Raw genomic sequence first — 45,428 nt, forward strand, 5'->3', positions numbered from 1 at the left:
GGCGTCATCGACCCCGCCAAGGTCGTGCGCACCGCTCTGCAGGACGCGGCCTCGGTGGCCGGGATCCTGATCACGACGGAAGCGGCTGTGGCTGATGCGCCGAAGAAGGCGAGCGCCGGCGGCGGCGGCGGCATGGGTGGCGGCGGCATGGGCGGCATGGGCGATATGGACTTCTGATCCACGCCCGGCTCACGCTGAACAGGAAGGGCGGGTCCGGAGACGGGCCCGCCCTTTTTTGGGTAAATCAGGGCACCGGCTCCGTCCCGTTGGGCTCGCACTGACGCCGCCGAGGTGGTCGTAGGTCAACCTTTGAGGTCGAAGCCCCAGCGGGTGGCTAGGTGATCCGCCGTGTAGCGTCGCTCTTCGAGCTTAGACGTATGTAATGCCTTGAGTGACGCCTCGATCTCACCCCGGACCTTGTGGCCTGCGCGAGCCGTCCAGTTCGCAAGTTCATCCCGGTTTTCCCGCTGAGGGGTGACCCTCTGCTGCTCCAGGCCCGGTCGGGTTCAGTCGTCCTCGAGCGGGGGCAGGCCGGCTTCCTTGCGGGCGGCGGCGGCGGCTTTCTTCTCGGCCTTGGCGGCAGCTTTTTCAGCGGCCTTCTTGGCGTCGGCGCGGTCGCGTTCCTGACGCTCGAAACTGTAGTTGGGCTTACGGGCCATGGGCGGCTCTTTCTCTTTTTTTGGCGCTGACGCGCTTCGCGCTGCTTGAGCGCAGGGTTTTGGCGCTACCGCGCTTCGCGCTGCTTGAGCGCAAAGCGGGCGGTGGTCCCGACACAAGGTGGGCCAAGCGGGGCGGCGGGGCAACCGTCAGCGTTCAATCGACAGCGATGATCTCGACGGTCTGGCCGGCGACGACGGCTTCGTCCCCGACCGTCTTGCCCATGAGGGCGACGGCCAGGGGCGAGACGTGGCTGACCGAGCCGGCGGCGGGGTCGGCCTGGTCCTCGCCGGTGATGCGCCAGGTCTGGGCCCGGCCGTCCTCGCGCTCGATCGTAACCGAGCCGCCGAAGCGGACGCGGCCGTCGGGCCCGGTCTCGACCAGCTGGGCGGTGGCCCTCCGGGCGGACCAGTAGCGCAGGTCGCGAGTGGCGCGGGCCATGGCGGTGCGGTCGGCCTCGATGGAGCCGTGGGCCTGGGCGGCGGACCAGGCGGCGCGGGCCGAGGCCAGGGCGGCCTCGATCGCGGCCAGGCCCGAGGGCGTGACCAGATTGGGGTGCGGGGATATCGGACGGTCGGGAAGATCGGCGGCCGTGGCCTCCAGATCTTCCTCGCGGGTGAAGGCGACGCTCATGGGGGATGAGCGTATGGCGACTTGCGGCGTTCCGGTCCATCAGGAGCCATGGATATGCGCAAGACCGTACATGTGATCGGGGCCGGGCCCGCCGGGCTGATGGCCGCCGAGCGGCTGGCGCGGGCGGGCGTGACTGTGGTGGTGCATGAGGCCATGCCATCGGTGGCGCGCAAGCTCCTGATGGCCGGGCGGGGCGGGCTGAACCTGACCCATTCCGAGCCGATGGAGGGGTTCGTCGGGCGGTATGGCGCGGCGGGCGAGGCGGTGGGGGCGTGGCTGGAGCGGTTCTCGCCGACGCATCTGATCGGCTGGGCCGAGGGGCTGGGGCAGGCGACGTTCACGGGCTCGTCCGGGCGGGTGTTTCCGCGGGCGATGAAGGCCTCGCCCCTGCTGCGGGCCTGGCTGGGGCGGTTGAATGAATTGGGGGTCGCGGTTAGGACGCGGTCGCGTGTGGTAGGTCCCGGCCTTCGCCGGGATGACGAAAGGCTGGAATGGAGGTTCGCGACGCCGGAGGGCGAGCGGGTCGAGACGCCGGACGCGGTGGTTCTGGCGCTGGGCGGGGCCAGCTGGCCGCGGCTGGGGTCGGACGGGGCGTGGCGGGCATGGCTGGAGGCCGGAGGGGTGGCGGTCGAGCCGTTCCGGCCGTCGAACGTCGGGTTCGACGTGCCATGGAGTGCGGTGTTTGCGGACCGGTTCGCGGGGGAGCCGCTGAAGCCGATCGCCCTGACGCATGGAGACCGGACGGTACGCGGCGAAGCGATGGTGACGCGGTACGGCCTCGAGGGCGGGGCGGTCTATGCGCTGTCAGCCGGTCTGCGCGAGGCCGTGGAGCAGGGCGGGTCGGCGGTGCTGACCGTCGATCTGCGGCCCGATCTGTCGGTCGAGGCGCTCGCGGGACGATTGGCCAGGCCGCGCGGCAAGGACAGCGCGACCAACTGGCTGCGCAAGGTCGGCGGCCTGTCGCCTGTCGCAGTCGGACTGTTGCGCGAGATTCCCGGCGAGCTGCCGGTCGGCGCCGACAAGCTGGCCAGACGGATCAAGGCGGTGCGGCTGACCCTGACCGGGATGCAGGGGCTGGAGCGGGCGATCTCGTCTGCGGGCGGGGTGCGGCTGGATCAGGTCGACGACGGCCTGATGCTGACCGCGATGCCGGGCGTATTCGTGGCGGGCGAGATGCTGGACTGGGAGGCGCCGACAGGCGGCTATCTGCTGCAGGCCTCCATGGCCTCGGGGGTGGTGGCGGCGGACGGCGTCTTGCGCTGGCTGGAGACCCGGTGACAGTGGAGCCCCCTGGGCCGGCGACGATCAGGGTCACCGCGGGCGAGGCGACCCGGGCGCTGGCGCGGGGCCGAGTTTGAGGCGGCGCGTCAGGCGTCAGCCCGGGCCGGCCGGCTCCTCGCCGGGGCGCCCGGGCGAAGAACGCTCTCCCAGACGGAAGGTGATCACGGCCTCAAGCCCCATTTCCCCAAATCCCATTGCCGCGGTCCCACCGAGATCGCGTGCAAGGCCTTGAACGAGACGGGTTCCGAAACCCGGGGGCTGCGACTGGGGCAGTTTCGACGGGCAGGTTTCCCGCCAGATCAGCCGGGCCCCGGCCGGGTCGACCTCGCATCTGACCGCCAATGTCCCTTTCGGCCCGGACAGGGCGCCGTATTTGGCGGCGTTCGTCGTCAGTTCGTGGACCAGCAAACCGAGGCTGACGGCGCCCTGGGGGGCGATGGTGAGCTCCGGGCAGGTGATCACGACCTGTTCGCCCGCCCCCATGTAGGGCTCCAGTTCCGCCCGGATCACGTCATGCACCGGAACGGGCCGGGAATGGCCGCGGGTCAGCAGATCCTGTGTCTTGGCCATCGACGAGATGCGATGGCCGAGGGTCGTCTTGAACTCCTGCACCGTGGTGGCGGATTTTCCCGACATCATCGCCAGGGCCTGGACTGTGGCGAGGGTGTTTTTCACCCGGTGGTTCATCTCCTCGACGATGAGGTTGCGACGAAGCTCACCCTCCATCCGGTCCGTCACGTCATAGCCTTCGACGAAAATGCCGGTGACCGTTCCGGCCGCGTCCCGGACCGGCTGATAAACGAAATCCAGATAGTGCTGGCCGGTCGGTCCGTCGGGGTCCGGCTGGAACTGGATCACGACGCCCGACCCGACGTGGGCCTTGCCGCTGCGATAGACGCCGTCGAGGAGCTCGAAGAAGCCCTGCCCGGCGATGTCGGGCATGACTTCGCGCACGGAGTTGCCGACGATGTCGGTTCGACCGATGAGCTTCAGATAGGCGCTGTTGGCGAACTGGAAGACGTGGTCCGGCCCGGCGACGACCGCCATGAAGCCGGGGGCCTGCGAGAACATTTCGCGCAGGCGGTCCATCTCATCGGCCAACCGGCGGTTCGCCGCGGCGAAGGCCTCCCTCGCCAGATGCTCATCCGTCACGTCCTTGCAGACCACAAGCACGCCGCCCACGCCGTCGTCGGCGTCGATGGGGCTGTAACTGTAGGTCCACCAGACGTCCTGCCGCGATCCGAACCGCGTGACCGGCACCAGCTGGTCCTCGTGCCAGGTCGCGCCCTCGCCCCGCATCACCATATCGATCTGGGGGCCGATGATCGGCCATATCTCGGCCCAGCAGTCCCGACCCTTGTCGCCCAGGGCCGAAGGGTGGCGCTCCGGCCCCATGGTCTGGCGATAGGCGTCGTTATAAAACTGGATGAGGTCAGGCCCCCAGAAGATGAACATGGGGTGGTGCGACGTCAGCATGAGCCGGACTGCGGTCCTGAGGCTCTGGGGCCACTGGCCGGGAGGGCCCAGGGGGGACGCAGCCCAGTCGTAGGCGCGGGTCAGCGCGCCCAGCTCTCCGCCCCCGCTCAGGAACCGGGTTTGGTCCAACTTATGATCCGCGCTCGGCGGCATGATGCCCCCAAAGCATCCCTGCCCTGGTGGGCAGGACCGGACCATGCGCGAAACACGCTTGAATAGAAAGCGTTTTAGCCAAGGCGCTGGCCCGGGGACGGGCTGTGCAGTGGGTGACGGACCCCCCGGGACCGAGGACCACCCCATGACCGACCGCCCCGACATCCCCGCTCTTGCCCGCCGCGCTTCGCCGCCGTGAAGGACGCCTTCGCCGCCAATTTCGCCGATGCTCCTGAAGGTCTGGACGAACTGGCGCACCCGCCGGACCCGCGCCGTCCATTCAGCATACCTTTGTACTTCGTCGTCTAAACTCCGGAGACAACGGAGCGTTGATGTGAGTTTTTCCGGATCGGGTGAAGGCTATTTCGCGGCGTTGGCCAAGGCCAGCCAGGACGTGTTGCGCATCCTCAACCTCGACGGCACGGTCGACTATATGAATGACCGGGGCCTCGAGCTCCTCGAGATCGAGTCATTTGAAGTCAATCGGGGAAGAATTTGGGCGGAGCTCTGGCCTGAGGAGACGCGGGGGGCCCTGCTGGCGGCCTTGCAGATCGCGCGCGACGGACAGCCGTCCGAATTCGCCGGGTTCTGCCCCACGGCCACCGGCAAGCCGCGCTGGTGGCTGACCACCATCTCTCCGGTTCGCGATGAGGCCGGCGCGGTCATCCGAATTCTGGCCCAGTCCCGAGACATCACCGCTGAGCGCGGGCGGGACGAAAGGCGTCTGACTACGGTCCGGCGTGCGCGGCGCACCGCGGCCTCCAAGGCCTCCTCCCTTTCCTATCTGCGGCAGGCCTTGGAGGTCTTGCCGGCCGGCCTGGCCTTCTATGACGCCGAGGACCGGCTGGTGATCTGGAACCAGCAGTATGCCCTGGCCGGCGCCGAAGACGTGGAAGCGGTCCACCTCCGGGAGGGCATGAGCTTCCGCGAATTGCTGGAGTCGGATCTCGCCAAGGGGCGCCATCCCGAGGCGATCGGACGGGAGGCGGAATGGCTCGCGGAGCGGCTGGCCGTACGGGCGCGCGGGCGCGATCCGGGGGAGCAGCAGCTTCCGAACGGCCGCTGGTACCGGTTCGAGGACCGCCGGCTCCCGGACGGCGGAATCGTATCAGTGGCGGTCGACATCACGGAGCTGAAGGCCCGCGAGGCGGACCTGACCGAGACCGGCCTCAGCCTCGAGAAGGCCAAGGAGGCCGCGGAAGCCGCCAGCCGATCCAAGAGCGCCTTCCTCGCCAATATGAGCCACGAAATCCGAACGCCCCTGAACGGCGTTGTCGGTATGGCCGACCTGCTGTGCCGCGCCCACCTGCCGTCCGCGCAGCAGGAGATGGCCGAGATTATTCGCAGCTCAGGCGAGACTCTTGAGCGCCTGCTCTCGGATATCCTTGATCTGTCGCGCATTGAGTCAGGGGCTGTCACGGTGGAGCGGGCAGGCTTCGATCTCGGCGAGGCGGCCCGCAGCGTGGTCGCCCTCTCGCGCCTGAGGGCCGAGGAAAAGGGGCTGAACCTCGAATTTTCCATCGATCCGGCGCTCGACCGGCGGGTCGATGGCGACGCCACGCGGGTTCGTCAGATCCTGACCAACCTGGTCTCGAACGCGATCAAATTCACCGAGGCCGGAAAGATTGTCCTCCGCGTCCTGCCCGCCGAGGACGGACGGACCCGGTTCAGCGTCGAAGACACGGGGGTGGGCTTCGACATCGCCGAAAAACACCGGTTGTTCCGCCGGTTCGAACAGGCCGACGCCTCCATCACCCGTCAGTACGGCGGAAGCGGGCTGGGCCTGGCCATCTGCCGGGAACTGGCAGGCTTGATGGACGGGACGCTGGATTGCACCAGCACGCCCGGCAAGGGCTCCATCTTCTGGGCCGACCTGCGGCTCGACGCCTCCGAGGCGGTCGCGGCCCCGGCCCCCGTCGCACCTTTGGCCGCCGGCTTCGAGGGCGGCCTGCGGGTGTTGGCGGCCGACGACCATGCGACCAACCGCAAGGTGATCGAACTGATCCTGACCGGGGCCGGCGTACAAATCACCTGCGTGGAGAACGGGGTCGAGGCCGTCGACGCCTTCCGGGTCGGGACCTTCGACCTGGTCCTGATGGATATGCAGATGCCGGTTCTGGACGGCCTGTCGGCCATCCAGCAAATCCGGAAGATGGAGCAGGACGAGCAGCGGCCGCCGACGCTGGTGATGGTGTTGTCCGCCAACACCCTGCCCGACCACGTCCAGGCCTCGGTCGCCGCAGGGGCGGACGGCCACATGGCCAAGCCGATCACGGCGGCGAGGCTGCTGACCGCCGTCGACGAGGCCCTGACCACCCTGTCCGCCGAACCGCGCGCCCAATCCGCCTGAGACATGCAGGTGACGGGGGAATCGCGGGCGGCTAGGACATCTCCATGACCTTCCTACCCGACATTCACGGCCTCTGCCCGCCGCGCTTCGCCGCTGTGAAAGACGCCTTCGCCGCCAATTTCACCGATGCGCCCGAGGGACTGAACGAACAGGCGGCGCGGTTCAGCGTGTGCGTCGGCGGCGAGACGGTGGTCGACCTGTGGGCGGGCTGGGCCGATGCCGCGAAAACACTCCCCTATGACGAGACGACGCTGACGCCGGTGTTCTCGACCGGCAAGGCGGTGATGGCCCTGCTGGTCGCCACGGCGGTGGAGCGGGGGAAACTGGCCTATGACGAGACGGTCGCCACCCTCTGGCCCGCCTTCGGCGAGGCCGGCAAGGACCGGGTCACCGTGGCCCAGCTGATGAGCCATCAGGCCGGGCTGCCGGGCTTCTCCGGGACGGTCGATCCAACGATCTGGTTCGACCGTCCGGCGGTGCTGGAGCGACTGGCGGCCCAGGCGCCGATGTGGCCGCCCGGGACGGCGTCGGGCTATCACCCCATCACCATCGGCTTTCTGGCGGGCGAGCTGTTCCGGCTGGGGGACGGGCGCAGCATGGGGACCGCCCTGCGCGAGGATTTCGCCGCGCCGTTCGGTCTGGACCTGTGGATCGGCCTGCCCGAGGCCGAGCACGGTCGGGTGGCGGCGCTGCGCAAACCCGCCTCGGCGCCCCATCTGGGGACGATCGACGCGATCAAGACCTCGGCTTTCCTCGATCGGGGGTCGGCGCCGGGCGGACGCGGCTCGACCGAGTGGCGGATGATCGAAATGCCCGCGGCCAATCTGCACGGGACCGCCCTGGATCTGGCCCGGATCATGGGGGTGCTGGCCAACGGCGGGACGCTGGACGGCCGGACCGTGCTGTCGCCCGGCGTGCTGGCCGAGATGCTGCGCGAGCGGATCCACGGTCCCGACAAGGTCGTGCCCTTCGACATCAGCTGGGCGGCGGGGCTGATGCGCAACGAGGGCCTGCACATCTTCGGGCCTAATCCGACGGCGGTGGGCCACTGCGGCTGGGGCGGAAGCTGCGCCTTCGCCGATCCGGACGCCGGATTGTCAGCCGCCTATGTGATGACCCGCCAGTCGCCGCACCTGATCGGCGACCCAAGGGCGCAACGGTTGATCGGGGCGTTGTACGCGGGGCTTTAGACCGGCTCCGCGCACCGCTTCAGCGCCTCGCGCGCGGCGCGGTGGCGGAAGAAGGCCGCGGCGGCGAAGACGGCCGCGCCGCCCCAGATGAAGGCGAAGCTGAGGATGCGCAGGGGCGTCAGGGCCTCGCCGGCCCAGACGCCGACGGCGAACTGCAGCGTCGGGGCCAGAAACTGGATGAAGCCGAGGGTCGATAGCGGCAGGCGCCGGGCCGACCAGGCGAACAGGGCCAGCGGCAGGACGGTGGCTGGGCCGTTGGCGAGAGCCCACAAGGTGTTGACCGGGCTGTCGAAGGCGACGCTCGCGCCGGTGTGCTGCAGCCACAACACCCAGGCCAGGCCGAACGGGACCAGCAGCAGACATTCGACCAGAAGGCCCGCCTGGGCGTCGATCGGCACGCGTTTGCGGATGACGGCGTAGCTGGCGAAGCTGATGGCGATGATGATGGAGATCCACGGCGGACGGCCGAGGGCGGCGGTTTGGAAGGCCACGCCGACGGCGGCAAGGCCGATGGCGGCCCAGCCCCATTTGTCGATCTTCTCGCGGAACAACCACAGGCCCACGACCATGTTGAGCAGCGGGTTGATATAGTAGCCGAGGCTGGCCTCGAGCGTGGCCTCATGCGTCGTGGCCCAGACATAGAGGCCCCAGTTGACCCCGATCAGCAGGGTTGAGAGCGTCAGCCAGCCGAGGGTCTTCGGAGAGGCGAAGGCGGCGCGGACCTGACCGCCCTGACGCGCCAGCAGGACCAGCAGGCCGGCGACGGCCACCGACCAGAGGGCGCGGTGGGCGAGGATTTCAAGCGAGTCGAAGCCGAGCGCGCCCTGGCCTATGAACAGCAGGGGCATGAAACCCCACATGACATAGCAGCCGAAGGCCGACAGCAGCGCGGCGCGGGGGGTGGCGGACGGGGCGGGCGGCATGGCCGTCAGACCGTGATGCTTCGATACCCCGAGGCCGGCTTGAGGATCCCCGTCTCGTCCAGGAGCTGGGCGATCTGGACGGCGTTGAGAGCGGCGCCCTTGCGCAGGTTGTCGGAGACGATCCACAGCGACAGGCCGTTCTCGACAGTGGGGTCCTTGCGGATGCGGCTGACATAGACGGCGTGTTCGCCGGCGGCGTCGACAGGGGTGATGTAGCCGTCGTGCTCCTGCTTATCGATGACCATGACGCCGGGGGCGTCGCGCAGGATGGCGCGGGCCTCGTCGGGCGAGATGGGACGGTCGAACTCGAGGTTCACGGATTCCGAATGGCCGACGAAGACGGGTACGCGGACGCAGGTGACGGTCAGCTTGATGTCGGGATCGAGGATCTTGTGCGTCTCCTTCCACATCTTGGCTTCCTCGTCGGTGGAGCCGTCATCGAGGAAGGCGCCGATGTAGGGGATGACGTTGAAGGCGATCTGTTTGGGGAACAGTTTGGGCCGGGCGTCGCCGAGGCCATAGATGGCCTTGGTCTGGTTCCACAGTTCGTCCATGCCCGCCTTGCCGGCGCCCGAGACCGATTGATAGGTCGAGACCACCGCGCGCCTGACCGTCGCGGCGTCGTGCAGGGGCTTGAGCGCCACCATCAGCTGGATGGTCGAGCAATTGGGGTTGGCGATGATGTTCTTCCGCGTCGCCAGCTTGATCGCGTCCGGGTTCACCTCGGGCACGATCAGCGGCACGTCCGGGTCCATGCGGAAGGCCGAGGAATTGTCGATGACGATGGGGCCGGCCTTGCCGATCTTCTCGGACCACAGGCGCGAGGCGTCGCTGCCGGCGCTCATCAGCACCAGATCGACAGTCGAGAAATCGAACAGCTCGATGTCCTCGCATTTGATCGTCCTGTCGCCCCAGGACACCTCGACGCCCTTGGACTTGCGCGAGGCGACGGCGTGCATCTTGTCGACGGGGAAATCGAGTTCCTCGAGGATGTTCAGCATCTCCCGGCCGACATTGCCGGTGGCGCCCACGACGGCGACTTTGTAACCCATATTGGTGTCCTTCGGACGCCCTGGGCTCGCGACGCGGTCGCTCGCTACTTGAGGGCGGGTTGAGTTGGGTGTCCGGCAGACCGGACGTTGGCGTGTATGTGGGCCTTCGCAGGCGCGAAGCAATCGCTTTTCAGGCGGAGCGGACGCGGCTAAGCCCGAGAACGATGCCGTCACGCATACGCACCGCTTATGACCGTCGTTTGGCCGACGGCCGGCTGACGCCCGATCCATCGCAGATTTCGGTGGTCGAGGCCTTGGCCCGGCTGGAGAAGGCGCTCGACAAGAGGGCCCCGCTGGGCGGGCTGTTCGGTCCAGCCGAGGTGCGGGGCGTCTATCTGTGGGGTCCGCCCGGACGGGGCAAATCCATTCTTATGGATCTTTTTTACGCCTGCACCCCCGAGCCGCGGAAGAAGCGGGCCCATTTCCACGCCTTCCTCGCCCGGGTGCACGATCTGATGCGGCAGTGGCGCGAGGGGGATGCGAAGGCGCGCAAACGGGTGTTCGGCCAGTCGAAAGGCGACGATCCGATCCGGCCGGTGGCCGAGCTGATCGCGTCGGAGGCGCGGCTGCTGTGTTTCGACGAGCTGCAGGTCACCGACATCGCCGACGCCCTGATCCTGGGCCGGCTGTTCGAGGCCCTGTTCGAACAGGATGTGGTGCTGGCGGTGACCTCGAACCGGGCCCCGGACCAGCTGTATCTGAACGGGATCAACCGCGAACTTTTCGTCCCCTTCATCGCGCTGATCGAGGAGAAATGCGTGGTCGTCAGCGTCGCGGGCGCGAGGGACTGGCGGCTGGATCGGTTGATGGGCGACAAGGTCTGGTTCGCGCCGGCCGATGCGGCCTGCCGCGCCGCGTTCGAGGCGCTGTGGTCCGATCTCAAGGGCGAGCAGGAAGAGTGTCCGGCGCATCTGAAGGTGCTGGGCCGCGACGTGGTCATCGAGCGAACCGACGGCGGACTGGCGCGCGCGACCTTCGACCAGCTGTGCGGGACGGCCCTCGGGCCGCAGGACTATCTGGCCGTCGCCGAACGTTTCCACACCCTGTTCATTGAGGATGTCCCGGTGCTGGGACCGGCCAGTCAGCAGGAGGCGCGGCGGTTCGTGACCCTGATCGACGCCCTCTATGAGGCCGGGACGCGGCTGGTGGCGCTGGCCGAGGCGGCGCCGGAGTCCCTGTACCGCAAGGGGGTCGGGGCGTTCGAATTCGAGCGGACGGCGTCGCGGCTCAATGAAATGGCCGGAGCGGACTGGCTGGCGCGGGAGCGAACGGCGTAGGATCGGCGCCACAATTCCGCTTTTGCCGGTCGCTCTAACTTCCGGGACCCCGGAGATCCTTCATGCGCCTGCCCGTCCTGCTCGCCGTCCTGACCCTCGCCGCCGGCCCGGCCCGGGCCCAGACCCCGCCCCCGGCCGCGGTCTCGACCAACGGCGTGTCGGTCGCCGAGGCCCGGACCTGGCTGACCGACCTGGGCGGCTCGGTGGGCGAGCCGACGGCCCGTGCGGAGGGACTGACCACCCTGCACGTGGCGGACCAGCCCCTGCCCTGGAACCTGACCTTCTACGCCTGCGGCCCGAGCCTGTGCGACGACGTGCAATACAGCGCCGTCTTCTCGGGTCCGGTCACCCCCGACCAGATCAACGCCTGGAACCGCGAGCATCGCTTCCTCAAGGCCTTCTTCGTCCCTGCGACCGGCGGCGAGCAGGCGGGGGCCGTGGTCCAGTATGACGTCGTCCTGACCAGCGTCGGAACCGGCCAGCTGCAGGAGCCGACGGTGGTCTGGCTGCAGCTGCTGCGGGAATTTGCGCAGGGTCTGGCGGCGACGGCTCCGGCGGATTCCTCCGCACAATAGCGGGTCCCGTCTCCTCCCTGTTCGCGTAGCGAATGGGGAGGGGGACCACGCGAAGCGTGGTGGAGGGGCTCGATCCGCGTGCGTGGCCGGCAGCCCCTCCGTCACGGCGCGAAGGCGCGCCGCGCCACCTCCCCATCGCTGCGCGACAGGGAGGAGACGGGGCCGTTACGCCAGACTTCCGTCGATGTCCTTGCAGGCCTGGATCAGGCCCTGGACGGACTCGACCGACTTGGCGAACATGGCCTTCTCTTCGTCATTGGTGGTGAACTCGACCACCTTCTCGACGCCGCCGGCGCCGATCATGGCGGGGACGCCGACGTAGAGGTCCTTGAGGCCGTATTCGCCCGACAGCCAGACGGCGCAGGGCAGGACGCGCTTCTGGTCCAGCAGGTAGGAGCGGGCCATGGCGATGGCGCTCTCGGCCGGGGCGTAGAAGGCCGAGCCGGTCTTGAGCAGGGCGACGATCTCGCCGCCGCCCTTCCGCGTGCGGTCGACGATGGCGTCGAGGTCCGCCTGCGAGAGCAGGCCGGCGGCGACGGCGTCGGGCAGGGGCAGGCCGCCGACGGTCGAGTGGCGCACCATCGGCACCATGTCGTCGCCGTGACCGCCGAGGGTCCAGGCGTGGATGTCCTGGATCGACACCCCGGTCTTCTCGGCGAGGAAATAGGCGAAACGGGCCGAGTCGAGCACGCCGGCCATGCCGACGACCTTCTCTTTCGGCAGACCCGAGAACTGCTGCAGGGCCCAGACCATGGCGTCGAGCGGGTTGGTGATGCAGATGACGAAGGCGTTGGGGGCGTGGGCCTTGATGCCCTCGCCGACGGCCTTCATGACCTTCAGATTGATGCCGATCAGGTCGTCGCGGCTCATGCCCGGCTTCCGGGGAACACCCGCCGTGACGATGCAGACGTCGGCGCCCGCGATGTCGGCATAGTCATTGGCGCCCTTGAGCGAGACGTCCGAACCCATGACGGCGGTGGCCTCGGCGATGTCCAGCGCCTTGCCCTGGGGGGTGCCCTCAGCGATGTCGAACAGGACGATGTCGCCCAGCGCCTCGCGCGCGGCCACATGGGCCAGGGTGCCGCCGATCATGCCGGCGCCGATAAGGGCGATCTTCGCGCGAGCCATATTTTTCTCCGGTGGCCTGCCGCGCTTCGCGCTAGTTGAGGCCGTGTTGAGCTTGGTTGGGAAACGTGGCGGCGGTCTAGACCCGCGAGCGCGGGCCTGCAACCGTGACGCCGCGTAACGGAGCGGCCCGAGAACCGATCATGTCCCGCCTGCCCGAAACCCGTCCCGAGTTCGTCGCCGCCGGGGCTGTGCCCGCCGGCCTGATCACGGTCGTCGACGAGACCACGGTGCGGGCCGAGGTCGCGGCCTGGCGGGCGAAGGTGCTGAAGCGGCCGGGCCTGTGGGACAAGGCCACGCGCGGAACCCAGGACCGGATCAACAAAATCATCCCCGAGCGGGTTCACGCTATCATCACCGCCGGCGTCGAGGCGATGACGAAGGGGATATTGTTCGGCTCGGACCTGATCCAGACGCGGCCCACCGCCGACGGCTCGCTGGCGGCGCGCGAGCTGCGGGCGCGGGCGAAAATCAAGGCGTACCGCACCACGGCCAGCGTCGAGGGCGGGGTCGCGGGGGCCGGCGGCGTCGTGCTGGCGGCGGCGGACTTTCCGGCCCTGATGGCCATCAAGGTGCGGATGCTGGGCGATGTGGTCGGCGCCTATGGCTGGGGCGGGGATGCGGTTCGCGAGCGTCTGTTCCTGCTGCACATCTTCCACCTCGCCTTCGCCAGCGCCAGGCGGCGGCCCGAGGCGCTGGCGGAGCTGGAGCGCTGGATCGCGGGCGTGGACCAGCCCGAGGCGATCACGGAATACGACTGGCGCCGGTTCCAGATCGAGTACCGCGACTATATCGACCTGGCCAAACTGGCCCAGCTGATCCCCGTCATCGGAGCCCCGATCGGGGCCGTGGTCAACTGGCGGCTGGTCGACCGTCTGGGCGAGACGGCGATGATGACGTGCCGGATGCGGTGGTTGGGGGAGGCGGGCTGAGCCGGGCTGAGGCCGGGTCAAGGGTAATCGGACCGGCTCGGGCTCTGCGAGGGGACTTCTTTGCAAAAAATGCAATTTGCTCCGCTCGGCGATCAGCAGCCACCAATCAAGCCAAGGTGGACCGGGGCGAAGCTAGTCCCAAGCTTGCAGAATGGCGCACCGCTCGAGAAAACGCGCTTGTCATCCCGGACGCCGCGATAGCGGCGATCCGGGACGGCGTGCGCCCACAGGCTTTGGCCTCCCGGAAATCGCCCTCGCGATTGTCCGGGAGACGGGTGGGAGTCGCGCCCGTCCTGACCCGTCTCCCGGATAGCTGCTGACGCAGCTTCCGGGAGGGGGAGGTTGGTGGGCTCTAGCGTCCCGGATCGCCGCTATCGCGGCGTCCGGGATGACAAGGCGGCCAGCAGACGGTCGAAGCGTTGCCTATCGTCGGTTTCTGGCATCTAGATCGCCTACATGGGGCGGATGATACTCTCGATATGTGCGGTTGTCGTGGCGCTGGGGCTAGCGGGCCTACAGAGCGCCCCCAACGACGCCCAGGCTGATCAGCGCAATCATCAGGCCGCACAAGAAGCACGCCAATCCCAAGAGGCGCCGACCTCTCAAAGCGAAGAGGAGTCCGCCGCCCGCGAGAAAGCCGCCCAAAGCGAGCGGGATGCTCGCGATCTTGCGGCGCAAGAGAGCATGGCCGTGTCTGCGGACGGACAGTTGACCGAGGTCGCTATCCAAACGTGGCTCGTAGGATGGAGTGTGTTTCTCGGCGGCTTCGCCTTGATCATATCGGGCGTCACACTTTGGATCACTGTTACGACAACGCGCACCCAGTTGAGGGCTTACTTGGATATTTCCGAGGTGGATTTCACGCGGTTGAACGACACGCTGGCGTGTGAGGACTTTTGCGCCTCCTTTAAACTGAAGAACTTCGGAGAGACGCCCGCCTTCCATGTCGTAATCGACGGACGCACACAGCGACCTTGGCGCGATGACGTGGATGTCATTGATGATCGGAAGGCCGATCTCCCGATCGGCGGCATCACCCGTGGTGACAGCTTCACTTATCAGGTCAACGTCAAGATGACCCGGCAAGACCACCAGCGCATCGCCGGTGGCGAGAAGGTCATCTGGCTTGACGTTGATGTCCGCTACCGGGACGCCTTCGGCAAGGAGAGAGCGACGAAGGGGATACTGGACCTGTCGAGCGACCTCGAACTCCACATTCGCGAAGGCTCCCACGTCCTGACCTAGCAGCGACAGCGCCGCGATTGGTCTATCACTTGCCAATCCTCTCTTGCTCAAGAGGGGCGTACCAGCTCAGGACGACATGTCCTGTGGGGATACATCCCCCCGCCTCTTGAGTTCGCGTTTTGTTCGTGCATAGATCGGGGCTCAAAAGGGAGAGCTTCCACATGATCGGCTATGTGACGCTGGGGACGAACGACCTGGAGCGGGCGGCAAAATTCTATGACGCCATCGCCGCGGAGATGGGGACGTCGCGGATGATGGAGTGGCCGGGGGCGATCGCCTGGGGCACGCCGGGCGGCGGGGCCGGCATCGGGCTGACCAAGGCGTTCGACGGGCAGCCGGCGACGGTGGGCAATGGGGTGATGGTGGCGCTGGAGGCGGCGTCGCGCGAACAGATCCACCGGCTGCACGAAGTCGCCCTGGCCCACGGCGGGACCTGCGAGGGACCGCCGGGACCGCGCGGCGATGCGTTCTACGCCGCCTATTTCCGCGATCCCGACGGCAACAAGCTGAACGCCTTCATGATGGAGCAGGGGGCGGTGGCCTGACCGTCCGACCATAGATTCTCCTGTTCCTGACGACAGAGTTTATCGATTATCCCTTGGTCGAGGACAGGTCTAGGCTCGCGCCGATCGCGCCCAGACCCAGGAGGACATCATGGACGGACACGCCGGCGGCCCCACGCCCCTCAACGATCCGAAGAAGGAGCCCGCGGCGCTGCGGTCATTGCTGGGCCGGACCAACCGCGACTGGTGGCCGAACCAGATGGCCGTGGACATCCTGCACCAGCAGGGCCGGACCGGCGACCCGATGGGCGACGGCTTCAACTATGCCAGGGCCTTCAAATCCCTCGACTATGCGGCGGTCAAACGCGACCTGACCGCCCTGATGACCGACAGCCAGCCGTGGTGGCCGGCGGACTATGGCCACTACGGCCCCTTCTTCATCCGCATGGCCTGGCACTCGGCCGGCACCTATCGCACCGGCGACGGTCGCGGCGGCGCGGGCGCGGGGCAGCAGCGGTTCGCCCCGCTGAACAGCTGGCCGGACAACGGCAACCTCGACAAGGCGCGGCGCCTGCTGTGGCCGATCAAGCAGAAATACGGGGCGAGCCTGTCGTGGGCCGACCTGATGATCCTGGCCGGCAATGTCGCCATCGAGAGCATGGGCGGGCCGGTGTTCGGCTTCGGCGGCGGCCGGGCCGACGTCTGGGAGCCGGAGAAGGACGTCTATTGGGGCACCGAAGAGAAATGGGTCGGCGAGGAGGGCAATGAGACCCGCATCCAGCCCGACCGGGAGATGGCGCTGGAAAGCCCGCTGGCCGCGATCCAGATGGGGCTGATCTATGTGAACCCCGAGGGCCCCGGCGGCGTGCCGGACGCCCTGCAGTCGGCGCGCGATATCCGCGAGACCTTCGCCCGCATGGGGATGAATGACGAGGAGACCGTGGCCCTGACCGTGGGCGGCCACACCTTCGGCAAGGCGCACGGCGCCGGCGATGCGTCCAAGGTCGGGGTCTCGCCCGAGGGCGGGGACATCGCCCAGCAGGGGATGGGCTGGATCTCCGGCCACGAGAGCGGCATGGGCGACGACACCATCACCTCCGGCATCGAGGGGGCCTGGACGCCGACGCCGATCCAGTGGGACATGACCTATTTCGACATGCTGCTGGACCACGACTACGAGCTGGTCCGCAGTCCGGCCGGCGCCAAACAGTGGCAGCCGGTTGGCAATCCGGCGGAGACGCTGGCCCCCGCCGCCCACACGCCGGGCAAGCGGGTGCCGACGATGATGACCACCGCCGACATGGCGATGAAATTCGACCCGGAATACCGCAAGGTGATGGAGCGGTTCCGGGGTGATCCGGCCCGTTTCGGCGACGCCTTCGCCCGCGCCTGGTTCAAGCTGTGCCACCGCGACATGGGGCCGAAGGTCCGCTACCTCGGGCCGGAAGTGCCGCGGGAAGACCTGATCTGGCAGGACCCGATCCCGGCGCATGAGGGGCCGATGATCGGCGCGGCCGACATCCGGGCGCTGAAGGACCGGATCGTGGCCTCGGGCCTGTCCGTGGCCGAGCTGGTGACGACGGCCTGGGCTTCGGCGGTGACCTATCGCGGCTCGGACCACCGCGGCGGGGCCAATGGCGGTCGCCTGCGGCTGGAGCCGCAGCGCAGCTGGGACGTCAATGAGCCGGGCAAGCTTTCGAAGGTTCTGCAGGCCTATGAGCGGATCAAGGCTGAGGCGGGCCTCAACGTCTCGATCGCCGACCTCATCGTGTTGGGCGGGTCGGTCGGGATCGAACAGGCGGCGAAGGCCGGGGGTCAGGCGGTCGAGGTGGAGTTCACCCCGGGCCGGACGGACGCCAGTCAGGAGCAGACCGACGTCGAGGGCTTCGCGGTGCTGGAGCCCAAGGCGGACGGTTTCCGCAACTATCTGGGCGTTCGGTACAATGTTCCGACCGAGGAGCTGTTGGTCGATCGGGCGCAGCTGCTGGGGCTGACGGCGCCGGAGATGACAGTGCTGGTCGGCGGCCTGCGGGTGCTGGGCGCCAACCACGGCGGGTCGAAGCATGGGGTGTTCACCGACCGTCCGGGGCAGCTGACCAACGACTTCTTCGTCAATCTGCTGGACATGCGGACGGGCTGGAAACAGGTCGATGACAGCGGTGACGAGACCTTCGTCGGTTCGGACCGCCTCACGGGCGAGCAGCGCTGGACGGCGACGCGCACCGATCTGGTGTTCGGCTCCAACTCGCAGCTGCGGGCGCTGTCCGAGGTCTATGCCTCGGCCGATGCGGGCGGAAAATTCGTCCGCGATTTCGTGGCCGCCTGGACCAAGGTCATGAACGCCGACCGGTTCGACGTGACCTTGAAGGAGGAGTTCGGAACGGCGGCGGCCTGACCGGACTCGCCGGCTGAAAGGTTCATCACGACGGGCACAACGGAAGTCACAAAGGACACGGCGGGACCGGTGAAGAGGTCTCATGAGCGGATTCTTGCGGGGTCATGGGATCGCGGCTTCGCCGCATTGATTGATCGAAGTCTGAGAATCCGACTCCGTCACAGCCTCGGAACCCGTTGTGTCCGTCGTGCCCTCGTTGTGCCCGTTGTGATGAGCCCGCCTCCTTCAGCGGCATAGGGTCGGCTGATTGCCTTGGATAACGCCATAGCAGCCGCCTATATGTCGGCCATGCTCCCGACCCTGCGCCAGCTCCAGTATCTCAAGCTGTTGGCCGAACACGCCTCGTTCAGCCGCGCCGCCGAGGCGGCCCATGTCAGCCAGCCGGCGCTGTCGGCGGGGGTGCAGGAACTGGAGAAGATCCTCGGCGCGCCGGTGGTCGAGCGGACGCGCGGCAATATCCAGCTGACCGCCGTCGGGGCCGAGGCGGTCAGGCGCGGCGAGGACGTGCTGGCCCGAACCGAGGATCTGGTCGAGGCGGCGCGCAATGCGGGCAAGCCGCTGTCGGGGCGGTTCCGGCTGGGCGTCATCCCGACGGTCGCCCCCTTTCTGCTGCCCGCCAAACTGCCGGGGGTAAAGGCGGCCTGGCCGGCGCTGCGGCTGTTCATCCGCGAGGATTTGACGCCCCGATTGATCGCCGGGCTGAAGGCCGGCCAGCTGGACGCTGCGGTGATCGCCCTGCCCTATTCCGCGCCCGGCATCGACCACGCCCGCATCGGCGATGATGAAATCCTCGCCGCCGCGCCGGTCGGCCATCCGCTGGCGGGGACGGGCCCGATCCCCGCGGGCTCGCTGAAGGCGGAGGACCTGATCCTGCTGGAGGACGGCCACTGTCTGCGCGACCATGCCCTGGCCGCCTTCGGCATCGAGCCGCCGCGCGGCGAGGACGTCTTCGCGGCGACCAGCCTGCATACGCTGGTGCAGATGGTCTCGGCCGGCCTGGGCGTCAGTTTCCTGCCCGAGATGGCGGTGCGCGCCGGGTTGGCGGACCTGCCCGGGGTCGTGGTCCGGCCGATCACGGCCAGGGCGCCGCGCCGCGAGATCGTGGTGGCCTGGCGCGCGGGCTCCAGCCGGGCGGCCGAGGCGAGACTGCTGGCGGACGCGCTCAGACTGGATTGAGCGATGGTTTCATTACGACTCCGTAAGGTGCGCCGCCTTTCGGCCCTGATAGGGTTCGCACGCCCGCATGCGCCGGGCGTCCGGAGCCCTGCCCCATGAAGTCCCGCCTGTTCACCGCCGCCTCGATCGCCGCCCTGATGCTGGGCGTTTCCGCCTGCGCCTCCACCGACATGACCGCCGATATGGCGGCGCCGGGCATGGATGCCGTCGCGGCTCCCGCCGCCAGCCGCGAGATCGTGGTGCCGCCGCTGGGCTTCGCCGAGCGGACGCTGCCGAACGGTCTGAGGGTGTTCACCGCGCGTGACACCGCCACGTCGAACGTCACGGTCCAGGTCTGGTACAAGGTCGGCGCCAAGGACGATCCGGAAGGCCGCTCCGGCTTCGCCCACATGTTCGAACACCTGATGTTCAAGGCGACGCGGAACCTGCCGCAGGAGACCTTCGACCGTTTGACCGAGGATGTCGGCGGCTCGAACAACGCCTCCACCGGTCTGGACGTCACCAACTATTATGAGACCGTGCCGGCCCAGCATCTGGAGCGGATGCTGTTCGCCGAATCCGAGCGGATGGGGGCGCTGGTCGTCGACGAGGCCTCGTTCGAGAGCGAGCGCGACGTGGTCAAGGAGGAGTTCCGCCAGCGCGTCCTGTCGACCCCCTATGGCCGGTTCCAGCGCCTGCACTCCCAGGCCTTCATCTTTCAGAACAGCCCCTATCGCCGCCCGGGCATCGGCTCGATCGCCGACCTGGACGCCGCCACCATCGACGACGTGCTGCGCTTCCATGAGACCTTCTACCGGCCCGACAACGCCTATCTGATCGTGGCGGGAAACTTTGATCAGGCCCAGCTGGACGCCTGGATCGACGGCTATTTCGGCGGCATCGAAAATCCCGACCGCGCCCTGCCCGTCAACAACGTGCCCGAGAGCTTCGGCACAGCGCGCGAGGCGACCTTCTATGGTCCGAACGTGCCCCTGCCGATGGTGCAGATCACCTGGCCCACCGTGCCCTATGCCCATCCCGACCGGGCGGCGCTGGACGTGCTGGACGGCATCCTGTCGACCGGGGAGTCGAGCCGTCTGTACCAGGCGCTGGTCTATCGTCAGCAGATCGCGACCTCGGCCACCTCGTCCAACAGCCAGCAGCAGCAGGTCGGGGTGCTGAACACCTCGGCCATCATGAGCGCCGGCCATACGCCGGACGAAGGAATGAGCGCCCTGCGCGCCGAGGTCGCCCGCATTCGCGACGAACCGGTCACCGAGGCCGAACTGGCCGAGGCCAAGACCGAACTGGTGGCCAGCGCGCTGCGGGGGCTGGAGACCATCGACGGCCGGGCCTTCGCGCTGGGCTACACACTGATCATGACCGGCGATCCGACCAGCGCGGATCGCGACGTCGCCAACATCCAGGCCGTGACCGTCGCCGACGTGCAGCGTGTGGCGCGCCAGTACCTGCGCGACGATCGCGCCATCGCCATGCGCTATCTGCAGGCTGACGCCGAAAATCCGGCTTCGGCGGTGCAGGAAGTGTTTACCGCGCCGATCACCCTGGCGACCCTGGCGGCCGCGGGCGAGCGGGTGACCCTGCTGCCCGAAGGCCAGCGTACGCCCCTGCCGCAGCCGGGCCCCGCCGTTGACGCCGCCACGCCACAGGTGGCCGAGCGCCGGCTCGCCAACGGCATGCGGGTGCTGGTGGCCCGCAAGCCGGGTCTACCGCTTATCTCGGCCCGGCTGAGCTTCAACGCCGGCACCGCTGACGACCCGGCGGGCAAGGCGGGCGTCGCCAACTTCACCGCCTCGCTGCTGACCCAGGGGACACAAACCCGCTCCGCTCCCGAGATCGCCACCGAGATCGAGCGTCTGGGCGCGGATATCGGCGCGGGCGCCGGCGTGGACTTCACCAATGTCTTCGCCTCCTCGCCGTCCAATGTCTTCCCGCAGACCATGGCCCTGATGGCCGACGTGGTGCGCAACCCGGCCTATGCCGCCGAGGAGCTGGACCGCGAAAAGACCCAGACGCTGAACGGTCTGCGGGTCGCCCTGTCGCAGCCGGGGCCGGTGTCCAACCTGGCCGCCGCCCGCGCGGTGTTCGGCGAGGCGCCCTACGCCCTGCCCGGCTCAGGCACCCCCGGCACCATTCCGGGCCTGACCCGCGACGATCTGGTCGCCTTCCATGAGGGCCGTTACCGGCCCAGCCACGCGACGCTGGTGTTCTCGGGCGATATCACGCCCGAAGCGGCCTATGCGCTGGCGGAACAGGCCTTCGGCGACTGGCGCGATCCGGCCGGAACCGTGGCGACGATCGACGACCCGGCCGGGGCGCTGGTGGCGCCGCGCATCATCGTCATCGACCAGCCCGGCGCCGGTCAGGCGGCGGTGGTCGCGGCCCTGCGCGGCATCGCCCGCACCGACGAGGATTATTTCCCGCTTCTGGTGGGCAACAGTCTGATGGGCGGCGGCTTCTCGGCGCGCCTCAATCAGGAGATCCGGATCAAGCGCGGCCTGTCCTACGGGGCCAACTCCGGCCTCGGGGTGCGCGAGGACGAGGGCATACTGACCGCCTCGGCCCAGACCCGTAACGACGCTGTGCCGGAAGTGGCCGAACTGATTCTGGCGGAAATCGCCCGTCTGTCGGCGACCACCGCGACGGAGGCCGAACTGGCCCCGCGCCGGGCGACCCTGATCGGCTCGTTCGGTCGTCAGCTCGAGACCGTGGATGGTCTGGGCGGTCTGGTCGCCAATCTGGCCTTGTACGGCCTGCCGCTGACCAGCCTCGCCAGCTACGACGACGACGTGAATGGCGTGACTCCGGAGGCCATCCGGGCCGCTGCCGCCGAACACCTGCCCGCCTCCAGCGCCAGCCTGGTCATCGTTGGTGACGCGGCAGTCTTCCTGACCGCGCTGCGGGCGAAATACCCCAACATCGAGGTGGTGCCGCTGTCGAGCCTGAACATCGACTCGGTGACGCTGAGGTAGGCCTCAGGCCGACAGACAGACGACCTGCGCCACCCGCAGTTCGCGGCGCAGGTCGTCGGCGACCAGGCCGTAGTTGTCGACGGTGACGATGCGGCCGGTCAGGGGCTCGTCGGCCTTCTGGACCCCGCGGATGGCGGGGCCGAAGGTGTCCGGCGAGGTGGTGTAGATCCGGCCCCGGCGCGGACTTTCGGCGATGGTGACGCCGATCGCGCGGCCCTGACGATCCAGCACGGGCGCACCCGACAGGCCCGCCAGGGTGCCGCCCAGACCGTCGGTACGGCCGACCTCGGCCCAGGCCAGAACCGGTTCGTCGCGCTGTCCCCGGCCCCGCACCCTGAGCGTCTCGCGGCCGAGCAGGCGCGAAGCGACCTCGCCCGCCCGCGCCTGGGGGTAGCCGGGATGGAAGCCGCGCTGTCCGGCGCGCAGGGCATACGGGGCCATGACCGGAACAGCGTCGGACCCGCCCCGGGTCAGGAGGACGGCGATATCGGCGCGGGGCGCCAGCCGCACGTCCGCCGCCACGGCCCGGCCGCCCCCGACCATGATGGCCGGGCGTCGGCAACCCTCGACCACATGACGGGCTGTGACCCAGAGGCCGTCGCGAGAGATCGAAAAGGCGGTGCCGGAGGCCGGCTGGAAGGGAATGTCCGGGGCGTTGACGGTGACGGCCGGATCGAACGGCGTGATGGGTCCCAGCAGGGCGCCCTCGACCTCATCGGGCGCAGGCGGCGCAGGCGGGGCGTCAGCGTTTTCGCGCAACCGAAGCGACCAGATGACCAGGGCGCTGACGACCAGCGAATAGACGAGCCAGTCCGGCGTTTTGGGGAAGGCCACGGCCTCAGCCTGTCAGGGCGGCGGCGAGGATCAGGGCGGTCGACAGCTTGGCGCCGACCAGCAGGACGGCGGCGGCGATCTCTCCGTCGCGGATGCGTTGGGGCAGGCCGGTGAGGACCATGTCGACCAGACGGAACGCCAGAAGCTGCAGCACCACAGTGGCGACGCCCCACAGAGCGATGTCCTTGATCGAGGTCGAGACGCTGAGACTGACCGCGAGCGGGATGGCGAGGCCGACCAGAACGCCGGAGAAGGCGACGGCGGCGGCCGCGTTGCCCTCACGGATCAGGGCGATCTCCTTCCACGGCGTGAACAGGGCATAGAGGATCGCCCCCACCGCCAGAAGAGCCAGTGTCACGCCAAGGTGCGCCAGCGTCGTCGGGAAGCCTGACGCGAAGGCCTGGACCTCGGCGCTTTCGAGCAGGGTTGTGAGGGACGAGGAGTCCATGGCTGTCCGGTTGCAAGAGCCCGGCGACGATTGCCCGGTTTTTGCCTCAATCCGCAAGGGGGATGGGGACACAGTTGGTCAAGAACTGTGACGCGGTGTGTCGGGGATGGGTTTGGAGATGGGACTCTCGATCCCAAGACCCCATACCGCAAACCCCAAACCCTAGGCGGCTTCAGCTTCCGACTTCCTGCGCACGGAGGCCCGCACCTTCTCGCTCTCGGACTTCAGCTGACCGCAGGCGGCAAGGATGTCGCGGCCGCGGGGGGTGCGAATCGGACTGGCGTAACCGGCCTTGTTGAGGATGGCGGCGAACCGTTCGATCGTCTTCCAGTCCGAGCATTCATAGTCCGTGCCCGGCCACGGATTGAACGGGATCAGGTTGACCTTGGCGGGGATGCCCTCGATCAGTTTGAGCAGGGCGCGGGCCTCGTCCGGCGAGTCGTTGACGCCTTTCAGCATCACATATTCGAACGTCACCCGGCGGGCGTTGGACAGTCCCGGATAGGCGCGGATGCCGGCCATCAGCTGGGCGAGGTCGTATTTCTTGTTCAGGGGCACCAGCACGTCGCGCAGGGCGTCGTTGGTCGCGTGCAGGCTGATCGCCAGCATGGCCTGGGTGCGGGTTCCCAATGCCTCCAGCTGGGGCGTGACGCCCGAGGTCGAGACGGTGATCCGGCGGCGCGACAGGGCGATGCCCTCATTGTCGGAGATGATGTCGATCGCGTCGGCGACGTGGTCGAGATTATACAGCGGCTCGCCCATGCCCATGAAGACGATGTTGGACAGACGGCGGTCTTCCCTGGGCGACGGCCATTCCTCGAGGTCGTCGCGGGCGACCTGGACCTGGGCCACGATCTCGGCGGCGGTCAGGTTACGGACCAGCTTCTGGGTGCCTGTGTGGCAGAAGGTGCAGTTCAGCGTACAGCCGACCTGCGAGGACACGCACAGGGCGCCCGCGCGCCCGACGTCGGGGATGTAGACGGTCTCGATCTCGATGCCCGGCGCGGTGCGGATCAGCCATTTGCGGGTGCCGTCCTTCGACACCTGGCGCTCGACGATCTCGGGCCGGGAGAGGGTGAAGGCGGCGGCGAGCTTCGCCTGCGTATCCTTCGCCACATTGCTCATGGCGGCGAAGTCGGTGACGCCGAAATGGTGGATCCAGCCCCAGACCTGCGAGGCGCGCATCTTCGCCTTCTCGGGCGGACAGATGTCGGCGTCGATCAATGCCTGACGCAGGCCCGCGCGCGTCAGCCCCGAGAGGTTGACGGGCGCCGCCGCGGCGGCGGCGGCTCGCTGTGCGGGCGTGCGGGAAAGGTCGAGCGTCAGGCTCAAGGCGGCATCCTGAAAGCGTGGGAGGCGCGGCTTATACCACAGATCGGGAAGGATTTAAGGCGCGAGACAGCCGCTTCAGTCCGCCTCATCCTCGATCACATCGATCCGGTCGTCATCCAGCCCGAAATGGTGGCCGATTTCGTGGATCAGGACGTGGGCGATGATCTCGGACAGGCCGACGTCGCCGCGCTCGCACCATTCGTCGAGGATCGGGCGGCGGTAGAGGAAGATGCGCGAGGGTTCGGCCGCGGGGCCGAGGGAGTCGCGCAGGCCGATGTCGATGCCGTGGTAGAGGCCGGTCAGTTCGAACGGGTCCTCCATCTCCATCATCGCCAATGTCTCTTCGTCGGCGAAGTCGTCGACGCGGATCACCACCTCGCCCGCCAGCGACCGGAACGGCTCGGGCAGGACGTCGAACGCCTCGCGCGCCAGCCGGGCGAAGTCGTCGAGGGAGGGGGCGGTCTGGGTGGTCCAGGTCATATGAGGCAGTAGGCAGCAGGCAACAGGAATTAGGAAGGGCAGGCGGAACGAACCCTACCGCCTACTGCCTGATCCCTCGACCCCCGCCCCTCATGCGTTATGGTTACCGAATCAGGGCGCGGGAGCGGACACGACACCATGGCCGAGGCCGACATCGCCTATGTCGCGACCGCGGGCGCAGCGGGGCTGGCCCTGGCCCTCAGCGCCTGGGCGGCGCGGCTGCGCGGGCGACTGGCGGTGCGCAACCGGGTGGCCGAGTCCGACCTGGCGGCAGCCTTGGTCGACCTGGCCGATCGCGACGGCGCGCTGGCGGCGTTCGAGGATGTGCGGCTGGCCCTGACGCCGGACGGTCGGACCAAGCGGCTGGGCGCGCCCCAGGCCTGGAAGGCCCTGACGCTTGATCTGGCCCGCGTCGATGAGCATGAGCACGATCCGGGGCTGGTCGTGCTGGACGCCGTGCGGCTGGCGGCTGGACCGCGGCTGGACGCCCTGATCGATCAGGGCGAGGCGTTCGACGCCGTGCTGGAAGGCTCGGGCGGAGCCTGGTCGGTCGAGGGCCGGTCATCGGCAGGCGCGGCCTGGTTGAGGCTGTCGCGGCTGGGGCTGGTCGGTACGGCCGCCGAAAGCGGCCTGGGCCTGCTGGCCGATTCCTATCCGGCGCCGACCTGGATCACTGATGCGGCCGGGCGGCTGGCCTGGGCCAACAAGGCCTGGCTGACCGAGATGAAGGCCGACAGCGTCGATCAGGCGCGCGAAAAGGGGCTGAGCTTCGACCGCGGCGCCGACGCCATCGTGGCCGAGGCGGGCCGGACGAACCAGCATCAGGACGGCTTCCGCTGGACCACCGGCGGCGGACGGCGGCGGGCGTGGCGGATCGTGGCCGAGCCGGTCCAGGGGGGGGCGGGCGCGGTGCTGGCCTTTGCACTGGACATGACCGAGGCGGAGGAGACCCGCGACACCCTGCGCCGCCACGTCGAAGCCCATGACGAGACGCTGAATCATCTGGCCGACGCGGTCGCCATCTTCGGTCCATCCAAGCGGCTGGCTTTCCACAACACCGCCTTCCAGACGCTGTTCAACATCGATCCGGCCTGGCTGGACGAGCGACCGACCCATGCCGAGCTGCTGGACCGACTGCGCCAGCGCCGCCTGCTGCCCGAGGTCATCGACTACGCCGGCTGGAAGGCCAATGAGCTGGATTTCTACGGCGCCTCGGCGGCCGCGCCGGACGACAGCTGGTCCCTGCCCGACGGCCGGACACTGAGGGTCGTCCGCCAGCCGCACCCGCTGGGCGGTGTGCTGCTGTTGTTCTCGGACATCACCGACGAGTTGAAGCTGCGCAGCCGGTTCAACGCCCAGATCCAGGTTCAGACCGCGACGCTGGACAAGCTCAATGACGCCGTGGCTGTGTTCGGCTCCGACGGGCGTCTGCGGCTGCACAACGAGGCCTTCGACGCCTTCTGGGGCGTGACGGGCGAGGCGCTGGACGCGGCGGGGGATTTCGACGCCGTGGCGGCCCTGTGCCAGTCGACCATGCCCGATCCCGCCCTGTGGCTGGGGTTGAAGGCGCGGGTCGCTGACCCCGATCCGGAAAGCCGGGTGCCGATCGCCGGCGAGGGCAAGACCACCGACGGGCGCATCGCTTCATGGCAGACCCGGCCCCTGCCGGACGGCGCCACCCTGGTGGCCTTTGCCGACGTCACGGCGCGGCGCGGGCTGGAACAGGCGCTGGCGGCCAAGGCCCAGGCGCTGGAGGAATCAACGGCGCTGAAACGCGAGTTCGTGGGCAGCGTCTCGTACGAGCTGCGCACGCCCCTGACCACCATCGTCGGCTATTCCGAACTGCTCGAGATGCAGGCCGATCTGCCCGAGCGCAGCCGACAGCATGCCGGCGCCATCCGCATCGCCGCCAGCCAGCTGGCCAGTTCAATCGATGATGTGCTGGACATGGCCCAGATCGACGCGGGCGAGATGGAGCTTCAACTCGGCGACGTCCGGGTGTGCGACCTGCTGGACGCGGCCGGCGAACGGGTCCAGGCCCGGATCGAGGCGCGGGGCGCCAGTCTGAAGATCCATTGCCCCGACGGCCTGCGCCCCATCCGCGCCGACGCCCAGCGGGTCGGTCAGGCGCTCGACCATCTGCTGGATCACGCCGCCCGGGCCGTGTCGGAAGGCGGGGCCGTGACCCTGACCGCCGAAGTCACCTCATCGGAGGTCCGCATCCGCGTCGAGGACACCGGACGCGGCATTCCCTATCACTTGCAGGCCCATGTCTTTGATCGCTTCGTGCGACGCGAGCGCGGCGGGCCGGGCGTCGGTCTGGCGCTGGTCAAGGCGCTGGTCGAGCTGCACGGCGGTTGGGCCGAGGTGGAGAGCGAACCCGGCAAGGGCGCGACCTTCATCCTGCACCTGCCGCTGGAGGCGGCGGTCGTCGCGGCCGCGCCGGAGTTGCGGCTCGGAGTGGCGAGTGGCGAGTGACGAGTGGCGAGAAAGGCCCGCTCGCTTTGACTCGCCCCTGCGCACTCACTACCCACTCGCCACTCGCCCCTCGCCACTGGACCTGTCATGGCCAAGCCCCTCAAGACCGCGCTGATCTACGATTTCGACGGCACCCTCGCGCGCGGCAATATGCAGGAGGTCAGCTTCATTCCGTCGATCGGCATGAAGCCCCAGCAGTTCTGGGACAGCGTCTATCCCGAGACCCGGAAGGCCGATGGCGACGGCATACTGATGTACATGCAGATGATGCTGGCCGCCGCCAAACAGGTGAACCAGCCGGTGACCAGACAGGCCCTGCGCGACCACGGCTGCGACGTCGCCCTGTTCGAGGGACTGCGGGATTTGTCGTGGTTCGACCGGATGAACGCCTATGGGGCCGAGGTCGGACTGGAGATGGAGCACTATATCATCTCGGCCGGACTGACGGAGATGATCGAAGGCTGTCCGATCGCCAGGGCGTTCCGCCACGTCTATGCGTCGAAATACGTCTATGACGCCGACGATGTAGCGATCTGGCCGGCCGTGGGCGTCAACTACACGACCAAGACCCAGTATCTGTTCCGCATCAACAAGGGCGTGTTCAACCACTGGGACGACGAGCGGATCAACCGCTTCATCCCCGATGACGAACGTCCGATTCCGTTCGAGCGGATGATCTTCCTCGGCGACGGCGACACCGATGTGCCAACCATGAAGATGATGCACACTAAGGGCGGCTATTCGATCGCCGTCTATGACCCCGACAACACCCCGCGGGACACGCGCAAGATCCACCGGCTGATCTCGGAGGACCGGGTCAATTTCGTCGCCGCCGCCGACTATCGCGAGGGCACGGCGGTGGACCTGATCGTCAAGGGCCTGATCGGCCGGATCGCTGTCAATTGCGGTACGATGCCGGCCGATCTCTGAGCCTAGATCGCGTTCAGCGGCGTCTTGAGGAACCGCTGGCCCGAGGCTTCGGCCGGCGGCAGGGCGCCGGCGCGAATGTTGATCTGCAACGACGGCAGGATCAGCGCAGGGACCTTGAGGGTCGCGTCGCGGGCCTCGCGCAGGGCGACGAAATCGTCTTCAGAACGGCCGCCGCCGATGTGGATGTTGCCCGCCGCCTCGGCCGCCACTGTCGTCTCCCAGCGATGGTCGGTGCGGCCCTCGGGCAGATAGTCGTGGCCGACGAAGAGCCGCGTTTGCGACGGCAGGGCGAGGATGCGCTGGATCGAGCGATACAGGGTCCGGGCGTCACCACCGGGAAAGTCGCACCGCGCCGTGCCGTAATCGGGCATGAACAGGGTGTCGCCGACGAAGACGGCGTCGCCGATCACATAGCTGACGCAGGCCGGGGTGTGGCCGGGCGTGTGCAGCACCTCGACGGGCAGCGATCCCAGGGTGAACCGCTCTCCGTCCGCATAGAGGCTGTCGAACACCACGCCGTCAGCGCTGACGTCATGGGCCTCGAACAGGACGCCAAAAACCTTCTGCACCTCAGTGATGCGGCTGCCGATGCCGATCGGGGCTCCGGTGCGGCGGCGGATCTCGTCCGCGCCGGTCAGGTGGTCGGCGTGTGCGTGGGTTTCCAGAATCCGTTCGAGCTTGAGGCCACGCTCGGCGATCCGGGCCAGGACCTGCTCGAGCGAAGCGGCCGAGGTGCGGCCGCTGGCGGCGTCGTAATCGAGAACCGGATCGATGACGGCCGCTGCGCCGGTGGCCGGGTCGGCGACCAGATAGGTGATGGTGTGGGTCGCGGGGTCGAAGAATCCCTCAACAGTCGGCATGGGCGCGGGGGCGATGGTCATGCGGAGCTCCTCTGTTCATTCCAATATATTAGCACTTGCTAAATTAGCAATGGGCCATATACTGCGCGTCATGAACACCCTTTCCACCCTGTTCCTCGACCAGTTCAAAGACAACGCTGGCGATGCGGCACGGCTCCTGAAGGCGCTCTCGAATGAGAAGCGGCTGATGATCCTGTGCCAGCTCGGCGACGGCGAACGCCCCGTCGGCGAACTGCTGCCGCTTGTAGGCCTGTCCCAGTCCGCCCTGTCGCAACACCTCGCGGTGCTGCGCGAGAAAGGATTGGTCGCCGGCCGGCGCGAGGGCGTTTCGATTCTCTACCACGTCGCCGACCCGGCGGCCCTGAAGGTCATCGCCGTCTTGGCCGACATCTATTGCCCCCCTGCTCAAGGAAACTGATCCATGGCCGTACTCACCCCCCTGTCTTCCGCCGAGGTCTCGGCCCGGATCAAGACTGGCAAGGCGCGGCTTCTGGCCGTGATGCCCTGGAACCGGGCGATGCGGGCCGCGTGATCGCATGGACGCGACCGTCGCCCAACTGATGCTGGCCGTCCTCAGCGGCGGCATCGTCGCCCTGCTGCTGACCGTGTTCGGCGGCGGCGGCTCGGTGCTGGCCGTACCGCTGCTGTTGTATGTGGTCGGGGTGCGGGATCCCCACGTCGCCATCGGCGCCTCGGCCGCCGGCGTGGCGTTGAACGCCCTGACGGCCCTGACCGGTCAGGCCCGGGCGGGACGGGTGCGCTGGCCCTGCGCCCTGCTGTTCGCCGCGACCGGCTCGGTCGGCGCCTTCGCCGGATCGTCCGTGGCCAAGGCGATCGACGGCCACGCCCTGCTGATCTTCTTCGCCCTCGCCATGGGGCTGGTCGCGCTCGCCATGCTGAGGCCGAACGCGCCGGTCGGGGCCGAGAACGTGCGCCTGACCCGCGCCATGGCTCCGCGCGTCGCCGCCTCGGGCGCAGGTGTCGGCGTAGCGGCCGGCTTCTTCGGCATCGGCGGCGGTTTCCTCATTGTTCCCGGCCTGATGGGCGCGACGGGCATGACGCTGGCTCTGGCCCAGGCCTCGTCCCTGGTCAGCGTCGCGGCGTTCGGGGCGACGACGGCGGCCAACTACGCCCTGTCGGGCCTGGTCGACTGGCCGGTCGTAGGGGCCATGGCGGCAGGCGGGGCGGTGGGAACCCTCGCGGGCCTGCCCATCGCCCGACGGCTGGGCGCCAACGCGGTTTTGGGGCGACGCCTGTTCGCAGGCCTGATCCTGATCGTCGCCGTCTATGTGGCGATCAAGGCGATTTCAGCCGTTTAGCGCCCACCCGCCCTGAGGAAGGCATCGCGGGCGGCGGTGAGGCGCGACGGGACGAGACCGCGCAGGGACGCCTCGCCGCGCTGCTTCAGCCCGGCTTCCTGACCCTTGCGCCAGACCACCTCGGCCTCCAGCGCCAAGGCGCGGGCGATGTCGATGAGCTGAACCCGTGTGGGAAGGGCAAGGTTGCGGTCGAGCCGCAGGCGCAGGCCGGTCGGGGAATGGTCGACGATCAGGCAGGACAGCTCCAGCCCCGGCGCCACCACCACAGCGCGGGTGCTGGCGGCCGATCGCGGCTCGAAACGGCGATCCAGCGCGGCGTTCATTCGCCCATAGAACCCGGCAGACGGTTTCGATCCAGTTGCACCACGACATCAGCCGTCACGCCGCCGTCCAGCATGTGCCGGGTGAGGCGCTCGAAATACTGGATGAAGCCGGCCAGCCGCGCGCGCTCGGCAGCGGGCAGCCTCGCCGGGGCGACGCCCAGAAGATCGGCCTCCTGCTGGCAACGCCAGTCCGGCACGACATCGAAGCCGGGCGCTTTCAGGAACAGGACGGCGTCGAACCCGGCGACGAAATCGGCATAGGGACCTGCGACATGTTCGTTGACGGCGCGGCGCCATGCTCCGTCGGGGTCTCGCTCCCGCTCCAGTGCATTGATCGGCTCGGCGAGGGCGGCCTCATCCTGGGGCAGGGCGCCCAGGCACCAGGCGTCGATCAGGATCGCTCGGGGGCGCCCGAAGAAGATTCTCCAGTCCCGGATGGGCCGGCGGTCGTCCTCGCGCTTGTCGAAGTCGGGGATCAGAACCTTGTCGTCAGCCCGGGCGGCGCCCAGCGCCTTGATCAACCGGCTGAGCATTCGAAGATCATGCGTTCCGGGCGGCCCGCGCGTCAGGAACAGAGGATGAATTTCCTCCGCCATCGCCTCGCGCCGGGCTCGGGTCAGATAGACGTCATCAATTGAAATCTGCACCCCGCCGAATTCCTCGGCGGCGGCGCGGGCGAGAGTGGTCTTGCCCGACCCCTGCGCTCCGACCACGGCGATCAGTGGAGGGCGGGCGACGATTTCGTTTCTCTGGCTGTCAACGATCAGCCGGCCGATCAGATCGACGAGCTCAGGGTTCGCGCGGCCCACCGCCGCGGCTCAGTGCTGGTTTTCGGGCAGGCGGACGATCAGGCCGTCGAGATCGTCCGAGACCCGGATCTGGCACGACAGGCGCGAGTTCGGCTGGACGTTCTCGGCGAAGTCCAGCATCGACTCCTCCATCGCCGAGGCCCGGCCAGTCTCGGCGGCGAAGGCCTCGTCGACATAGACGTGGCAGGTGGCGCAGGCGCAGGCCCCGCCGCAGTCGGCGTCGATGCCCGGCACATTGTTGCGGATCGCCCCCTCCATGACGGAGAGGCCGGTCTTGACCTCGACGACATGCTCGCGGCCGTCGTGTTCGATGTATCTAATCTTTGCCAAGTCAGGCCGCCGCTTCCGTCTTCTTCCGCGACGGCGCCACCATCAGCTTCTTGGTTTTGGCGATCGCCTCGGCCGGGTTCAGGCCCTTGGGGCAGACCTGGGCGCAGTTCATGATGGTGTGGCAGCGGTAGAGTTTGAACGGGTCCTCGAGGTCGTCGAGCCTTTTGTCCGTGGCGTCGTCGCGGCTGTCGGCGATCCAGCGGTAGGACTGCAGCAGCGCCGCCGGGCCGAGGTATTCCGTCTGGTTCCACCAGTAGCTCGGGCACGACGTCGAGCAGCAGGCGCACAGGATGCATTCGTACAGACCGTCCAGTTTCGCCCGGTCCTCAGGCAGCTGGATACGCTCCTTCTCGGGGTCCGGCTCGTCCGACTGGAGCCAAGGCTGGATCGAGTCGTACTGGGCGTAGAACAGGGTCAGGTCCGTCACCAGATCCTTGACCACCGACTGGTGCGGCAGGGGGGCGATGGAAATGGTCGAGGAGGAGCACTCCTCCCAGCCCTTGGTGCAGGCCAGGGTGTTGCGGCCGTCGATATTCATCGAGCAGGAGCCGCAGATGCCCTCGCGGCACGAGCGCCGGAAGGTCAGGGTCGGGTCGATCTCGTTCTTGATGTGGATCAGGGCGTCCAGCAGCATCGGACCGTGGTCGTCAGCCGAGATCTCGAACGTGTCCCAGCGCGGGTCGGCGTCGACCTCGGGGTCGTAGCGGTAGACCTTGTAGGTCTTGACGTTCTTCGCGCCGGACGGGGCCTTGTGGACCTTGCCGCGCGTGGGCTTCGAGCCCTTGGGGAGGGTGAGTTGAACCATCTCTAGTAAACCCGCGCCTTCGGCTCGATGTAGGCGATGTCGTCAGACATCGTGTAATTATGCACCGGGCGGTAGTCGATCTTCACCGCGTCGCCGGGGACTTTCCAGGTCAGGGTGTGCTTCATCCACTCGACGTCGTTGCGGTCCGGATAATCCTCGCGAGCGTGGGCGCCGCGCGACTCGGTGCGGTTCAGGGCGCCCTCGATGGTGACCAAAGCCTGATCGATCAGGTTGTCGTATTCCAGGGTCTCGACCAGGTCGGTGTTCCAGATCAGGCCGCGGTCGGTGGTCTTGATGTCGGCGCCGGCGGCGTGGATGGCGCGCAGCTTGGCGACCCCCTCCTCCAGCGTCTTGCCGGTGCGGAAGACGGCGGCGTCTGACTGCATGGCGCGCTGCATGTCGATGCGCAGCTTGGCAGTGGGGGTCGAGCCGTTGGCGTGGCGGAAGCGGTCCATGCGGGCGACGTGGCCGTCGGTGGTCGCGGCCGGCGCGTCAGGAACCCGCGATGCCTTGTCCACCACCTCGCCGCAGCGCAGGCCGGCGGCGCGGCCGAACACCACCAGATCAGTCAGGCTGTTGGAGCCCAGGCGGTTAGCGCCGTGCACCGAGACGCAGGCCGCCTCGCCCACGGCCATCAGACCGGGGACGACGGTGTCCGCATTGTCGCCGACCTTGGTCAGGACCTCGCCGTGATAGTTGGTGGGGATGCCGCCCATATTGTAGTGCACGGTCGGCAGGACCGGGATTGGCTGTTTGGTCACGTCGACGCCGGCGAAGATCCTGGCGCTCTCGGAAATGCCCGGCAGACGCTCATGCAGGATCTTCGGGTCGAGGTGATCCAGATGCAGATTGATATGGTCCTTCTTCGGGCCCACGCCGCGGCCTTCACGAATCTCGATGGTCATGGAGCGGCTGACCATGTCGCGCGGGGCCAGATCCTTCACGGTCGGCGCATAGCGCTCCATGAAGCGTTCGCCCTCGGAATTGGTCAGATAGCCGCCCTCGCCGCGCGCGCCCTCGGTGATCAGGCAGCCGGCGCCGTAGATGCCGGTCGGGTGGAACTGGACGAACTCCATGTCCTGCAGCGGCAGGCCGGCGCGCAAGACCATGGCGTTGCCGTCGCCGGTGCAGGTGTGGGCGCTGGTAGCCGAGAAATAGGCGCGGCCGTAGCCGCCGGTGGCCAGGATGACCGTCTTGGCGCGGAAGCGGTGCATCGTGCCGTCATCCAGCTTCAGCGCCGTCACGCCGGTGCAGGCGCCGCCCTGCATGATCAGGTCCAGCGCGAAATATTCGACGAAGAACTCGACCTCGCGGCGCACGGACTGGCCGTACAGGGTGTGCAGGATGGCGTGACCGGTGCGGTCGGCGGCGGCGCAGGTGCGCTGCACCGGGCCCTCGCCGAAGTTCCGGGTCATGCCGCCGAAGGCGCGCTGGTAGATCTTGCCTTCGTCGGTGCGGCTGAAGGGCACGCCCCAGTGTTCCAGCTCGTAGACGGCCTTGGGCGCGTTGCGGACCAGGTATTCGATGGCGTCCTGATCGCCCAGCCAGTCCGACCCCTTGACGGTGTCGTACATGTGCCACTGCCAGCTGTCCTCGCCCATATTGCCGAGGCTGGCGGAGATGCCGCCCTGGGCCGCGACCGTGTGCGAGCGGGTCGGGAAGACCTTGGTGACGCAGGCGACCTTCAGCCCTTGCTGGGCCGCGCCGAGGGCCGCGCGAAGGCCGGAGCCGCCCGCGCCGACGACGACGACGTCATAGGCGTGATCGACGAATTCATAAGCAGCCATCAGCCGTCAGATCCCGAAACCGGCGGGCAGGGGCGCGGAACCCAGCGCCAGCCGCACGATGAAGAAGACGCCCGCCGCCGCGACAATGAGGCACAGCAGGCCGATCAGGCCCAGCAGCGCGGTGCGCGACACGGGCTTGTGGATATAGTCGTCGACGATGACCTTCAGCCCCATGTTCATGTGCCAGAGGCTTACCGCCAACGTCACGGCCAGAAGCACCGCATTGACCGGCGAGGCGAACCAGTCGCGCGCGCCGTCATAGCCGCCGCCCGACAGGGTGAAGCCGCTCCACAGGCCCCACAGGGTCAGGGGCGCCAGGATCAGGGACGACAGCCGTTCGGCGGTCCATTCGCCCGCGCCGTGGCGGTCCGAGACCTTGACGCCCTTCACAAAGACCTTGGAGTCGCGGCTCACAGTACGACCCTCCCCGAGCTGAACAAAAGGGCCCAGAAGGCGACCGCGATGACGACGCCGCCGATCATGGAGGCCCAGGACAGAGTGTCGGCGGCCTTGGGAGACAGGCCACGTCCGGCGTCCCAGATCAGGTGGCGGATACCGCCGGTCAGGTGCAGGCACAGAGCGAGGGTCAGGCCGAACCAGACGAACAGCCCAAGCGGCGACCCCATCCAGCCGATGAAGGTCGCATAGGCCTCGGGTCCGAAGGCCAGGGCCATCAGCCAGACGAAGACCAGCACCGCCCCGACCGACAGGGCCCCGCCCGTCATGCGGTTCAAGATCGAGGCGAACATGGTGACGTGCCAGCGCCAGATCTGGAGATGGGGCGACAGGGGACGGATGCGGCCGTTGGGCTGGACCACGAACCGGCCGGTCTGGTCGTCAGAGGACGCAAGGTGGGGCGGGTCGTTGGAGGCGTCGCCCGGCAGGGGGGAGATCGACATATTGCGAATGGTTCTCAGAAACCTGAGCGAATTCAGCCGCTCGAAACCGGTGATCCGGGTTTAGTCAGCGTAGCGGCAAGGGTCAACGAAACGTGAGCAGGTGCGGCATCCGGGATCACGAATTCGCGGGCCGGGTGCACGGCCTTTGTCATTCGTGCAGGTTCGCGGCAGTCTGGCCCCCATGTCGGGTTTGATCGTCTTCGCCTTCGCGGGTCTGCTGATACAGGAGACCGCGCCGCATCCGTCCACACAGGCCGCCTATCAGGCGCCCGTGATCCGTCCGTTCGAGCCGGGCCGGAACTTCGGCCGCGAACCGGCCCAGGGCGACGCCGAGGGGGAGCTGTACCGCCGTCCGCTGGATACGCCGGTCGTGGTCGAGGCCTATGTCCGGTCCTATGAATATGCGCCCGACGATGCCGAGACGGCCTATGAACAGGGCGTGGCGTCGGCCGAGATCCGGGCCGACCAGGCCGCCGGTCCGCTGGAGGGGGCCTGGCGGGTCGTCGATGCGGCGGGACGGACGCTTTACGATCTGGTCCTCAACGACACCGGCGTTGGTCCGGTCGAAGGAGGATGGCGCGCTGAGGCGGGTTGGGGCGCGGCGACCTCGGACGGGACGACGCTGACGCTGGACGGCCCGGGCGCGATGACGCTGGAGCGGACAGGGAACGGCTGGCGCGGCGTGCTGACGATCGACGGCCAGACGCGCCCGGCGAGCCTTATCCGCCCGAACTGAGCCGGATGCGCGACACCGCCGCCTGTAGCCCGTTGGCTCCGTAAGGCACAGCCGCACCCCGCCCCCAGACCGGATCGGGCCACTGACCGTCGTCGTGGCGGCGCCCGATGACATGGACATGCAACTGGGCGGTGACATTGCCGAGGGCGGCGACGTTCAGCTTCTGCACCGGCCGTCCCGCCGCCCGACCGAGAGACCGCACCATGTCGCCGGCGCGAACGACCTCGTCCATCAGGGCGGCGCGTTCGGCGGGGGTCAGGTCCTCGATCTCATGCAGGCCGGCACGGCGCGGGATCAGGATCAGCCACGGGTAGCGGGCGTCGTCCTGCAGCCGCAGCTGACACAGGGGCCATTCGCAGGCGATGACGGAGCCCGACTCGAAGGCCGGATCGGCTTTGAACGCAGCGGTCATGCCCCTTCGGTCGCGCGACGGCGGCTACGGGTCAAGCGGGACCGTTCAGTTCAGCGCATGGACCAAGTCAGGCGGGCGTCAGGTCAGGCCGGCGCGAAGGTCAGGGGCGCGCCCCAGAACTGGCTGACCAGATCGGACTGCGGGCCGGCCTTGCCGCTGGTCAGGAAGTCGCGACGGCCCTGACCGCCGAGGTCGTACTCGGGATGACGCTGGAAATACCGGTCCAGGGCGTCGGCGACGGCCGTGGGCTGGTGGATCACCGGCGTGCCCGGCGGCAGGGCGGCGGCGAAAAGGTCGGCCACGATCTCATAGTGGGTGCAGCCGAGGATGGCCTGGTCCGGATGGCGGCCGATGCGGCGGCGCAGGGCGTCGACGTGGTCGTCGACCACCACCTTGAGCTCCTCGGCGGGAGCGCCGAGCTCGATCAGGCCGGCGAGGCCCGGACAGGGTTCGGAAAAGACGGCCAGATCCTCGCGCCGCTTGTCGATCTCGATCTCATAGACCCGGCTATGGGCCGTCGCGGCGGTGCTGAAGACGCCGGTGATGTCGATGGCCTCGATCTTGTCGCCCAGAGGCGTGCGTTCGGCCTCATAGGTCCACGGCAGGCCGGTCGCCGCCTCGATGGTCGGGACGATGATGCCCAGCACATTGATCGGGCGACCGTGGCGGGCGCGAGCTTCGGGCACCCAGCTCTGCTGCAGGCGGCGGAGCGCGATGGCCGAAGCGGTGTTGCAGGCCAGCACGATGACATTGGCTCCGGCCTCGAACAGCCGCTCGCAGCCGGCCCGGGTCAGGTCAACGATCTCCTCGCCGCCGCGTCCGCCGTAGGGGGCGTTGGCCTGGTCAGCCAGATAGACGAAATCCCGGTCGGGGAACCGCCGTGTTAGTTCGCGGTGAACCGTGAGGCCGCCCACGCCGGAGTCAAATACGCCAATCGCCATGGCGCGCGCTTTAGACGCCGCGCCGGTTCCCGTCTATCCATCCGGCCCCACAGACGGAGATTACCGCCCGTTCATGTGACAGTCAGGCCGGGAAGAGCCTAGGGTTGGCAGGAACGCATTCACGGACGGAGTTTACCCATGCACAGACGCCAGCTTCTCGTCGCCGGAGGCAGTTTGTTCGCCCTGTCGGCCTGCGCCTCCAACGGGATGTCGATGGGCGGGGGAACCCCGGCCGCGACGCTCGCCTCGGACGCCGCCGCCGCCCGCGCCGTCCTGCCGGTGCAGACGCCCCGGGCCGAGCTGCTGCAGGTCTGGACCGGTCCCTACGAGGGCGTGCCGCCCTGGGACCGGGTGACCGCGCCGAAGCTTCGTGCGGCCCTTCTGGAGGGCATCGAGCTTCAGCGCGCGGAAATCGAGGCGATCGCAAACAATCCCGAACCGGCGACCTTCGCCAACACCATGGTCGCCTTGCAGATGGCGGGGGACCCGCTGGACCGCGCCGGGTCCATCTATGGCGTGATGACCTCCAACATCGGGTCGGACGACTACAATGCCGTCGATACCGAGGTGTCGCCCCTGCTGTCCGCCGCCGGCGACGAGATCACCTTCAACGCGAAGCTGTTCGCCCGCATCAAGGCGGTAGCCGACAGCGCCGCCGCCGCGGGCCTGACCGCTGAACAGACGCGCATCGCCGAACGCAGCCGCGACGCCTTCGTGCGCAACGGCGCCGCACTGGACTCCGAAGGCAAGGCCGAGCTGGGCCGGATCAACACCGCCCTGGCCAACGCCTTCACCGCCTTCAGCCAGAAGGTCGTGGCCGACGAGAACACCTGGACCGTCATCCCCACCGAGGCCGGCGTGGCCGGCCTGCCCGCGTCGAACAAGGCCGCTGCGGCCGCCGCGGCCCGTTCGCGCAACGTCCAGGGCTGGGCCATCGTCAACACCCGCTCCAGCGTCGACCCCTTCCTGAGTTTCGCTGACGACCGCGCTCTGCGCGAACAGGTCTGGCGCAAATTCGTCAACCGGGGCGACAACGGCGACGCCAACGACACCAATGCGACCATCGCCGAGATCGTTCGCCTCAGGGCCGAACGGGCCCGGCTGCTGGGCTTCGGCAACCATGCCGAATGGCGCATGCAGGACACGATGGCGAAGACCCCTGCCGCCGCCAATGCGCTGATGATGCGGGTCTGGCCGGCCGCCGTCGCCCGCGTCGCCGAGGAAGTCGCGGACATGCGCGCCATCGCGGGTCACGATATCGAACCGTGGGACTACCTCTATTATGCGGAGAAGGTCCGGAAGCAGAAGTACGACCTCGACCAGAACGAGCTGAAACCCTATTTCGAACTCAACAACGTCCGCGCCGGCTCGTTCGAGATGGCGCGCCGCCTGTACGGCTTCACCTTCGACAAACTGCCCGCGGGCGCCGTGCCGGTCTTCCATCCGGACGTGACCGTCTATGAGGTCAAGGACGCGGGCCGACCGATCGGCCTGTACTACGCCGACGACTATGCGCGGGCCGGCAAGCGGTCGGGCGCCTGGATGACGACCTACCGGTCGCATTCGACCTATGACGGCGACAAGAACACCCTCGGCTCGAACAACAACAATTTCGTCAAGGCCGAAGGATCGGAACCGATCCTGATCTCGCTGGACGACGCCGAGACCCTGTTCCACGAGTTCGGCCACACCCTGCACGCCTATTCGTCGAAGGTGACCTACCCGGCCCTTGGCGGCACGCCGCGCGACTACGTCGAATATCCGTCGCAGGTGCACGAGCACTGGGTGCTGAGCCGGCCGATCCTGGACGGCTTTATGAAGCACTACCAGACCGGCGAACCGATGCCGCAGGCCCTGGTGGACAAGGTCCAGGCGGCCCAGACCTTCAACCAGGGCTATGCCACAGTCAGCTATCTGTCCTCGGCCCTGGTCGACATGGACCTGCACACCCGGGCTACGCCGCCGACCGACATCGACGCCTTCGAGCGCGAGAGCCTGGCCCGCTACGGCATGCCGAAGGAGATCGTGATGCGGCACCGCCTGCCGCAGTTCAATCACCTGTTCACCTCGGACGCCTATTCGGCGGGGTACTACTCCTACCTCTGGTCAGAGGTCATGGACGCCGACACCTGGGCCTATTTCGAGGAGTCGGGCGACGTCTTCAATCCTGACATCGCGGCCCGCTACAAGGCCATCATCCTGGCCGAGGGCAACACCACCGACCGCGCCGAGGCCTACCGCCGCTTCCGCGGCCGCGATCCGGACGTGACGGCCCTGCTCAGGGTGCGGGGTTTCCCGGTCAGCTGAGGTTTCCGGGCCGCAACGCATGGGGTCGGCGGATCGCTTCGTCAGCCTCATTCATTCGCGGGATCCGGCCGCTCAAGCACAGGGCGCGGGTCTCGCGTGCGGGTCAGTCTGGACGGCGTCGATGCCGTCTTTCACCGTCCGCATCCGCAGAAGGAAACGGACAAGGGCGCACTGAAATCCGTGCGCCGCTTTCTGACAGAGGCGGGCCACGTACCCGATCCCAAGCCATGACCACCATGACCCCCGAGGGCTATCTCGCTACCGTCGAACTGGACGAGGAGGCGGGACTGTTCCACGGCGAAGTCGTCAACACCCGCGATGTCCTGACCTTTCAGGGCCGGACGCTGGACGAGTTGAAGGCGGCCTTCACTGACACTGTCGCCGACTATCTCGACTGGTGCCGCCAACGCGGCAAGACGCCGGACAAGCCGTTTTCCGGGACGTTCTCGGTGCGGGTCGCGCCCGAGGTGCACCGCCGGGCCGCGGCTGCGGCGGCGCGGGAAGGCAAGAGCCTGAACGGTTTCGTGGCCGAGGTGCTGGACCGAGCGGCGGCGAACCAGCCGTGACGACCCATTGCTGCCAGATGATGAGGAACAACGTTGAGGCGGAGTGCGGTCAGCATCCGAACCGACACGATTGCCCCGACGCTTTGATCGACTTCTGGCCCGCAAGCCGAACCTACGGCCTGATGATCCACGACGGTGGAGCGTCGGTGATTGTGATTTCCTACTGCCCATGGTGCGGGACCAAGCTGCCGGACCGGCAGCACTGAGGGCCGCGCCTTGTCTTCGCCTCGCTTTTCCCCCATAAGCCGCCGCTTCCGACGCAAGTGAACCTCGCGTCTCCACCATCACGACCCCGGTTTCGACCGGACGAGGATGGCGAGAACCCTCCGCCGACGTGATCGTCGCCGGAGGCCATTTCGCTATGGAGACCGTCTCACCCGTCGGTGCTGAGTGGCCCATTTTCTGGATCCAGGTCGTCGTGACCTGAAACGAAAATGGGCATGAGGTTGTGAATGTTCGAGGCTCTGAACGAGCGGCTGACAGGCGTCTTCGACCGGATCACCGGGCGCGGCGCCCTGTCCGAAAAGGACGTGGCCGAGGCGATGCGCGAAGTCCGCGTGGCGCTGCTCGAGGCCGACGTCGCCCTGCCCGTCGTCAAGGATTTCATCGCCTTCGCCACCGAGCGCGCCACGGGCGAGGACGTCATCCGCTCGGTCAAACCGGCCGATCAGGTGGTCAAGATCGTCTATGACGGCCTGGTCGAGATGCTGGGCGGGGACGAGCCGACCCCGATCAACCTGAACGCCACCCCGCCCGCCGTCATCCTGATGGCCGGCCTGCAGGGTTCGGGCAAGACGACGACCTCGGCCAAGCTGGCGCTGCGGCTGACCAAGTTCGACCGCAAGAAGGTCATGATGGCCTCGCTGGACACGCGTCGTCCGGCGGCTATGGAGCAGCTGCAGACCCTCGGCAAACAGATCGAGGTCGCGACCCTGCCGATCGTGGCGGGCGAGTCGCCGATCCAGATCACCCGGCGCGCGCTGCAATCCGCCAAGCTTCAGGGCTTCGATGTCCTGATCCTCGACACCGCCGGCCGGATCACCCTCGACGAGGCCCTGATGGCCGAGGTGGCGGAAGTCGCCGCCGTCGCCAAACCCGTCGAGACCCTGCTGGTCGCCGACAGCCTGACCGGTCAGGACGCGGTTCGCACCGCCAAGGCCTTCCACGACCGCCTGCCGCTGACCGGCCTCGTTCTGACCCGCGCCGACGGCGACGGCCGCGGCGGGGCCATGCTGTCGATGCGCGCCGTCACCGGCCTGCCGATCAAATATATCGGCGCGGGCGAGAAGGTCGACGCTCTGGAAGTGTTCGACGCCCGCCGCGTCGCCGGCCGCATCCTGGGTCAGGGGGACATCGTCGCCCTGGTCGAGAAGGCGTCGCAGGAGCTGGACGCCTCCAAGGCCGAGGCCATGGCCCGCAAGCTGGCCAAGGGTCAGTTCGACCTCAATGACCTCGCCGCCCAGCTGCAGCAGATGAAGAAGATGGGCGGTCTTCAGGGCATCATGGGCATGCTGCCCGGCGTGGCCAAGATGAAGGCCCAGATGGCCGACAGCGGCGTCGACGACCGCATGATCGCGCGTCAGGAGGCCATCATCTCCTCGATGACCAAGCTCGAGCGCAAGAAGCCCGACCTGCTGAACGCCAGCCGCAAGAAGCGGGTCGCAAAGGGCGCCGGCGTCGAGGTCCAGGAGATCAATCGCCTGCTCAAACAGCACCGCCAGATGGCCGACATGGTCAAGTCCATGTCCAAGGGCGGCGGCAAGGGCATGAAACAGATGGCCGCCATGATGGGCGGTCTCGGCGGCGGCCAGATTCCAGGAATGGGGCGCGGCGGTCCTGACATGGCGCGCCTCAAGGCGATGGGGGGCGGCCGCATGCCCGAACCCAGCGCCGACGAAATGAAGGCCCTTCAGGACCGGCTCGCCGGCCTGGGCGGCGGACAACTTCCGGGCGGCCTTCCGGGTCTTCCGGGCTTCCCTCCCAAGAAATAATTCGACTTAAAGAAAGAGACTGAAAATGTTGAAGATTCGTCTGGCCCGCGGTGGCGCCAAGAAGCGCCCCTACTATTACATCGTCGTCGCCGACAGCCACTCGCCCCGCGATGGCAAATTCATCGAGCGCGTCGGCACCTACAACCCGATGCTGCCGCGCGACGGCGAGCAGAAGCGCGTCACCCTGAAGACCGACCGGATCGCCGAATGGCTCGGCAAGGGCGCCCAGCCCACCGACCGCGTCGCCCGCTTCCTGAGCCAGGACGAAGCCCTGGCCGGCAAGGTCAAATGGACCCAGTCCAACAACCCGAAGAAGGCCGAGCCGGGCAAGAAGGCCCAGGAACGCGCCGCCGAGCGCGCCCAGCGCGAAGCCGACCGCGCCGAGGCCGAAGCCGCCGCCAAGATCGAGGCCGCTGAAGCCGCCGTCCGCGCCAAGGAAGAAGCCAAGGCCGCTGCTGAAGCCGCCAGGAACGCGCCGGCGCCCGAGCCCGAAGCCGCTGCTGAAGAAGCGCCCGCCGAAGCTGCCGCTGAAGAGGCTCCGGCCGCCGAAGCTGAAAAGACCGAAGGCTAAGGCCTTTTGCGCTGTCGCCCCGGTCTTCGGATCGGGGCGGCGATGCAACATCTTCGATGAGCACCCCCTCCCCCGCCAACCTGATCCTCGTCGGCCGCGTCTCCGGCGGCTTTGGCGTGCGCGGCGAGGTGAAGATCGCCACCTATACCGAAGAGCCGATGAGCCTGGCCGGCTTCAAGGCGCTGCTGCGCCAGGATGGCTCGCCGGCCCTGACCATCGTCTCGGCCCGCGTGGCCAAGGAAGGCCTCGTCACCCGCTGCAAGGGGATCGAGACCAAAGAGGCCGCCGACGCCCTGCGCGGCCTGCGCCTGTATGTCCCCCGGGCCTCCCTGCCCGAGCCGGACGAGGATGAATTCTATCTGACCGACCTGGTCGGCCTGGCCGTTCGCCACATCTCCGACAATGCCCTGCTGGGTTCGGTCAAGAGCGTGCAGAACTTCGGAGCCGGCGACCTGCTCGAAATCCAGCCCGCCCTCGGCGGCCAGACCTGGTTCCTGCCCTTCACCCGCGCGGCCGTTCCCGACGTGAAGATCCAGGAACGTTTGATCCTCGCCGATCCGCCCGCCCTGGTGGGAGAACCGGAAGGTCCGGTCGAAGAGGCCGATGACAGCGACGGCGCCGAGCGCCACTACGACTGACGACGGCCAACCCCAGGAGTTCGAGGACATGGCGACCGACGGGAAGTGGCGGGTCACCGCCTCGCGCTATGTTCACAAGGATCGCTGGATCGCCGTTCGGGCAGACGATTGCATCACCGAAGAGGGCGCGGTGGTCGCCCCCTATTACGTGCTGGACTATCCCGACTGGGTCGAGATCATCGCTCTGGACGCCGCCGACAACGTGCTGCTGGTCAAGCAGTACCGGCATGGCCTGGGCGGGCTATCGATCGAACTGCCCGCCGGTGGCATGGAGCCGACCGACGCCGATCCGCTGCAGGCCGCCAGACGCGAACTGCTGGAAGAGACCGGGTGCGCCGGGGTTCTGACCCTGGTCGGCGAAACGCGGGCCAACGCCGGCACCCATTCCAACCGCACACACATCGTCCTGGCGTGTCAGGTGGCGAAGGTCGCCGAGCCCAAGGACGACCCGACCGAGCGGATCGAGAGGCTCTGGGTCCCGGCCGCCGAGGCGCTGCGGATGGCCCTGGCCGGCGAGCTGACCGTCGGCATGCAGGTCGCCTCACTCCTGCGCGGCCTGGCTCAAGCCGGCGTGGCGTCAATCAGCCTGGCGAAACCCGCCAGGTCTTGATCCGCATCGGGCATTCCTGCGCCACCTACGCCCAAGAGCCGATACGCCTGACCGGCTTCAAGGCGCTGCTGCCCCAGGATGGCTCATCGGCCCTGGTGGATGAGCCCGAAGGGCCGGCGCAACAGGATTGATCTCGAAATCAATCGAAGAGAGAGTGTTTCCTGCAACACCCTTAAAGCGATTTCGAGCCCGATGCCCGTCGATCTACCCGCCGCCGACAGGGCGTTTGCCCATATCCATCAGATCCGGGGCCAGAGTGTCGTCCTCGACGACGCGATCGCCGCTCTGTTCGGAGCCGAGACCCGGCGCCTCAACGAACAGATCCGCCGAAACGCCGCACGGTTCGAGGGCTATGCCTTCCAACTGACGGCTGAGGAGTTCGCCCGTTTGATATCGCAAAATGCGATATCAAACTCCCGAGGTGGGCGACGGACACGGCCGTGGGCCTTCACCGAACACGGCGTGGTCATGGCTGCGACCGTTCTGAAATCCGATTCCGCCGTCGCCGCGATGAAGATGGTCGTCGAGGTCTTCGTCAGTGCGCGTCGAAGGCAGGATGCCTCACCGCAAATCACCAACGGCGTGAGTGTTGGAAACGGCCTGATCCCCAGGCTGACCCAAGCCATGGCGGCGGTGCTCGACTCGGTGGTGAACCAGCGTCACGGCGCCTCCGTCCGGGAAGAGGCCCAGGACCTGCTGGACCGCTCCATCGCCCATCTGAAGGATCGGCTGTCGCGCGCCGGTCTCGAAAATGAGGAACTTGCAGCCCGGGCGACCAAGCTTCTGGCGGAAGCCGAGGCCAGCAAGGCGACCGCCGCCAAGACCCAAGCCGAGGCCGGCGAAATCGAATTGCGGGTCCTGGCGCGCAAGCTCCAGTTGGTGATCGAAGCCGAGCGCGCGATGACCGGGGGCGATATCGACCGGTTCGTCGGGGTCCTGGAACGGCTGGGCGGTTAGAGCCCGCCTACTTCTTGATCCGCATCAGGCATTCCTGCGCCACCGAGGCCAGAAGCGTGCCGTCCTGGCTGAACATCTGGCCGCGCACCATGCCGCGACCCTGCGAGGCGCTGGGGCTGTCCTGGGCAAACAGGGTCCAGTCATTGAAGT

Annotated in this window: 46 protein-coding genes and 1 pseudogene (1 of these 47 only partly in view); 26 read left to right on the forward strand and 21 right to left on the reverse strand. The window is 68.0% G+C overall.

Annotation, left to right across the window (positions count from 1 at the left end; translation table 11 throughout):
• Positions 1–177, forward strand: partial view of a chaperonin GroEL gene (gene groL, locus Q8K49_RS07530; RefSeq protein ID WP_305305118.1) — the end only. The gene continues 1,476 nt to the left of window position 1, outside the view; only the last 177 of its 1,653 coding nucleotides appear in the window; its start codon lies beyond the left edge, outside the window; it ends in the stop codon at positions 175–177.
• Between the two features lie 329 nt (positions 178–506).
• Here the strand turns inward: groL and Q8K49_RS07535 are convergent, their stop codons facing one another.
• Together Q8K49_RS07535 and greA are read right to left on the reverse strand one after the other, a co-directional pair.
• Positions 507–659 (reverse strand): hypothetical protein, encoded by a 153-nt coding sequence (locus Q8K49_RS07535; protein ID WP_305305119.1) that lies wholly within the window; start codon positions 657–659, stop codon positions 507–509.
• Positions 660–813: 154 nt separating this feature from the next.
• Complete coding sequence (gene greA, locus Q8K49_RS07540) at positions 814–1,290, reverse strand: transcription elongation factor GreA (protein ID WP_305305120.1); 477 nt, start codon at positions 1,288–1,290, stop codon at positions 814–816.
• 54 nt (positions 1,291–1,344) lie between these two features.
• Between greA and Q8K49_RS07545 the strand changes: the two genes are divergently transcribed.
• A complete protein-coding gene (locus Q8K49_RS07545) occupies positions 1,345–2,568 on the forward strand; it encodes an NAD(P)/FAD-dependent oxidoreductase (RefSeq protein WP_370867742.1) in 1,224 nt (407 codons plus the stop codon).
• Positions 2,569–2,664: 96 nt separating this feature from the next.
• Here the strand turns inward: Q8K49_RS07545 and Q8K49_RS07550 are convergent, their stop codons facing one another.
• The gene (locus Q8K49_RS07550; protein WP_305305122.1) at positions 2,665–4,176 is read right to left on the reverse strand and encodes a PAS domain-containing sensor histidine kinase; all 1,512 of its coding nucleotides are present in this window, start codon (positions 4,174–4,176) and stop codon (positions 2,665–2,667) included.
• Between the two features lie 358 nt (positions 4,177–4,534).
• Between Q8K49_RS07550 and Q8K49_RS07555 the strand changes: the two genes are divergently transcribed.
• Entirely contained in the window at positions 4,535–6,550 is a 2,016-nt protein-coding gene (locus Q8K49_RS07555) for an ATP-binding protein (protein ID WP_305305123.1), read from the forward strand.
• A 44-nt stretch (positions 6,551–6,594) separates the two neighbouring features.
• Positions 6,595–7,740 carry a serine hydrolase domain-containing protein gene (locus tag Q8K49_RS07560; RefSeq protein WP_305305124.1) on the forward strand — a complete coding sequence of 382 codons (1,146 nt, stop codon included), beginning with the start codon at positions 6,595–6,597 and terminating at the stop codon, positions 7,738–7,740.
• Here the strand turns inward: Q8K49_RS07560 and rarD are convergent.
• Both rarD and Q8K49_RS07570 read right to left on the reverse strand, forming a co-directional pair.
• Positions 7,737–8,663: an EamA family transporter RarD gene (gene rarD / locus Q8K49_RS07565; RefSeq protein WP_305305125.1), complete on the reverse strand. Its 927-nt coding sequence runs from the start codon at positions 8,661–8,663 to the stop codon at positions 7,737–7,739. The genes Q8K49_RS07560 and rarD overlap by 4 nt on opposite strands.
• Before the next feature lie 5 nt (positions 8,664–8,668).
• Complete coding sequence (locus tag Q8K49_RS07570; RefSeq protein ID WP_305305126.1) at positions 8,669–9,715, reverse strand: aspartate-semialdehyde dehydrogenase; 1,047 nt, start codon at positions 9,713–9,715, stop codon at positions 8,669–8,671.
• Positions 9,716–9,879: 164 nt separating this feature from the next.
• Here Q8K49_RS07570 and zapE point away from each other — a divergent pair, with 164 nt between their 5' ends.
• Together zapE and Q8K49_RS07580 are read left to right on the forward strand one after the other, a co-directional pair.
• Positions 9,880–10,992 (forward strand): cell division protein ZapE, encoded by a 1,113-nt coding sequence (gene zapE / locus Q8K49_RS07575; RefSeq protein WP_305305127.1) that lies wholly within the window; start codon positions 9,880–9,882, stop codon positions 10,990–10,992.
• A gap of 62 nt (positions 10,993–11,054) precedes the next feature.
• Entirely contained in the window at positions 11,055–11,567 is a 513-nt protein-coding gene (locus Q8K49_RS07580) for a YbjN domain-containing protein (RefSeq protein WP_305305128.1), read from the forward strand.
• Positions 11,568–11,732: 165 nt separating this feature from the next.
• On the opposite strand, the gene mdh is transcribed toward Q8K49_RS07580, so the two are convergent.
• Positions 11,733–12,695 (reverse strand): malate dehydrogenase, encoded by a 963-nt coding sequence (gene mdh / locus Q8K49_RS07585; protein ID WP_305305129.1) that lies wholly within the window; start codon positions 12,693–12,695, stop codon positions 11,733–11,735.
• 140 nt (positions 12,696–12,835) lie between these two features.
• Here mdh and Q8K49_RS07590 point away from each other — a divergent pair, with 140 nt between their 5' ends.
• The 6 genes from Q8K49_RS07590 to Q8K49_RS07615 all read left to right on the forward strand — a co-directional run bounded on the left by Q8K49_RS07590 (position 12,836) and on the right by Q8K49_RS07615 (position 21,915).
• The gene (locus Q8K49_RS07590; RefSeq protein ID WP_305305130.1) at positions 12,836–13,624 is read left to right on the forward strand and encodes an EcsC family protein; all 789 of its coding nucleotides are present in this window, start codon (positions 12,836–12,838) and stop codon (positions 13,622–13,624) included.
• 456 nt (positions 13,625–14,080) lie between these two features.
• Complete coding sequence (locus Q8K49_RS07595) at positions 14,081–14,869, forward strand: hypothetical protein (protein ID WP_305305131.1); 789 nt, start codon at positions 14,081–14,083, stop codon at positions 14,867–14,869.
• Between the two features lie 161 nt (positions 14,870–15,030).
• Positions 15,031–15,414: a VOC family protein gene (locus Q8K49_RS07600; RefSeq protein ID WP_305305132.1), complete on the forward strand. Its 384-nt coding sequence runs from the start codon at positions 15,031–15,033 to the stop codon at positions 15,412–15,414.
• A gap of 109 nt (positions 15,415–15,523) precedes the next feature.
• Entirely contained in the window at positions 15,524–17,767 is a 2,244-nt protein-coding gene (katG, locus tag Q8K49_RS07605) for a catalase/peroxidase HPI (protein WP_305305133.1), read from the forward strand.
• A gap of 288 nt (positions 17,768–18,055) precedes the next feature.
• Complete coding sequence (locus Q8K49_RS07610) at positions 18,056–18,943, forward strand: hydrogen peroxide-inducible genes activator (protein WP_305305173.1); 888 nt, start codon at positions 18,056–18,058, stop codon at positions 18,941–18,943.
• 95 nt (positions 18,944–19,038) lie between these two features.
• Positions 19,039–21,915, forward strand: coding sequence for a pitrilysin family protein (locus tag Q8K49_RS07615; RefSeq protein ID WP_305305134.1), 2,877 nt, complete (start codon positions 19,039–19,041; stop codon positions 21,913–21,915).
• Positions 21,916–21,918: 3 nt separating this feature from the next.
• On the opposite strand, the gene Q8K49_RS07620 is transcribed toward Q8K49_RS07615, so the two are convergent.
• The 4 genes from Q8K49_RS07620 to Q8K49_RS07635 all read right to left on the reverse strand — a co-directional run bounded on the left by Q8K49_RS07620 (position 21,919) and on the right by Q8K49_RS07635 (position 25,009).
• A complete protein-coding gene (locus tag Q8K49_RS07620) occupies positions 21,919–22,749 on the reverse strand; it encodes a serine protease (protein ID WP_305305135.1) in 831 nt (276 codons plus the stop codon).
• Between the two features lie 4 nt (positions 22,750–22,753).
• Positions 22,754–23,197, reverse strand: a complete 444-nt coding sequence (locus Q8K49_RS07625; RefSeq protein WP_305305136.1) for a DUF350 domain-containing protein — start codon at positions 23,195–23,197, stop codon at positions 22,754–22,756.
• A 162-nt stretch (positions 23,198–23,359) separates the two neighbouring features.
• Positions 23,360–24,529, reverse strand: a complete 1,170-nt coding sequence (rlmN, locus tag Q8K49_RS07630) for a 23S rRNA (adenine(2503)-C(2))-methyltransferase RlmN (protein ID WP_305305137.1) — start codon at positions 24,527–24,529, stop codon at positions 23,360–23,362.
• Between the two features lie 75 nt (positions 24,530–24,604).
• Entirely contained in the window at positions 24,605–25,009 is a 405-nt protein-coding gene (locus tag Q8K49_RS07635) for a metallopeptidase family protein (protein WP_305305138.1), read from the reverse strand.
• 138 nt (positions 25,010–25,147) lie between these two features.
• Between Q8K49_RS07635 and Q8K49_RS07640 the strand changes: the two genes are divergently transcribed.
• Entirely contained in the window at positions 25,148–27,487 is a 2,340-nt protein-coding gene (locus Q8K49_RS07640; RefSeq protein ID WP_305305139.1) for an ATP-binding protein, read from the forward strand.
• A gap of 87 nt (positions 27,488–27,574) precedes the next feature.
• Entirely contained in the window at positions 27,575–28,417 is an 843-nt protein-coding gene (locus Q8K49_RS07645) for an HAD family hydrolase (protein ID WP_305305140.1), read from the forward strand.
• 2 nt (positions 28,418–28,419) lie between these two features.
• Here the strand turns inward: Q8K49_RS07645 and Q8K49_RS07650 are convergent, their stop codons facing one another.
• On the reverse strand, positions 28,420–29,298 hold the full coding sequence (locus tag Q8K49_RS07650; protein WP_305305141.1) for an MBL fold metallo-hydrolase: 879 nt from the start codon (positions 29,296–29,298) through the stop codon (positions 28,420–28,422).
• A 70-nt stretch (positions 29,299–29,368) separates the two neighbouring features.
• On the opposite strand from Q8K49_RS07650, the gene Q8K49_RS07655 reads away from it, so the two are divergent.
• Together Q8K49_RS07655 and Q8K49_RS07660 are read left to right on the forward strand one after the other, a co-directional pair.
• Positions 29,369–29,695, forward strand: coding sequence for a helix-turn-helix transcriptional regulator (locus Q8K49_RS07655; protein ID WP_305305142.1), 327 nt, complete (start codon positions 29,369–29,371; stop codon positions 29,693–29,695).
• Positions 29,696–29,813: 118 nt separating this feature from the next.
• Positions 29,814–30,596 (forward strand): sulfite exporter TauE/SafE family protein, encoded by a 783-nt coding sequence (locus Q8K49_RS07660; RefSeq protein WP_305305143.1) that lies wholly within the window; start codon positions 29,814–29,816, stop codon positions 30,594–30,596.
• On the opposite strand, the gene Q8K49_RS07665 is transcribed toward Q8K49_RS07660, so the two are convergent.
• Genes Q8K49_RS07665 through sdhC form a run of 7 tightly spaced genes read right to left on the reverse strand, consistent with a single transcriptional unit; the run spans position 30,593 to position 35,549 of the window.
• Positions 30,593–30,919, reverse strand: coding sequence for a PilZ domain-containing protein (locus tag Q8K49_RS07665; protein ID WP_305305144.1), 327 nt, complete (start codon positions 30,917–30,919; stop codon positions 30,593–30,595). The genes Q8K49_RS07660 and Q8K49_RS07665 overlap by 4 nt on opposite strands.
• Positions 30,916–31,728, reverse strand: a complete 813-nt coding sequence (locus tag Q8K49_RS07670; RefSeq protein ID WP_305305145.1) for a kinase — start codon at positions 31,726–31,728, stop codon at positions 30,916–30,918. The genes Q8K49_RS07665 and Q8K49_RS07670 overlap by 4 nt, the downstream gene beginning before the upstream one ends.
• A 9-nt stretch (positions 31,729–31,737) precedes the next feature.
• Positions 31,738–32,058, reverse strand: a complete 321-nt coding sequence (locus Q8K49_RS07675) for a 2Fe-2S iron-sulfur cluster-binding protein (protein ID WP_305305146.1) — start codon at positions 32,056–32,058, stop codon at positions 31,738–31,740.
• Position 32,059: 1 nt separating this feature from the next.
• Complete coding sequence (locus tag Q8K49_RS07680; protein ID WP_305305147.1) at positions 32,060–32,863, reverse strand: succinate dehydrogenase iron-sulfur subunit; 804 nt, start codon at positions 32,861–32,863, stop codon at positions 32,060–32,062.
• A gap of 2 nt (positions 32,864–32,865) precedes the next feature.
• A complete protein-coding gene (sdhA, locus tag Q8K49_RS07685; protein ID WP_305305148.1) occupies positions 32,866–34,650 on the reverse strand; it encodes a succinate dehydrogenase flavoprotein subunit in 1,785 nt (594 codons plus the stop codon).
• A gap of 6 nt (positions 34,651–34,656) precedes the next feature.
• The gene (gene sdhD, locus Q8K49_RS07690) at positions 34,657–35,064 is read right to left on the reverse strand and encodes a succinate dehydrogenase, hydrophobic membrane anchor protein (RefSeq protein WP_305305149.1); all 408 of its coding nucleotides are present in this window, start codon (positions 35,062–35,064) and stop codon (positions 34,657–34,659) included.
• Positions 35,061–35,549 (reverse strand): succinate dehydrogenase, cytochrome b556 subunit, encoded by a 489-nt coding sequence (gene sdhC, locus Q8K49_RS07695; protein WP_305305150.1) that lies wholly within the window; start codon positions 35,547–35,549, stop codon positions 35,061–35,063. Before sdhC ends, sdhD begins: the two co-directional genes overlap by 4 nt.
• A gap of 181 nt (positions 35,550–35,730) precedes the next feature.
• Between sdhC and Q8K49_RS07700 the strand changes: the two genes are divergently transcribed.
• Positions 35,731–36,285 carry a hypothetical protein gene (locus Q8K49_RS07700; protein ID WP_305305151.1) on the forward strand — a complete coding sequence of 185 codons (555 nt, stop codon included), beginning with the start codon at positions 35,731–35,733 and terminating at the stop codon, positions 36,283–36,285.
• On the opposite strand, the gene Q8K49_RS07705 is transcribed toward Q8K49_RS07700, so the two are convergent.
• Positions 36,269–36,697: an HIT domain-containing protein gene (locus tag Q8K49_RS07705; RefSeq protein WP_305305152.1), complete on the reverse strand. Its 429-nt coding sequence runs from the start codon at positions 36,695–36,697 to the stop codon at positions 36,269–36,271. The genes Q8K49_RS07700 and Q8K49_RS07705 overlap by 17 nt on opposite strands.
• Before the next feature lie 83 nt (positions 36,698–36,780).
• Positions 36,781–37,638: a glutamate racemase gene (locus tag Q8K49_RS07710; RefSeq protein ID WP_305305153.1), complete on the reverse strand. Its 858-nt coding sequence runs from the start codon at positions 37,636–37,638 to the stop codon at positions 36,781–36,783.
• Positions 37,639–37,776: 138 nt separating this feature from the next.
• Between Q8K49_RS07710 and Q8K49_RS07715 the strand changes: the two genes are divergently transcribed.
• The 9 genes from Q8K49_RS07715 to Q8K49_RS07745 all read left to right on the forward strand — a co-directional run bounded on the left by Q8K49_RS07715 (position 37,777) and on the right by Q8K49_RS07745 (position 45,278).
• On the forward strand, positions 37,777–39,945 hold the full coding sequence (locus Q8K49_RS07715) for a M3 family metallopeptidase (protein ID WP_305305154.1): 2,169 nt from the start codon (positions 37,777–37,779) through the stop codon (positions 39,943–39,945).
• A 96-nt stretch (positions 39,946–40,041) separates the two neighbouring features.
• The gene (locus Q8K49_RS14845; RefSeq protein ID WP_370867743.1) at positions 40,042–40,176 is read left to right on the forward strand and encodes a type II toxin-antitoxin system HicA family toxin; all 135 of its coding nucleotides are present in this window, start codon (positions 40,042–40,044) and stop codon (positions 40,174–40,176) included.
• Positions 40,173–40,511: a type II toxin-antitoxin system HicB family antitoxin gene (locus tag Q8K49_RS07720; protein WP_305305155.1), complete on the forward strand. Its 339-nt coding sequence runs from the start codon at positions 40,173–40,175 to the stop codon at positions 40,509–40,511. The genes Q8K49_RS14845 and Q8K49_RS07720 overlap by 4 nt, the downstream gene beginning before the upstream one ends.
• 17 nt (positions 40,512–40,528) lie before the next feature.
• Positions 40,529–40,717 (forward strand): hypothetical protein, encoded by a 189-nt coding sequence (locus tag Q8K49_RS14850; RefSeq protein ID WP_370867749.1) that lies wholly within the window; start codon positions 40,529–40,531, stop codon positions 40,715–40,717.
• A 246-nt stretch (positions 40,718–40,963) separates the two neighbouring features.
• Positions 40,964–42,502, forward strand: coding sequence for a signal recognition particle protein (ffh, locus tag Q8K49_RS07725; RefSeq protein WP_305305156.1), 1,539 nt, complete (start codon positions 40,964–40,966; stop codon positions 42,500–42,502).
• A gap of 25 nt (positions 42,503–42,527) precedes the next feature.
• Positions 42,528–43,073, forward strand: a complete 546-nt coding sequence (gene rpsP, locus Q8K49_RS07730; protein WP_305305157.1) for a 30S ribosomal protein S16 — start codon at positions 42,528–42,530, stop codon at positions 43,071–43,073.
• Positions 43,074–43,129: 56 nt separating this feature from the next.
• Positions 43,130–43,711 carry a ribosome maturation factor RimM gene (gene rimM, locus Q8K49_RS07735; RefSeq protein WP_305305158.1) on the forward strand — a complete coding sequence of 194 codons (582 nt, stop codon included), beginning with the start codon at positions 43,130–43,132 and terminating at the stop codon, positions 43,709–43,711.
• Positions 43,712–43,739: 28 nt separating this feature from the next.
• On the forward strand, positions 43,740–44,321 hold the full coding sequence (locus Q8K49_RS07740) for an NUDIX hydrolase (RefSeq protein WP_305305159.1): 582 nt from the start codon (positions 43,740–43,742) through the stop codon (positions 44,319–44,321).
• Between the two features lie 99 nt (positions 44,322–44,420).
• On the forward strand, positions 44,421–45,278 hold the full coding sequence (locus Q8K49_RS07745; protein WP_305305160.1) for an ORF6N domain-containing protein: 858 nt from the start codon (positions 44,421–44,423) through the stop codon (positions 45,276–45,278).
• 7 nt (positions 45,279–45,285) lie between these two features.
• On the opposite strand, the pseudogene Q8K49_RS07750 reads toward Q8K49_RS07745, so the two are convergent.
• Positions 45,286–45,428: pseudogene (locus tag Q8K49_RS07750) on the reverse strand (acyl-CoA thioesterase domain-containing protein); the annotation flags it as partial.

This window comes from Brevundimonas sp., assembly GCF_030682035.1.
In the GTDB taxonomy this organism is placed as follows: Bacteria; Pseudomonadota; Alphaproteobacteria; order Caulobacterales; family Caulobacteraceae; genus Brevundimonas.

What these genes read in the sequence shown, in the direction of transcription:
- Q8K49_RS07615 (WP_305305134.1), top strand. Translation starts at nt 19,039, where the DNA reads ATGAAGTCCCGCCTGTTCACCGCCGCCTCGATCGCCGCCCTGATGCTG.
- ffh (WP_305305156.1), top strand. Translation starts at nt 40,964, where the DNA reads ATGTTCGAGGCTCTGAACGAGCGGCTGACAGGCGTCTTCGACCGGATC.
- greA (WP_305305120.1), bottom strand. Translation starts at nt 1,290, where the DNA reads ATGAGCGTCGCCTTCACCCGCGAGGAAGATCTGGAGGCCACGGCCGCC.
- Q8K49_RS07745 (WP_305305160.1), top strand. Translation starts at nt 44,421, where the DNA reads ATGAGCCCGAAGGGCCGGCGCAACAGGATTGATCTCGAAATCAATCGA.
- rpsP (WP_305305157.1), top strand. Translation starts at nt 42,528, where the DNA reads ATGTTGAAGATTCGTCTGGCCCGCGGTGGCGCCAAGAAGCGCCCCTAC.
- Q8K49_RS07710 (WP_305305153.1), bottom strand. Translation starts at nt 37,638, where the DNA reads ATGGCGATTGGCGTATTTGACTCCGGCGTGGGCGGCCTCACGGTTCAC.
- Q8K49_RS14850 (WP_370867749.1), top strand. Translation starts at nt 40,529, where the DNA reads ATGATGAGGAACAACGTTGAGGCGGAGTGCGGTCAGCATCCGAACCGA.
- Q8K49_RS07740 (WP_305305159.1), top strand. Translation starts at nt 43,740, where the DNA reads ATGGCGACCGACGGGAAGTGGCGGGTCACCGCCTCGCGCTATGTTCAC.
- Q8K49_RS07535 (WP_305305119.1), bottom strand. Translation starts at nt 659, where the DNA reads ATGGCCCGTAAGCCCAACTACAGTTTCGAGCGTCAGGAACGCGACCGC.
- sdhC (WP_305305150.1), bottom strand. Translation starts at nt 35,549, where the DNA reads ATGTCGATCTCCCCCCTGCCGGGCGACGCCTCCAACGACCCGCCCCAC.
- Q8K49_RS07560 (WP_305305124.1), top strand. Translation starts at nt 6,595, where the DNA reads ATGACCTTCCTACCCGACATTCACGGCCTCTGCCCGCCGCGCTTCGCC.
- Q8K49_RS07650 (WP_305305141.1), bottom strand. Translation starts at nt 29,298, where the DNA reads ATGACCATCGCCCCCGCGCCCATGCCGACTGTTGAGGGATTCTTCGAC.
- Q8K49_RS07635 (WP_305305138.1), bottom strand. Translation starts at nt 25,009, where the DNA reads ATGACCTGGACCACCCAGACCGCCCCCTCCCTCGACGACTTCGCCCGG.
- Q8K49_RS07655 (WP_305305142.1), top strand. Translation starts at nt 29,369, where the DNA reads ATGAACACCCTTTCCACCCTGTTCCTCGACCAGTTCAAAGACAACGCT.
- Q8K49_RS07580 (WP_305305128.1), top strand. Translation starts at nt 11,055, where the DNA reads ATGCGCCTGCCCGTCCTGCTCGCCGTCCTGACCCTCGCCGCCGGCCCG.
- Q8K49_RS07680 (WP_305305147.1), bottom strand. Translation starts at nt 32,863, where the DNA reads ATGGTTCAACTCACCCTCCCCAAGGGCTCGAAGCCCACGCGCGGCAAG.
- Q8K49_RS07705 (WP_305305152.1), bottom strand. Translation starts at nt 36,697, where the DNA reads ATGACCGCTGCGTTCAAAGCCGATCCGGCCTTCGAGTCGGGCTCCGTC.
- Q8K49_RS07665 (WP_305305144.1), bottom strand. Translation starts at nt 30,919, where the DNA reads ATGAACGCCGCGCTGGATCGCCGTTTCGAGCCGCGATCGGCCGCCAGC.
- rimM (WP_305305158.1), top strand. Translation starts at nt 43,130, where the DNA reads ATGAGCACCCCCTCCCCCGCCAACCTGATCCTCGTCGGCCGCGTCTCC.
- Q8K49_RS07590 (WP_305305130.1), top strand. Translation starts at nt 12,836, where the DNA reads ATGTCCCGCCTGCCCGAAACCCGTCCCGAGTTCGTCGCCGCCGGGGCT.
- Q8K49_RS07545 (WP_370867742.1), top strand. Translation starts at nt 1,345, where the DNA reads ATGCGCAAGACCGTACATGTGATCGGGGCCGGGCCCGCCGGGCTGATG.
- Q8K49_RS07720 (WP_305305155.1), top strand. Translation starts at nt 40,173, where the DNA reads ATGACCACCATGACCCCCGAGGGCTATCTCGCTACCGTCGAACTGGAC.
- Q8K49_RS07595 (WP_305305131.1), top strand. Translation starts at nt 14,081, where the DNA reads ATGGGGCGGATGATACTCTCGATATGTGCGGTTGTCGTGGCGCTGGGG.
- sdhA (WP_305305148.1), bottom strand. Translation starts at nt 34,650, where the DNA reads ATGGCTGCTTATGAATTCGTCGATCACGCCTATGACGTCGTCGTCGTC.
- Q8K49_RS07645 (WP_305305140.1), top strand. Translation starts at nt 27,575, where the DNA reads ATGGCCAAGCCCCTCAAGACCGCGCTGATCTACGATTTCGACGGCACC.
- katG (WP_305305133.1), top strand. Translation starts at nt 15,524, where the DNA reads ATGGACGGACACGCCGGCGGCCCCACGCCCCTCAACGATCCGAAGAAG.
- Q8K49_RS07715 (WP_305305154.1), top strand. Translation starts at nt 37,777, where the DNA reads ATGCACAGACGCCAGCTTCTCGTCGCCGGAGGCAGTTTGTTCGCCCTG.
- Q8K49_RS07600 (WP_305305132.1), top strand. Translation starts at nt 15,031, where the DNA reads ATGATCGGCTATGTGACGCTGGGGACGAACGACCTGGAGCGGGCGGCA.
- zapE (WP_305305127.1), top strand. Translation starts at nt 9,880, where the DNA reads ATGCCGTCACGCATACGCACCGCTTATGACCGTCGTTTGGCCGACGGC.
- rarD (WP_305305125.1), bottom strand. Translation starts at nt 8,663, where the DNA reads ATGCCGCCCGCCCCGTCCGCCACCCCCCGCGCCGCGCTGCTGTCGGCC.
- Q8K49_RS07660 (WP_305305143.1), top strand. Translation starts at nt 29,814, where the DNA reads ATGGACGCGACCGTCGCCCAACTGATGCTGGCCGTCCTCAGCGGCGGC.
- Q8K49_RS07640 (WP_305305139.1), top strand. Translation starts at nt 25,148, where the DNA reads ATGGCCGAGGCCGACATCGCCTATGTCGCGACCGCGGGCGCAGCGGGG.
- Q8K49_RS07700 (WP_305305151.1), top strand. Translation starts at nt 35,731, where the DNA reads ATGTCGGGTTTGATCGTCTTCGCCTTCGCGGGTCTGCTGATACAGGAG.
- Q8K49_RS07570 (WP_305305126.1), bottom strand. Translation starts at nt 9,715, where the DNA reads ATGGGTTACAAAGTCGCCGTCGTGGGCGCCACCGGCAATGTCGGCCGG.
- Q8K49_RS07625 (WP_305305136.1), bottom strand. Translation starts at nt 23,197, where the DNA reads ATGGACTCCTCGTCCCTCACAACCCTGCTCGAAAGCGCCGAGGTCCAG.
- Q8K49_RS07610 (WP_305305173.1), top strand. Translation starts at nt 18,056, where the DNA reads ATGCTCCCGACCCTGCGCCAGCTCCAGTATCTCAAGCTGTTGGCCGAA.
- mdh (WP_305305129.1), bottom strand. Translation starts at nt 12,695, where the DNA reads ATGGCTCGCGCGAAGATCGCCCTTATCGGCGCCGGCATGATCGGCGGC.